Genomic DNA, 57671 nt, shown 5'->3' on the forward strand with positions numbered 1-57671 from the left:
ACCGTAGTATACGAAGCGGTGAAAGAAATGCTTGCCCGTAATAAACGTAATGTAGAATGGCTACGTTGTATGAATGTAGGAAGTTATTTAGATATAAAAGCTTTTTATCCAGTTATGAGATTAAAGGTAAAAGGGCGAAAGAAATATGTATTAACAGAGATATTAGAAGATGATGTGAAAGAAATATGTACAAGCTTAACATGTGAACCAGCGTTAAAAAGTGAAGCTGGTAATACGAGAATTATGCTGAATAGCTTAGAGGATGTTATGAAATTAGAAAGTTATATTTTAGAACAGTATGATTTTGTATTACAAGCGCTTCATGATTATAAAGAAAATGAAATGAATGCAAATGAAAAGTTGAAAGAGTATTTAAATATTATGGTATGAAAAACTCCGTGTGCAATATATTGTACACGGAGTTTTTTTAGGAGTACTAAAACATAAAATTTTCTTGCAAATCTGATTAAAGAGTTTTTCGTTTGCTCATACTATGTAATAAGAAAGCGAAGGAGAGAGGGTGAACAACATGAGAAGAAGTCGCCGTAAATCGTTTGAAGAACTTGTAAATGAAAATAAACAACAATTATTAAGCGATCGTGATGCAATTGATCGCATTGAAGAGCGCATTGAAAAACGTTATGAAATGAAACTTTTTAAGCAAGCTGAATAATTCTTAACACTAGTACGATACTAGTGTTAAGGAGGCGATAGTAATGGGTAATCCGAAAAAAAATTCAAAAGACTTTGCACCGAATCATATTGGAACACAATCGAAAAAAGCTGGTGGAAATAAAGGAAAGCAAATGCAAGATCAAACGGGTAAACAACCGATTGTTGATAACGGTTAAAAAGAAGAATGTTATCATTCTTCTTTTTTGTGAGGGAATGAAAGATGAGTTTTTAGCAGTAATATGAAAAAAAGGGCTGACAAAAGTCAGCCCTTTTTCGTAATCGTAAAATTTTCAACGAGTAAACGCCAATTTTGTGGGAATGGTAAACCAATCTTCCAATAGCTAATGCCGCCTATCCCTTGCTCTTTCATTAAATTAAATTTACTTTGAACAGACCGTGAATCTTCAAACCAAACTTCGTGTTGCACGCCGTTTTCATCAAAATAATTAAAATGAGGAGCTTGGGCTGTGAAATCATAGCGAATAGGAACATTGTATTTACGAGCTAGTGCAACAGCTGCGACAGAGCTAATTGCTTTTGCGGGGGGATTTCCTTGTTTGAACGGTAGTTTCCAATCAAAACCGTATAAATTTTGCCCCATCATAATTTTTTGTGGAGGCATTTGAGATTTTGCGTATTGAAGTACTTCTTTTACAGGACCGATAGGAGAAATCGCCATCGGTGGCCCGCCTTGCCAACCCCAGTCGTATGTCATAATGACGACGAAATCAACGATTTGTCCTTGTGCTTTATAGTCGTGAGCTTCAAAAAACTTTCCTTTTTGATTTGAACTTGTTTTCGGTACGAGAGTTGTGCTTAATGTGTATCCGCTAGGTAAGCGTGTTTTTACATTTCGTAAAAAGCGATTATACGCTTCGCGGTCTTCAGGTGCTACACTCTCGAAATCGAAATGAATGTCTCGCATGCCATATTTTTCAGCTGTTTGCAAAATGTTCGTAATAAATTTGTTTTGAATCGTTGCGTCGCGTAAAATAACCGATGTTAGATCGGCACTGAAATTACCATTTTCAATATTTGTAATAACGAGCATAGGAATCGTTTTACCTTGCGTTGCAATATTGGCGATTTTAGCTGTTTCAGTGGGTTCTTTTAATGTGCCATCTCTTTTTGCCTCAAAACTAAAATAAGCTAAGTATGTTAAAAATGGATTGATGGCACGTGTAGCATTAACTAAACTCTCTTTAATTGGTATAGTTGAAGGTTGTAGATAAGCGATGGATTCTACAGCTCGTTTTGTTCCTTTTGGTACATATAATTGTTGTCCGACATGGAGAATGGATTTTAAAGATAAATTATTAACCTTAGCTAAACTAGCGAGAGGGACATTGTATGTTTGAGAAATTCGATACAGGCTATCACCAGGCTGTACATAATAATTATTCCCTTTCGTATTAACGATAAGTGCCTGACCAACAACGAGTGTTTCAGCTGGATTTAGTCCATTGTCTTTTACTATTTCGTCAGGTGTTGATCCATATTTTGATGCCAAGCTATATACGCTATCCCCACTACGAACAGTTACAATTTGAATCATATGCTGGCTCCTTTCAGTAAAAGATTCACTATTTTTATTTTATTTTTGATGTCACTGTATTATGATTAAATGTGTGCAAGGTAGCAGAAGTGAAAGAAGGCGAATACATATGTTTGTAGCAGAACATGAAGTTGAAATCCGTTATGCGGAAACAGATCAAATGGGTGTTGTTTACCATTCAAACTACTTAGTGTGGCTTGAGTTAGGTCGCACGAAACTTATACAAGATTTAGGTTTTTCATATGTTGAAATGGAGAAAGAAGGAATTATTTCTCCTGTGTTAGATTTACAAATTTCATATCGTAAAGCGATGCGTTATGGAGAAAAGGCAATCGTAAAAACATGGGTAGATACTGTGAGCCCACTTCGCGTTGTATATGGATATGAAATATATAATGGTGATGGTGATCTTTGTATTACTGCAAGTACGACAAATATTTGTGCGAAAAAAGAAGGGTTCCGCCCTGTATCATTTAAAAAGTTATATCCTGAGTGGTATGCGAAATATGAGGAAATTAAGAAAAAATAAAAAAGCGTGGCAGAAGCCGCGCTTTTTTATTTTTCATAATTAAATTGTGGGAAGTCGTCACCTTCGTTAAGTGTAACAGATAAATTATGTCCATCGAAGAACCATTCATCATCGCCTTCAATAAAGAAGTTAATACCTTCTTCTTGAGTTTGCACAGCAGGGTGTGCAGGATCATCTTTACGAATACCTAAAGAAAGCCCTTTTTGCACAGTACTGCAACCACCGTATTGTACGAAAAAGCGTAGTGTTTCATTTGATTGTAAGTTTAATTCACTTTTATACCATTGTGCTGCTTCTTTTGTTACGGAAAGATTCATGTATAGTTCCTCCAAGTTATGTTGCTTTTTCTTTAGTATAAAAAATAACGCAAAAAGACGCTATTAATATGCTTCACGTTTTCTTTTTGCGTTATGTGGGTTACGATCTTATTTTTGCTTTTTTGAAAAGTTTGCTTTTGGCTCAGTTTTATTTATAATTCGTCCGATATTTGCACGGTGTTTATAAATAACCATACCTGCTAATAAACACATCGCAATAATGAAGATTTTATCCCCGCTAACAATGGATGCAATAACAGCAACAACTGCTGTTACCATAGAAGAAAGTGATACGTATCTTGTTGTAAATAAAAGGGTGAAAAATACAACAGCTAATATTGCAAAAACAACTGGTGAATAGCATAATAGCACCCCAGCAGAAGTTGCAACTGCTTTACCACCGCGGAATTTCGCGAAGATCGGGTAGACATGTCCAAGAACAGCCGCTAACCCGAACCATAGTGGGTGAATATCTAATCCGAAAATCATTGGTAGACTTGTTGCTAATGTCCCTTTTAAAATGTCAGCAATTGTAACGGTAAAACCTGCTTTTTTCCCTAATGTGCGGAATGTATTTGTTCCGCCTAGATTACCGCTCCCATGCTCACGAATATCGATTCCGTAGCCGATTTTTCCAACAACTAGTGCAAATGGAATCGAGCCAAGTAAGTAGGCAACGATAAATAAAAGATATGTAGTAACCATAAGTTCAGTCTCCTTTATTCAAATGTGTTGATAAAGGGTAAAAAGAGTTTTTCCCGTATATTGTACCATACATTTGTAAAGAGCACATTTCTTTTTTGTAAATGAAAAATTCATTATTTTGTGCAAAAAATTTCACAGGAATGTTACATTTCTCACAGAAACAGCAAGACTATATGTTGTAACATTTTAATCAAAAGACAACAACATATTGATGGAGGGTTACAAATGTTACAAAATAATACACGTGGAGAAGAAGAATTAATGAAAGTGTTCGAGACAATTGTCCACGGCAATGAACAAGACTTAATGCAAGAAAATGCAAATGTAGATGGCCGCTCTCCAATGGGCGTAATGGGAACATTTGCATCTGAGAGTGCAAAATATTATGCAGTTGAAAATTTATTATCAGATCAAGTGAAAAAAGCGATAAATGAAAATATATTATATCCACACGATTTAGATTTTTATGCGACAGGAACGACGACTTGTTCGCAAATTCCGTTAGCGCAAATGCTTGCTAACGGTTTTCATACTGGACATGGACATATGAGACAACCACAAGACATTAAAAGTGCATTGGCTCTTTCGTCTATTATTTTTCAAGCGAATCAAAATATGCAGCACGGTGGTCAATCGTTTGCACTCTTTGATATTGATTTAGCACCTTATGTACGAAAAACAATTGAGAGACATAAAAAACGATTACAATCATATCCGCTTACGAAAGAACAAATAGAAGAGTTCGCATGGAAAGAAACAGAAAATGATACGTATCAAGCGTGTGAGGCTTTCATTCATAATTCGAATAGTATGCATAGTAGGGGTGGTGGACAAGTACCGTTTATTTCTATTAATTACGGAACAGACACATCGAAAGAGGGACGACTTTTAATTAAGCAACTTTTAAGAGCAACGCAAGCGGGCCTTGGTAAAGGGGAAACACCGATTTTTCCGATTCAAATTTTCAAGATGAAAAAAGGTGTGAATTTTGAAGGAAGTGATCCGAACTACGATTTATTTGAATTAGCATTAGAGACAACCGCAGAGCGATTATTCCCTAACTTTTCATTTTTAGATGCTCCGTTTAATGCAGTGCATTATGATGGAAGACCAGAAAGTGAAGTATGTTACATGGGATGTCGTACTCGTGTTATGTCTAATATACATGGAGAAGAAACAGCGATTGGCAGAGGAAATTTATCATTTACGTCTATTAATTTAGTGAAATTAGCGTTAATTAGTGGTTCAAAAGAAGCATTTTTTGAAGCGCTAAACGATTATTTAGATTTAGGAATTAAGCAGCTACTAGAAAGATTCGCGTATCAATGTACGAAACGAGCAAGAGATTTTCAATTTTTATATTCACAAGGTGTATGGCGTGGTGGAGAAACGTTGCAGCCTGAAGACGCCGTAGCTCCGATTTTAAAACAAGGGACGTTAAGTATTGGTTTTATCGGTCTTGCGGAATGTTTAGTAGCTTTAACAGGAAAGCATCATGGGGAAGATGAAGAATCATGGAAACTTGGGTATGAAATTATTTCCTTTATGAGAGATAGAATGGATAAAGCGACAGAAGAATATCATCTGAATTTCTCAGTAATTGCAACTCCAGCAGAAGGATTATCAGGGAAGTTTGTGAAAAAAGATAGAGAAGAATTTGGTGAAATTAGTGGTATAACGAACCATAATTACTATACGAATTCATTCCATATCCCAGTTTACTATAGCATTCAAGCGATAAAAAAAATTCGTTTAGAAGGTCCGTTCCACGCTCTATGTAACGGAGGACATATTACGTATATTGAACTAGACGGAGCGGCAATGCATAATCAAAAGGCATTAAAACAAATTGTGAAAGCGATGGCAGAACATGGCGTTGGATACGGTTCAATTAATCATCCTGTTGATCGTTGTAAGTGCTGTAGTTATCACGGGGTTATTGGAAATGAATGTCCAAGTTGTGGGAATGAAGATGAGGCCAATATAGAAAGAATTCGCCGTATAACAGGCTATCTTGTAGGAGATATGTCGAAATGGAATAGTGCGAAACGTAGTGAAGAGATAGATCGGGTGAAGCATAAATGAAAGTGATGAATATTATTCATGATAGTGTAGTAGATGGAGAAGGATTGCGGACAGTCGTGTTTTTTGCGGGCTGTCCGCATCGTTGTTTCGGCTGTCACAATCCTAAATCGTGGAATATTTGCAATGGAATTGATATGACGGTAGAAGAAATTTTGAAAGAGATTGAAAGTAATCCATTAACTGATGTAACATTTTCAGGTGGAGATCCATTCTTTCAAGCATCTGAAGTGAAAAAGATAGCAAAAGCTGTGAAAGATTTAAAAAAAAACCTATGGATGTATACAGGTTATACGTTAGAAGAGATACAGAGTTCTCAAAATAATGATATGATAGAGTTGTTACATTATGGGGATGTTTTAGTCGATGGAAGATTTGAAATCGAGAAAAGAGATTTAACACTTCCATTTCGCGGAAGCTCCAATCAACGTATTATTCGATTGAAAGAGTAAAAAGGCGGGATAGATTATATGAATAAAACAGTATTGCTTGTTGAAGATGAAAGAAGATTACGTGAAATTGTTAGTGATTATTTTCGTAATGAAGGCTTTGAAGTAATTGAAGCAGAAGATGGGAAAAAAGCGTTAGAGTTATTTGCAGAGCATGAAATTGATTTAATTATGTTAGATATTATGTTACCAGAAATAGATGGATGGTCTGTTTGTAGACGAATTAGAAAAGAATCAGCAGTACCAATTATTATGTTGACAGCACGTTCGGATGAGGATGATACATTATTAGGTTTCGAATTAGGTGCAGACGAGTATGTAACGAAACCATTTAGCCCGAAAGTGTTAGTAGCTCGTGCAAAGACGTTATTGAAACGTGCGGATGGTGCGGTAGGAGTAGCCGAAGAAAATGCTATGTCTTTAGCTGGAATAGAAGTGAATCGTCTATCAAGGACCGTTTTAGTAGATGGAGAAGAAATTATATTGACGCATAAAGAATTTGAACTTCTCGTTTATTTAATGGAGAACAAAGGAATTGTGTTGTCGCGTCAACATTTATTAGATCAGTTATGGGGATATGACTACTATGGTGATGACAGAACGGTTGATACGCATATTAAAAAACTACGAAATAAGCTAGGAGATAAAGCGAAGCATATCGGTACGGTTATTCGAGTTGGTTATAAATTTGAAGAATAATCTGGACCGAATTGTGTAATTTAGCCTAGAAAAATGGTGATTTTATCTTCTCTTTTAAAGGTAGAATGTACAAAAAATACTTTTCTTGTCTACAATGCTAGATAGGAGTATTTTTTTAATTGGATTTCACGATGAGTTCACAAGAAGGACACAAAACGTGACTATACTGAAAATACGAATTCACCAGAGAGGGGAAATAAAACATGGGATATTACGACGGACCAAATTTAAATGAAGAGCATAGTGAAACGAGAGAAGTGAGAAAATCAGGAAGTAAAAAAGGTTATTTCTTCACAGGTTTAGTCGGAGCTGTAGTCGGAGCGGTTTCGATTAGTTTTGCAGCACCATATATGCCATGGGCTCAAAATAATGGAGCGCCAGTATCATCGTTTAGTTCGGATTCAAAAGTAGAAGGTACTGTAGTTCCTGTTGTAAATAAAGCGAAAAATGAAACTGATTTACCTGGTATGATCGAAGGGGCGAAAGATGTTGTTGTAGGTGTTATTAATATGCAACAAAGTGTAGATCCATTTGCAATGCAACAGGCAGGTCAAGAACAAGAAGCTGGATCAGGATCAGGTGTTATTTATAAAAAAGCAGGTAATAAAGCATATATTGTAACGAACAACCATGTAGTCGACGGAGCGAATAAACTTACTGTAAAATTAAGTGATGGTAAAAAAGTTGATGCGAAATTAGTTGGGAAAGACCCTTGGTTAGATTTGGCTGTTGTGGAAATTGACGGGTCAAATGTTAATAAAGTTGCGAGTTTAGGTGACTCAAGTAAGCTTCGTGCTGGTGAGAAAGCAATTGCAATTGGTAACCCATTAGGATTTGACGGAAGTGTAACGGAAGGTATCATTAGTAGTAAAGATCGTGAAATTCCAGTTGATATTGATGGGGACAAACGCCCAGACTGGCAAGCACAAGTTATTCAAACAGATGCAGCGATTAACCCTGGTAATAGTGGTGGCGCATTATTTAACCAAAACGGTGAAGTAATCGGTATTAACTCAAGTAAAATAGCTCAGCAATCAGTAGAGGGAATTGGTTTTGCAATACCAATTAATATCGCGAAACCAGTCATTGAATCACTTGAAAAAGATGGAGTAGTGAAACGTCCGGCACTTGGTGTAGGTGTTGTTTCATTAGAAGATGTGCAAGCTTATGCAGTAAATCAATTGAAAGTGCCGAAAGAAGTAACAAATGGTGTTGTATTAGGTAAAATTTACCCAATATCGCCAGCAGAAAAAGCTGGTTTAGAGCAATATGATATTGTAGTAGCATTGGATGGCCAAAAAGTAGAAAATTCACTTCAATTCCGTAAATATTTATATGAAAAGAAAAAAGTAGGCGAGAAAGTAGAAGTTACATTCTATCGCAATGGTCAAAAAATGACGAAAACAGCTACATTAGCAGATAATTCAACTACTAAGAATCAATAATCGGAATAAAAGAAAGTCTCTTTCATATTGAAAGAGACTTTCTTTATCGGCTATACTAAAGGAATAGGAGGGATTAATCATGACAATTGAAAACCCAACTCGTACGGAAATTGGTGAAGTATTGAAGAAAAGCAAAACAATTGCGGTTGTTGGATTATCAGATAAACCAGAACGTACATCGTATATGGTTTCAAAAGCAATGCAAGATGCTGGATACCGTATTATTCCAGTGAACCCAACAGTAGATGAGGTACTTGGAGAAAAGGCAGTTGCTTCACTAAAGGATATTAAGGAACACGTTGATATTGTAAATGTATTTCGTCGCTCAGAGTTTTTAATGGATGTTGCAAAAGAATTTGTAGAGATTGATGCAGATGTTTTTTGGGCACAATTAGGAGTACAAGATGAAGGTACATATAACCTTTTAAAAGAAAAGGATTATACTGTAATAATGGATCGCTGTATTAAAGTAGAACATGCGATGACAAAATAGTATAGATTTAAAGGTAGAAAGATTGCTTCAGCCCTCGTTATAGATAAGTAGGGCCGATGGACGAGGTGTTCATCATGAGATTTTTTAAAGGCTGTTTTTGGGGATTGTTATTTGTAATCCCATTTTGGATCTTGATCATTTGGATCATAATAAAGGTTTGGAATGTGTAATCTTGGAATACATATCCATTTCTCGTTGACAAACGATTATTTTTCTGAAATAGTAGCCTAGAGGAATCCTTGTGAGAAAACAAGGATTTTTCTATTGAAAATGGTATATAAAAGAGATAAGATAACTTGCCAAAACTATAGTCGAGGCGTTATTCTATAATAGAAACATATGTTCTGATTTTGGATTAGGAAAGGGGCAAGGAGTTTGGCGAAGCATCAGTTCCAATATAATGAAGATGCGATTCAAGTGTTAGAAGGACTTGAAGCCGTTCGAAAACGCCCGGGTATGTATATCGGGAGTACGGATAGCCGTGGATTGCATCATTTAGTATATGAAATAGTAGATAACTCCGTTGACGAAGCGTTAGCGGGATTTGGCGACGAAATTTCTGTCGTAATACATAAAGATAATAGTATTAGCGTTATAGATAAAGGGCGAGGAATGCCTACGGGAATGCATAAACTTGGGAAACCTACACCTGAAGTTATTTTAACTGTACTTCATGCTGGTGGTAAGTTTGGTCAAGGTGGTTACAAAACGAGTGGTGGTTTACACGGTGTTGGGGCATCGGTTGTAAATGCCTTATCAGAATGGTTAGTCGTAACGATTAAGCGTGATGGAAATGTTTACGAACAACGCTTTGAAAATGGCGGTACTCCCGTAACGACGCTTGAGAAAATCGGGAAGACGAAAGAGTCTGGTACTACGATGCATTTCAAACCAGATACAACGATTTTCAGCACAACAAATTATAATTATGAAACATTATGTGAGAGATTACGCGAATCTGCATTCTTATTAAAAGGAATGAAGATCTCGATAAAAGATGAACGAAATGATTTAGAGGATGTATTTCATTATGAGACAGGAATTGAAGCTTTCGTTTCATATTTAAACGAAGAAAAAGATTCCATTCATCCAGTTGTTTACTTCACTGGTGAACAAAATGGAATTGAAGCAGAGTTAGCGTTTCAATTTAATGATGGTTACTCAGAAAACATTTTGTCGTTTGTAAACAACGTACGTACAAAAGATGGTGGAACACACGAAGCGGGATTTAAAACAGCGATGACGCGTGTGTTTAATGAGTATGCTCGTAAAGTTTCATTATTAAAAGAAAAAGATAAAAACTTAGAAGGTACAGATATTCGTGAAGGTGTAGCGGCTATCGTTTCTGTACGTGTACCAGAAGAAGTACTTCAGTTTGAAGGACAAACGAAAGGGAAACTTGGTACAAGTGAAGCTCGTTCTTCTATTGATGCAATTGTATCAGAGCATTTAGCTTACTTTTTAGAAGAAAACCCGGATGTAGCAACACTTCTTGTGAGAAAGGCAGTTAAAGCAGCGCAAGCACGTGAGGCTGCTCGTAAAGCGAGAGAAGAAGCACGTAGTGGTAAGAAGAAGAAAAAATCAGAAGGTACGTTAAGCGGGAAGTTAACACCAGCACAATCACGTAATCCTCAAAAAAACGAATTGTATTTAGTAGAGGGTGACTCTGCCGGTGGTTCAGCGAAACAAGGACGAGACCGTCGTTTCCAGGCCGTATTACCGTTGCGTGGTAAAGTAATTAATACAGAGAAAGCAAAGCTTGCTGATATCTTTAAAAATGAAGAGATTAATACAATCATTTATGCGATTGGCGGCGGTGTAGGAAATGAATTTGATGTTGAAGATATTAACTACGATAAAGTTGTAATTATGACCGATGCCGATACGGATGGAGCTCATATTCAAGTATTATTATTAACGTTCTTCTACAGATATATGAAGCCACTTATCGAAGCCGGTAAAGTGTTTATCGCACTTCCTCCTTTATACAAAGTAAGTAAAGGAAAAGGCAAGAGTGAGGTAATTGAATACGCTTGGTCAGATGAGGAATTAGACGGTGTAACGAAAAAAGTTGGAAAAGGCTATATGTTACAACGCTATAAAGGACTTGGTGAAATGAATGCGGATCAATTATGGGAAACAACAATGAATCCTGAAACGCGTACATTAATTCGCGTGAAAATTGATGATGCAGCAAGAGCAGAGCGTCGCGTTACAACGTTAATGGGTGATAAAGTAGAACCACGCCGTAAATGGATTGAACGTAATGTACAGTTTGGTATGCAAGAAGAAGGAAACATTTTAGAAAATGAAATGATTATGGAGACGGAGGTGGAATAACATGCAAGCAGAGAAGTTTCATGACCTCCCGCTTGAAGACGTGTTAGGTGACCGCTTTGCACGTTATAGTAAATATATTATTCAAGATCGTGCCCTTCCAGATGCACGTGATGGCTTAAAGCCAGTACAAAGACGTATTTTATATTCTATGTATGTAGAAGGTAATGTACATGATAAAGCGTTTCGAAAATCAGCTAAAACAGTGGGTAATGTTATTGGTAATTATCATCCGCATGGAGATTCCTCTGTATATGAGGCGATGGTACGCTTAAGCCAAACTTGGAAAGTACGTAATGTTTTAGTTGAAATGCATGGTAATAATGGTAGTGTTGATGGGGATCCAGCAGCAGCAATGCGTTATACGGAAGCTCGTTTATCACCAATCGCATCTGAATTATTACGTGATCTTGATAAAGAAACAGTTGAATTCGTGTCAAACTTTGATGATACGAGTGAAGAACCAGTTGTATTACCAGCAGCGTTCCCGAATTTATTAGTGAACGGATCTACAGGGATTTCCGCTGGTTATGCAACAGAAATTCCTCCGCATCATCTTGGAGAAGTTATTGACGCTACAATGATGCGTATTGACAAGCCAAATAGTACTGTTGATGATTTATTAACAGTTATGAAAGGACCAGATTTCCCAACAGGCGGTATTATTCAAGGGATTGATGGTATTAAAAAGGCGTATGAAACAGGTAAAGGTAAAATTATTATTCGCGGAAAAGCAGAAGTTGAAACGGTTCGTGGTGGGAAACAGCAAATCGTAATTACTGAAATTCCATACGAAGTGAATAAAGCAAACCTTGTAAAGAAAATGGATGAATTACGTCTAGATAAAAAGTTAGATGGTATTGCTGAAGTGCGTGATGAGACAGATCGTACTGGTTTACGAATTGTTGTTGAATTAAAGAAAGAAGCAAACGCCGAAGGTATTTTAAATTATTTATATAAAAATACAGATTTACAAATTCCATATAACTTTAATATGGTAGCGATCAATAATCGTCGTCCAACACTTATGACATTACCGAAAATTTTGGATGCTTATATTGGACATCAAAAAGAGGTAATTACGAGACGTTCACAATATGAATTAAGAAAAGCAGAAAATCGTCAACATATTGTAGAAGGCTTAAAGAAAGCACTATCGATTTTAGACCAAGTAATCGAGACGATTCGAGCTTCAAAAGATAAACGTAATGCGAAAGATAATTTAAGTGCAAAGTTTGGCTTTACAGAAGCACAAGCGGAAGCAATTGTATCCTTGCAATTATATCGCTTAACGAATACAGATATTACGGCATTACAAGAAGAAGCAGATGAGCTTAATAAAAAAATTCTAGAGCTGCAGTCGATTTTACAAAGTGAAAAAAGATTACTTCAAGTCATTAAAACTGATTTGAAGAGAGTTAAGAAAACATATAGCGATGATCGCCGTGCTATTATTGAAGAACAAATTGAAGAAATTAAAATAGACGTAGAAGTGATGATTCCACAAGAAGATGTCATCGTTACTGTAACGAAAGAAGGCTATGTGAAACGTACTGGATGGCGCTCACATAATGCCTCAAACGGCAAAGACTTCGGTATGAAAGAGGGTGACATCTTACTTGAACGATTCGATACGAATACGACTGAAACAGTTCTTTTATTCACAAGTAAAGGAAACTATATATATCTTCCAGTATACGAAATGCCAGATATTCGTTGGAAAGATTTAGGTCAACACGTTGCAAATATCGTTTCACTCGACCGAGATGAAACAATTATTTGGGCAACGGTTGTACCGAACTTTGAGGAAGAAAAACGATTTATCGTATTTGTAACGCGAAATGGTATGATAAAGAAAACAGAATTAAATCAATATAAAGTTCAGCGTTATTCAAGGGCATTCGTTGCTGTTAACTTGAAAAAAGATGATGAAGTTGTAGATATATTTGCTACAGATGGAACGAGTGATATCGTTCTTGCAACACATGGTGCATATGCACTTGTTTTCCATGAAGATGAAGTAAGCCCAGTAGGTGTTAGGGCAGCTGGTGTAAAAGCGATTAACTTAAAAGATGATGATTATGTTGCTTCTGGTAAACCATTAAATGGTGATAAAGATCAACTTATACTCGTAACGCAGCGTGGTGCTGTAAAGCGTATAAGAGCGTCCGAAATTGAAAAATCAACGAGGGCGAAACGAGGTCTTGTTATTTTCAAAGAGTTAAAACGTAATCCATACCGCATTGTCGGTATTGAAATTGTTCGGGACGATGAATTAGTTTACATGAAGACAGAGAAAAACATTGTAGAAGAGATTGATCCGAAAGCGTATCGAAATAAAGACCGGTATAGTAATGGTAGCCTAGTGCTAGATGTTAATGATACTGGTGAAGTAGTAGAAACGTGGACGAAGAAAAGACCATAATAAAGTAAAACTTTAATCAGTAGGGCCATCTTCTATTGATTATTAGCCCTAACCAACCGGGCTATCCGCAAATAGCGGGATAAAGAGAGCATCTTGCTATGAATAGTAGCAAGATGCTTTTTTCTAAGCAAACTATTATGTATATAAAAATAATCTTGTTATAATATTGAAATGAAATCGTTCTCATAAGGTGAAGGCTTTTACGAGCAGTTGATTCCTCACCTAATTTCTTAGCGTTCGCTGAATTTTGATTTAGGAATCTTATTGCCCGTTAAAGCGGGATAAATGGAGGGACAACATGAAAAAAATAGGTGTAGGGATTGTAGGATTTGGTTTTTCTAGTACGACATTTCATATCCCGCTACTACAAACGATAGAAGAATATGATATTCGTGCTGTATTATCCTCAAAAGAAGAGGTAGTAAAAGAAACATTACCAAACGCTAATGTTGTTAGTACAATTGATGAAATGGTGAAGCGAGCTGATGTTGAATTAGTTGTTATTACATCACCTAATACAACTCATTTTCCATATGTAAAAGAAGCAATTTTACATGGTAAGCATGTTGTTGTGGAAAAACCATTTGTTGTTTCAATTGAAGAAGGGGAAGAGCTTATTTCATTAGCAGAGCAGCATAATGTGATGTTAAGCGTATATCATAATCGTCGTTTTGATAATGATTTCTTAACAATTAAGAAATTGCTAGGAGAAAACAGAGTAGGGAATGTATACGCATATGAAGCGAATTTTGATCGTTTCCGTCCACATGTACGTGATCGATGGAGAGAAAAGAATCTACCAGGTTCCGGTATATTATACGATTTAGGATCACATTTAATTGACCAAGCGTTATCATTATTCGGAAAACCAACTGCGATAAGTGCAGATGTAATAAAACAACGACCAGGTGCAGAGGTTGATGATTATTTCCACATAGTACTTCATTACGGATTTAAACGTGTCATTTTACGTAGTAGCAGTTATGTGAAAAAAGCTGGACCGCATTTTATAGTGCATGGAGAGAAAGGTTCTATCGTGAAGTACGGTATGGATTCGCAGGAAGAGCAATTAAAAAATGGAATGAAGCCAGGCGATAACGGTTATGGAGTAGACGCTGAAGACAATTTTGCTACTTTAGAAACAGAAGAAAGCTTAGAGCGCATTCCAACAGAAGTCGGTTGCTATGACATGTATTATAAAGGTGTACGAGTTAGTATATTAAATGGTGAGAAACTACCTGTAACAGCACAAGAAGGTTTAGAAGTTATTCGACTTATTCAATTAGCGATTGAAAGTAGTGAAACAGGAAGAGTCATTTCTATAAAATAAAAAAGACACGAAATTCGTGTCTTTTTTATTTTTGTGGAACAGAAAGACCATAGAAGAACATAGTGACAATATCTTGTATATGTTTTTCACGATTACCTTCAAGAAGCTGTGCTCCGAATTCATCACCTAATTTAGTAAACATTTGAATGTAAAGTAACATCATTTCTTTAGTAAGATGAGGATTAATTTCATTATTACGCTGCGCTCGTTCTAATATTTCTAAATACCATGGCAGGATTTTTTCGTTTTGATAACTATAAATAAACTTTCGGAGTTCTTCGTCCCTTTGCATCATTTGTAGTAACGTATCAGGTTGAAATAACCCGCCAGTATTCATTTTTCTTACAATCATTTTTTGCATCATATCATGAAAAGGTAATTTTTCTTTTGCAAGATCTTTATAATATTGAAATTCAGATATGATAAATTCTTGTATGAGCTCCCTAAATAATGCATCTTTACTTCCGAAATGATTATAAATTGTAACTTGAGAAACGTTTGCTTCTTTTGCGATATGTTCTATTTTCACTTCATTAAATCCACGTTCTGAAAATAATACGAAGGCTGCTTCTTTAATGGCACGTTTTTTCTTTTCTTTTACTTTTTCAAAGCCGTTCAATACAATCACCTCAACTAAAATATACAAGAAAATACAGGTGAAAACAATAATTTTGAAATATGGACTTATAAATATTTCAAAAAGTTGTTACGAATATAAATAATGAGGAGTACAATGATTTTGAAATATCAAGTATTAAATATTTCAAAAAATGAGGTGGAATTATGATTTCAGTTCAAAATGTCACAAAACAGTTTTCAAATGGAAAAGGCTTGTTTCATATAACCTTTGATGTAAAAGAAGGGGAAGTGTTCGGTTACTTAGGACCGAATGGTGCCGGGAAATCAACGACGATTCGTAATTTAATGGGATTTATAAAACCTACAGCTGGTAAAGCGACAATTTTTGGATTAGATTGTTGGAATGAAGCAGCGAAAATTCAAAGGGAAGTTGGTTATCTACCGGGTGAAATCTCTTTTATAGAGGGAATGAATGGATTAGAATTTCTAAAATTAATGCAAGGGATGCGTGGATTAAAGGGAACGAAAAGACGAGATGAATTAATAGAACGTCTACAATTTGATGTGAAAACACCTATTCGAAAAATGTCTAAAGGAATGAAACAAAAAGTAGGGATTGTCGCTGCATTTATGCACGATCCAAAAGTGTTAATCTTAGATGAGCCAACATCAGGGCTTGATCCACTTATGCAGCAAGTATTTATAGATTTAATATTAGAGGAAAAGCAAAGAGGAAAAACGATTCTTATGTCATCACATATTTTCACTGAGATTGAGCGTACATGTGATCGAGTAGCGATTATTAAAGATGGTCGCCTCGTAACGGTTGAAAATATTCATGATTTACAAAGTATGAGACGACAGGTAATAGATGTAACAGTATCGTCGCAAGAAGAGATTGAATCTCTTACACAATGTGATTTGCAATTTGAAGCGGTGAAAGGTAGAGAGGCATCTATTATTGTACAAGGAAACTATCAAACGGTTTTACAAATACTTTCAAACTATAATGTAACGGCACTTCAAACGAGAGCAATGGATTTAGAACATTTATTTATGCATTATTACGATAAGAAAGAAGGGATAAAGCATGAATAAGCAACTATTTTTAGCTAGTTTGAAAGAAACGCAAAAAAGTATTTTGAGTTATGCTACGGGTGCAGCTCTTTATTTATGGTTATTAATTTGGATATTCCCTTCAATGGTATCAGCGAAAGGACTAAATGAATTAATAAGTGCTATGCCTGATAGTGTGAAAAAAATTGTTGGTATGGAAAGTCCGATTCAAAACGTAATGGATTTTTTAGCTGGTGAATACTATAGTCTATTGTTTATTATCATTTTAACAATTTTTTGCGTAACAGTTGCAACGCATTTAATTGCTCGTCATGTAGATAAAGGCGCAATGGCATACTTGCTAGCAACACCTGTATCTAGAGTACAAATTGCTATTACACAAGCTGCTGTTCTCATATTGGGACTACTGATCATTGTATCTGTTACGTATGTAGCTGGCTTAGTAGGTGCAGAATGGTTTTTACAAGATAATAACTTAAATGCAGAATTATTTTTGAAGATAAATGTAGTCGGAGGGCTTATGTTTTTAGTCGTTAGTGCTTATTCATTCTTCTTTTCTTGTATATGTAGTGACGAAAGAAAGGCGCTAAGTTATTCAGCAAGTTTAACTATTTTATTCTTCGTACTGGATATGGTAGGTAAATTAAGTGATAAGTTAGAGTGGATGAGAAATATATCATTATTTACGCTATTTCGTCCGAAAGAAATTGCTGAAGGAACGTATAATATATGGCCTGTAAGTATAGGTTTAACTGTTGGAGCACTTTGTATTTTCATAGTAGCAATTGTAGTGTTTAAGAAGAGGGATTTACCGTTGTAAAGTAGAAAGTCCACTGAAAAAGTGGGCTTTTTTGATTTGTAAATTTAAACTAGTATGTTTAGCGCATAACACTTATAAAGGATATTTATCTTTTGATTTACAAAAATATTCAAAAAAGTGAACCTTTTCCTAGTCTCCTACGTCTAATACATGTAAAGTTAAATTTGAAGTGATGAAGTGAGGATGAAACAGGAGGAGCAATTGTGAAAGTAATCCCTTTATATAAAATGATTGTAAAAGAAGAAACAGATGTTTCCTTAGCGAAAAAAGGTGATCATGAAGCGTTTATGGCGCTTATACATACAGAAAAAGTGAAGATGTATCGGATTGCAAAGGCTATGTTACGTGATGAGACAAATATAGAGGATGCGATACAGACAACAATTTTGAAAGCCTATGAAAATATAAAAAAACTAAAAAAAGAAGAATTTTTTCAAACTTGGTTAATTCGAATTTTAATGAATGAGTGTAACAATATTATTAGAGCGTATAAAAAGGTAATTGCAATAGAAGAGAATGATTACAATATGAGTGCGTGTGATCAGTATGAAGATATAGATTTATGTAATGCAATTCAATCGTTACATGAAGAATTAAGAGCCGTAACGGTGCTATATTACTACGAAGATATGAATCAAGATAGTATTGCGAAACTATTAGAAATACCGAAAGGAACAGTGAAGTCGAGATTATCACGCGCGAGGGAACAACTACAAAAACGATTAGAGATGGAATAGGAGGTGTATAGGATGGAAAGTGAAAAATCATTTGATGAGAAGTTGAAAAAGAAAATAAAGGAAGAAAATCTTATAGTGCCACCAAATGTAAATGACAAAATAAATCATACACTGCATAACCTTCCAGTAAAAAAGAAAAATTACAGAGTTCATATGATGGTTATTAGTGCTGCTATTCTAACATTTTCGATTGTGTCTATGTCCGAATTTTCTATACAAAGCTTTGCACAAAACGGTGGAGTATTTGAATATGTAAAGAAAAAGGCATTTTCTGATTATGAAAATGAAGAAGAAATAAAATCGAACGTGAATTATCCGGATAAGGAAAAGATTCATTACAAGATGTTGGATTCAATTGATCATTTTAAAAATGTTTCAGGACAATTTGAGGAATACTCTAGTTCCTCAAGAATTGCTACAACATACAAATATGCGATTGATATAGAGAAACAAAGAGGTATCTCTTCTAAAGAAGATAAACGAACGAAAAAACGAACAATTATATATAACGAAGGCAAGAAAAGAGAGTTTGATGATGAGAAATATACATATAAAGAAACAAAATGGAACCCGAGAGAAAGAAACAATGAGCTATTAAAATTAAATCCTACGGAAAGGTTATTGAGAAAATCAGGTGAGAAAAAAAGATATGACGATGAATATGTGGGATTCGCGAAGTATAGTATTCAATCGGAATTTGCTGATTTATTAATTCGATATCAAGATTGGAATTATAAAGAAACGAAGTATTTTGGACTTGATTGCTACAAAATAGAAGGGACAATAAACATAGAAATGCCTGTAAGTACGTCTGAAGATTTAAGGGGGAAATTTGAAATGGTTGTAGAGAAAAATACAGGGGTTATGCTAAAGTTCCTTAGTTTCCACGAAGGTATGATTCAATATTCAATCACGACCGAATGGATACAAATAAACAAAGGGTTGAAAGAGAATGTATTTCAAAAGGATAGCACGAATTATGAGAAATTGAAAAACATATTAGATGAATAGAAAACGGAGGGAACGATATGGAGAATACCTCTTCTTCAAGAGAAAAGAAAAATAAAAGAAAATATAAAAGGACAATGATAATAAGTGTCTTGTTAGTAGCATTACTATTTGGCGGAGTTGGATATGGTGCTTATGTATATATGAAAACTTCTAATCTCGTACAAAAATCTAGTTTACATTTAGCACGTGGTGAAAAATCAAATTTACGTGAGGAAACTGTAAAGCCAATTGCAAATAATGTTTCACTTTTAATTATGGGAATTGATGAAAATCAAGAACGACAAAAGGAGTATGGGGGTGCGTTTCATACAGATGCACTACTGTTAGCTACTTTTAATAAAGATAATAAGACAGTGAAATTAACGAGCATACCACGTGATACATACACATATGTTCCAGTTGAAAAGAAAAAAGATAAAATAACGCATGCATATGGAAGTGGTTCCGTTAAAAATGGTAAAGATGGAGGACCACAAGCTTCAGTAGAGGCGGTAGAAAAATTGTTACAAGTTCCCGTCGATTATTTTGTGAAGTTTAATTTTAATTCATTTACTAAAATTGTTGATGGGTTAGATGGTATTGAAGTAGATGTCCCAGTTGAATTTACGGAACAAAATAGTAAAGATGAACCTGACGCGATCCATTTGAAAAAAGGACTACAAAAATTAACAGGGGAAGAAGCACTTGCATTGGCAAGAACGCGTCATATAGATAGTGATGCAATGAGAGGTCAACGTCAACAACTTGTTATTGAATCGATTTTAAGTAAATTAAAAAGTATAGGTTCAATTACAAAGCTAGAGAAAATGGTTGAGGCAGTTGACGGTGATTTTAAAACAAATTTAGCAATGGATGATATTTTATCTTTTTATAAATACGGTTTAAATTCTTCCGTTGAAAAAATTCAATTAGCAGGTGATGATCTATATTTACCTAACGGTCCAAATGGACAACGTGTATATTATTATAATCCTAATGAAAAAGACCTACAAAGTTTGAGTAACACTCTTAGAACACACCTAGGATTAAGTGAGAAACAGATTGAAAAGAATTAAAGCAGGCGAAATGTCTGCTTTTTTCTTTTTGTTTAATAGTATGTCATTTAACTTTAAATGTTATATACTATTTCCGAGTTATAGATAATAGTGTAACATAATATTGGGGTTCAAGTTAGATAGCAAGAGGACTATCACATAGAATAAATGGTATTAATTATAATGGTTTAGGAGAAATGAAAAAACAGGGGAGTATCAAAAATGAGAATCGTAAAGAATTTAACATTCCAAGTTATTGTGGCAATTATTTGTGGTATTGCAGTAGGTGCAATTTGGCCGAGTGTCGGACAACAAATGAAGCCAATTGGTGAAACGTTTATCAATATGATTAAAATGGTTATTGCACCGATTATCTTTTTAACGATTGTGCTTGGTATTGCAAGTATGGGAAGTATGAAGAAGGTAGGGCGTGTTGGTGGTAAGGCACTATTATATTTTGAAATTGTTACAACAGCGGCTTTAATTATTGGTATCATCATAGCGAATGTTGTACGTCCAGGAGATGGATTAGATCCCTCAAAACTAAAAGGCGGAGATGTTTCACAATATGTACAAAGCGGGCAAGAAATGAAATGGATGGATTTCTTTTTACATATCGTACCGTCTAACATGTTTGAAGCATTTGCAAAAGGTGATATTTTACAAGTTCTATTCTTCTCCATTTTATTCGGAGCAGGGTTAACGATGTTAGGGAAAAATGGACAACCGGTTATTGACTTTTTTGAAAGATTATCGAAAGTATTTTTTAACATTTTATCAATTGTAATGAAATTAGCACCGGTTGGAGCATTCGGAGGAATGGCGTTTACAATTGGTAAATATGGTTTAAGTACACTTATACCACTTGGTAAATTAATGATTTGTGTATATGCAACAATGGCATTATTTGTTTTTATTGTTTTAAATTTTATTTGTAAATTGTATAAATTTAGTTTGTGGAAATATTTAGCGCACATTAAAGAAGAATTACTTATTGTTCTTGGTACATCATCATCTGAATCTGTACTACCGCGTATGATGACAAAGATGGAAGACTTCGGATGTTCGAAGCCGGTAGTGGGTTTAGTCATTCCGACGGGATATTCTTTTAACTTAGATGGAACAACGATTTATTTATCAATGGCTACTATATTTTTAGCTCAAGTCTTTCACGTCGATCTTTCACTAGGTCAACAATTAACTATAATAGCTATTTTGTTAGTTACATCTAAAGGAGCAGCAGCAGTAACGGGCGGGGGATTTATTGTACTAGCATCTACTTTATCTGCAATGAATGTTATTCCGTTAGAAGGGTTAGCGCTATTACTTGGTGTAGATCGTTTCATGTCAGAAGTACGTGCTATCGTTAATTTAATTGGTAACGGTATTGCGACTGTAGTTGTTGCAAAAAGTGAGAATGAATTTGATGATGAGAAGTATACGAGAGTAATAGAGGAAATGAAAAGAGAGAAAATGGCCGGATAAAAAAGTCAGCTTTGCTGACTTTTTTATTTTTGTAGAAAAGATGTTTGTTATGATATACATTATTTATTAACAGTAATTTACAAGTGTTTTATAGTGAGGTGATATAAAGACTATTAAATCAATACATAGAATTCAATGAGGGATAGTATTTCGAAACATTATGGAATTTTTATGAATATTACTGTAAGAAAATAATTTTTTAAAAATTTTCAATAATAACACTTTACAAAACTCGAAAAATTAGTAGAATAATAGTTAATAAGAATCNNGTTGTAGCACCAGTTTTAGCAATGAGTATGGCATTAACAGCATGTTCTACATCAGGTGGAGATAAGAAGACAAGCACAAATTCTAGCTCTGGTGGAGATAGCAAATCAGAGGGGAAATTAGCAGCGAAACAAATATTAAATCGTACTGAAACAAATGAGATTCCAACAATGGATACTTCGAAAAATACAGATACATTAGGTTCTCAAATTTTAGGGAACACAATGGAAGGTTTATATCGATTAGATAAAGATAACAAACCAATCCCAGCTGCGGCAGAATCAAGCACGAAGAGTGAGGATGGTAAAAAATATACATTTAAATTACGTAAAGATGCAAAATGGTCAAATGGTGATCCTGTAACAGCGAAAGATTTCGTATATGGATGGCAACGTCTATTAGATCCAAAAACAGCTGCTGAGTATGCATTTATCGCATTCCCAATTAAAAATGCAGAAGCGGTTAATAAAGGTGAAAAACCTGTAACGGAACTAGGAGTAAAGGCAGTAGATGATACTACTCTTGAAGTTGAATTAGAACAAGCAGTACCATACTTCTTAAACTTAGTGGCATTCCCATCGTACTATCCATTAAATGAGAAGTTCGTGAAGGAAAAAGGAGATAAATATGGTTTAGAGTCTGATACAACAGTTTATAATGGACCGTTCGTTCTTACTGATTGGAAGCACGAGCAGGGTTGGAAACTTAAGAAAAATGATCAATATTGGGATAAAAAGACTGTAAAACTAGATGAAATTAACTATAGTGTAGTAAAAGAAGTAGCTACAAGAGTAAATTTATATGACACAAATGCAATTGATTTCGCACTTCTATCAGGTGAATTCGTTGATAAGTATAGAAATAATAAGGAAGAGTTTGGGACTTATTCACAAGTAAGTACTTACTTTATTCGTATGAACCAAAAACGTGGTGGACAAGATACACCATTAAAGAGTCAAAAATTACGTGAAGCAATTGCCTACTCTATTGATAAGAAAAATTTAGCAAATGTTATTTTAAATGATGGATCTAAGCCAGCAGACTTCTTAGTGCCGAAAGGATTAGCAACTGGACCAGACGGTAAAGACTTCCAAGAAACATTTAAAAACGGTATTAAACCAGATGCGAAAAAAGCAGCTGCTGCATGGGAAGCAGCGAAAAAAGAACTTGGAAAAGATCAAGTTACAATTGAGCTATTAAACTATGATACTGGTAATGCGAAAAAAGTTGGAGAATATGTAAAAGATCAAATCGAGAAGAATTTAAAAGGTGTAACAGTTAATATTAAACTTCAGCCGTTCAAGCAAAAACTGAAGTTAGAAACAGAGCAAGATTATGATATTTCATATGGCGGTTGGAATCCAGATTATGCTGACCCAATGACATTCTTAGATATGTTTGAGTCTAAGCATTCTCATAACCAAATGAGCTTCTCTGATCAGAAGTATGATGAAATGATTAAAAAAGCTGGTGGAGAATTAATGGGCGATGCGAAGAAACGTTGGGAAGAGCTAGGACAAGCTGAGAAATTACTTCTTGAGAAAGATGTAGCAATTGTACCTTTATACCAACGTGGTGATGCATATGTTCAAAAACCAAATGCAAAAGGCATCGTTCACCATAACATCAGCCCAGAGTATAGCTTCAAGTGGGCATATATGACTGAAAAAGAGGGGAAATAATTTTTAAGTAGTGATGCTATATTTAAGTGGATGTATACAATTTTCTTAGCTTATTTTGTAGTGAGAATCTCAATGTCCATAATAGAAAGATAAAATGATAGAGCATTCCAAAAGTAGACTATTTACTTTTGGAATGCTCTTTTTATTATGAGATTACATGTAAATAAATTGATAGATATATTGAAGAATTTGTATAGTGATAATTGTAAAAAAATACTTGTTACTATCACGAAAATTTTTAGAATATTTTAAAAATAACTTTACAAAACTAGAAAAAATAGTAGAATATTAATTAATAAGAATTTTCTGATAACTAGTTATCAGAAAATTACTCAAATTTAGTTTCGTACATATAATTGGGGAGGATACAAAAATGAAGAAAAAGATGAAAAAGTTTACGGCGGTTGTGGCGCCAGTATTAGCGATGAGTATGGCGTTAACAGCATGTTCTGGATCAGGTGGGGAGAAGAAAACGACTACGACGTCTAGTGGTGGGGAAGATAAAAAGTCTGATATTAAATATGCAGCGAAGCAAGTATTAAATCGTACAGAGAATCAAGAAATTCCGACAATGGATACTTCTAAGTCTACTGATACGTTAGGGGCACAAATTTTAGGAAACACGATGGAAGGATTATATCGTCTTGATAAAGATAATAAGCCAATCCCGGCTGCGGCAGAATCTAGTACGAAAAGCGAGGATGGCAAAAAATATACATTTAAACTGCGTAAAGACGCAAAATGGTCGAATGGTGATCCAGTAACAGCGAAAGATTTCGTATTTGCATGGCAGCGCTTACTTGATAAAAATACAGCGGCAGAATATGCGTTTATTGCCTACTATATTAAAAATGCAGAGGCGATTAATAAAGGTGAAAAACCTGTAACAGAATTAGGAGCAAAAGCGGTAGACGATTATACACTAGAAGTAGAACTAGAGAAACCAGTACCGTACTTCTTAAACTTATTAGCATTCCCGTCATACTATCCGCTAAATGAAAAATTCGTAAAAGAAAAAGGAGATAAATACGGTTTAGAAGCTGACACGACAGTGTATAACGGTCCATTTGTTATGGCTTCATGGAAACATGAACAAGGATGGCAGCTAAAGAAAAATGATAAATATTGGGATAACAAGACTGTGAAATTAGAAGAAATTAATTATAGTGTAGTAAAAGAAGTTGCGACGAAAGTAAACTTATATGATACAGGATCAATTGACTTTACATTACTATCAGGAGAATTTGTAGATAAATATAAATCGAACAAAGATGAGTACGGTGAGTATTCAGAAGCAAGTACATTCTTCTTACGTTTAAATCAAAAGCGTAACGGACAAGATACACCGTTAAAGAGCAAAAAGCTTCGTGAAGCAATTGCGTTATCAGTTGATAAAAAAGGATTGGCAAATGTAATTTTAAATAATGGATCAAAAGCAACGGATCAATTGGTTCCAAAAGGACTTGCGACAGGACCAGACGGTAAAGATTACCAAGATACATTTAAAAATGGTTTGAAATATGATCCGAAAAAAGGTGCAGCAGCTTGGGAAGCAGCGAAAAAAGAACTTGGAAAAGATCAAGTGACAATTGAATTACTAAGTTATGATGATGGAACTGCGAAAAAGATTGCTGATTATGTTAAAGATCAAATTGAGAAAAACTTAAAAGGTGTAACGATTAATACAAAGATTCAGCCGTTTAAACAAAAATTAAAATTAGAGACTGCACAAGATTATGAAATCTCTTATGCAGGTTGGAGTCCAGACTACGCGGATCCAATGACGTTTATCGATATGTTCGAGTCGAAGAGCCCGTATAACCAAATGAGTTACTCAAATGCAAAATATGATGATATGGTAGAAAAAGCAGGTAATGAATTAATGGGTGATGCGAAGAAGCGTTGGGAAACGTTAGGAAAAGCTGAAAAACTATTCCTTGAAGAAGATGCTGGGCTAGTTCCTTTATATCAAACAGGAAGAGCGTATGTAATGAAACCGAATGTTAAAGGAATTGTGAAACACAATATTAGTCCAGAATATAGCTTTAAGTGGGCTTATGTAACGGAAGGAAAATAATAAAAAAAGCGTTTTAAAAGTAGATTATTTATTTTTAAAACGCTCTTTTACTATTTAATTAAATTTAAATAAGTAGAGACGAATAAGAAAAGTGGTACTTACATATAGTAGATGTGGGAGAATTCGTATAGTAGTAATAGATAGGTATTATAAAAATAATAAATTAATTATTTAGAATATTCATAAAAAACTTTACAAATCAAGAAAAATTAGTAGAATAATAATTAGTAAGAATTTTCTAATAATATATTTTAAAAGAAAGTCTCTCAAAGTTAATTTCGTACATATAATTGGGGAGGGTACAAGAATGAAGAAAAAGATGAAAAAGTTCACGGCGGTTGTAGCACCAGTTTTAGCAATGAGCATGGCGTTAACGGCATGTTCTGGATCTTCTGGTGGGGAGAAAAAAACGACTACGACGTCTAATAATGGTGGGGAAGAGAAGAAATCAGATATTAAATATGCGGCAAAGCAAGTAATGAATCGTACAGAAACGAATGAGATTCCGACGATGGATACTTCGAAAAATACAGATACGTTAGGTTCTCAAATTTTAGGAAACACGATGGAAGGGTTATATCGTTTAGATAAAGATAATAAGCCAATTCCAGCTGCGGCAGAATCTAGTACGAAAAGCGAGGATGGCAAAAAATATACATTCAAATTAAGGAAAGATGCTAAATGGTCAAACGGTGATCCTGTAACAGCGAAAGATTTCGTATTTGCATGGCAACGTTTAGTAGATCCAAAAACAGCTGCGGAGTATGCGTTTATTGCATACTATCTTAAAAATGCAGAGGCAATAAATCAAGGGAAAGCGGAAGTTTCTACATTAGGTGTAAAAGCGGTAGATGATTATACACTTGAAGTTGAACTAGAAAGACCAGTACCGTATTTCTTGAATTTAATGGCATTCGCGTCTTACTATCCATTAAATGAAAAATTCGTAAAAGAAAAAGGAGCTAAATACGGTTTAGAGTCTGATACGACAGTTTATAATGGACCGTTTGTGCTTACTGATTGGAAACATGAGCAAGGTTGGAAATTAAAGAAAAATGATCAGTATTGGGATAAAAAGACAGTGAAACTGGATGAAATCAATTATAGTGTAGTAAAAGAAGGGGCTACTAGAGTAAATTTATATGATACAGGTGCAATTGATTTCGCGCTTTTATCAGGAGAATTTGTTGATAAATATAGAAACAATAAAGAGGAGTTTGGAGCATATTCAGAAACAAGTACGTTTTACTTACGTTTAAATCAAAAACGAGGTGGGCAAGATACACCGTTAAAGAGCAAAAAATTACGTGAAGCAATTGCGTTATCAATTGATAAGAAAGGTTTAACGAGTGTAATTCTAAATGACGGTTCAAAACCAGTGGATTACTTAGTACCAAAAGGTTTAGCAAGTGGTCCAGACGGTAAAGATTTCGCAGAATCATTCAAGAATGGTTTAAAACAAGACTCTAAAAAGGCAGCAGCAGCTTGGGAAGCAGCGAAAAAAGAACTTGGAAAAGATCAAGTGACAATTGAGTTATTAAATTATGATACAGGTAATGCGAAAAAGGTTGGAGAGTACGTAAAAGATCAAATTGAAAAGAATTTAAAAGGTGTAACAGTAAATATTAAACTTCAGCCATTTAAGCAAAAACTAAAATTAGAATCAGACCAAGATTATGATTTCTCATATGGCGGCTGGAATCCAGATTATGCGGATCCAATGACATATCTTGATATGTTTGAAACGAAAAATTCGCAGAACCAGATGAGCTATTCAAATTCAAAATATGATGACATTATTAATAAAAGTAAGACGGAATGGATGGCTGATGCAAAAAAACGTTGGACAGAGTTAGGGAAAGCAGAAAAATTGTTACTTGAAGAAGATGTAGCACTTGTACCTTTATATCAAAGTGGTAGATCATATGTTATGAAACCAAATGTAAAGGGAATTGTGAAACATAATATTAGTCCGGAATATAGTTTCAAATGGGCGTATGTAGAAGAGAAATAATAAAGTGAAACTTTTAATCAGGGGGGATTTTTCCTCATTCCTCCTGTAAAAGAAAAGAGCATTTTCAAGTTGCGGTATGATAGCACTTGAAAATGCTTTTTTCTGTGCACTATTTTTTTCTGGAGGAATATATGTATTATAGAAAACTTGAAGGAGAATCCCATGAAACGAAACACATACATCGATTTCCTAGCTTATTACGGAATAGGAAGTGCTCATCCGGGTGGTTTTACGTTAACAAAACAATTGCTAGCACAACTGCCTCTTAGACAGGGAGCGAATGTCCTTGAGATAGGGTGCGGCACAGGGAAAACAGCGGCGTATATGACAAGGGAATTTGGTTATAAAGTAACAACGGTTGAAAAGAATGAAATTATGGTTCAAAAGGCAAAAGATAGATGGTTGTTTGAAGGATTAAATATACAATTGATTCAAGGTGACGTAGAGCAATTACCTTGTTTGAATGCCTCATTTGAGTTTGTACTTGGAGAATCGATACTCGCTTTTACAAATAAAGAAAGGGTAATCTCAGAGTGTTATCGTGTACTACAGCAGGATGGCATGCTAGTTGTTATTGAAATGATTATTGATAGGCACATTGATAAGAATGAGGAAGAAAAAATTGCCCAATTATATGGTATGAAAGAACTATTAACTGAGAATGAATGGGTACAATTATTTAAGAAAGCGAATTTTAAAAGGGTTACAATTGCTGGCGGTGGTACAATTGCAGAAACGGTCTCTAGCTATATAGAAGAACCAGAATGGAATGTATCATCATATATTCCAAATGATTTATATGAGGCATGGGTACAGCATGAAAATGTACGGCTTATGTATCAACACGTTTTAGGGCATCGTATATTTATATGTGAAAAGTAAATAAAAAGAGTTGGCTAAAGGCAGCCAACTCTTTACTATGTTAAATGAAGAATAGTGCAGCTAAAGTGATACCGAATATAAAACCGAATCCGAGTTCAACGCCCCAGCCACAACCGCCACCCCAGCCGCCGCCACAATTACCACAACCACGACCACCACAACCGCAGCCACTGAATCCACCGCCGCAACCAAAGCCACAGCTGTCACATCTACTAAGGCCGCCGCAAAGATCGCAACCACCGTTTGTGTATGCGTCATAGTATCCGAATCCTGTATCAAATGATGATTGTTGTTGCACTGGTTCGATCCATACAGAATCTTTTGTCACATCGATTATTTTTCCTAAATGAATGTGACCATCAATGTCTTCAATTCGAACAACCTTACCGAAATAACGATGACATGTATCATAACATTTTTGTCTATGCATGTTCTTTCCTCCTTCCGCATTACAGTAATACGATATGTATGGGGGACAAGTGCGGCTTGTACGAATGACCTATCTATCATAATTGTTATAGGAAAGGGGAAATATAGGAAAAGGATTATAGTAAGGAGGAAGGAAAATGAAATCAACAGATCAATTTCAGACATACGAAGTTCCATGGGAAGAATTTATAGAAGCACTGCGAGGTGAAATGAAGAAACAAGCAGGAGCGGATATTATCGATACAGTAGTTTGTAATTTGGAAGATGGTTTTGAAGTGTATACATATATACAAGGAGATTTAGAGTTTGAATATAAAGAGGCGCTTGAAAGAAAATATGGAAGTGATGCGAAGACACCTAATGTGCTAACAATAATGCTATTAGCTAGTATTTATAATACAAGCGAAGAGAATATACGCTTGCATGCGGATAATAAGGATAACCCGATTGTTGAAGTGTATGTGAAACAATAAATCAAACTTTTTGTTAAGTGTTTTTAATATGAAAAGTAGGAAAAGTCTGTTTTAAGTATGAAGCTTAGACAGGCTTTTTTGCCTATATAATTGGATAGAAAAAGCTAGAAGGAATGTTACCAAGTGAATACGTCTGTTTACATAATAAAGTTATGGTGGGTTAGTTGTCCTAAAATACAAGTCATATATCTTGTTTCCTCTCATAAATTTAAACATAGGAATTTGTCTACAAAGGTGGCGAAGCCTCATCATGAAAATTCGAATTTGTGCCACGTTCATGTTGTTTCTATTTATATGTTTACCTTTATCAGCTTTTGCAAAAGGAGAGGAGGCAAAGGAAAGGGTCGTTTCACTTGTATATGACGATTCAGGCAGCATGAGAAATAACGATCGCTGGAAATATGCCAATTATGCTTTGCAAAGTTTAGTTGCGCTATTAGATGAAAAAGATAAATTTTCTTACGTTCCAATGAGTAAGCCGAATGATCCATTAAACATTTCGTTAACGAAGGATAAAAGGCAAACGGAAATTGAGGGGATTGGAGCGTGGAAAACGTATTTAAATACTCCGTTTAGCGCGGTAGAAACGGCTATGCAATCTATAAAAAAGGAAGCAGATATAGATGGAAAACGTGAATTTTGGCTTATTGTATTAACTGACGGGGCATTTAATGATTTAGAGAAAGATAAGGTTGGCGGAAAAGAACAAATCTCGCAGAAATTAGCGCAGTTTAAGAAAGAAATGGATGCAAAAAAGATATCGTTACATCCAGTCTTAATTACGATGGAAGAAGATTTAGGACGACAAGAAAAAGAACAACTAAATACGTTCAAAGAAATATGGAAGAAAGAGATAAATGGTGTTACGATGCCGTCAAGCGGAGAAGATGGCATTGTAAAAAGTGTAAATCAAGTGGCAGCATTAGTTGCAAATCGTGATCCATTCTCCGCTGTTGAATCGATTGTAAAAACGAAAGTAGTAGGGAAAAAAGTAGAGATTACAACACCATTTCCGTTAAAGCGTATGACGCTTGTACGACAATCACCTTCTTTGTCTAACTACCAGGTCATACAAATTTCTAAACCGTTACAATTACAATCTTCTTTTTCCATACATGCACCAGGGGAAGCGAAATTGTTCGGAAATATAGTTCATATAAGTACGGAAAATCAGGAAGTTATTAAGCCAGGAACATATACGATAGAAGTGGACCAGGATATTGAGAAAGAAGGACTACAAGTACTTGTTGAACCGGCGCTTAACTATACCGTTTCTACTTATGATAAAGATGATGATAGTCAAAAGAATGTTGAAAAAATGTACGAAGGTGCTATTGCTGTTATTGAAGCAAAGCCTACTGAGTTGCCTGTTCAGTCTTCTTACTTTCAGGCAGAAGTAGAAATTGACGGAAAACAATATCCGATGAAGTGGGACGATAAGAGGCATGTGTTTTATTACGAAACTAAGCTTGATAAAGGGTTAGTACGCGGGAAAGTTCATATGAATATAAAGGGGTTTTATAGACAGACGAAAGAATTTAAAATTGAAGCAACTGAAAAACCGAAATTATCACTTCAAACTGTTACAAAAGATTATGAAGAAAAAGTAACAAATTTAGAGAGTAGTAAACCATTTATTTTACAACCGCAATTAGATGGTAAGCCGATGACAGAAGAAGCTGTAAAAAAACTAGTAAAATCTACTGATGTCACATCTAAACAATCAATCAACTATGAAATAAAGCAACATGGAAATCAAATATATGTTTACCCTCGTCCCTATTACTCCGACACATTCAATTTTACAGATACTGGCACCGTAGACGCTACCATCGCAATGCAGGATTCAAAGTTACAAGTAGTAAAGAAAAACATAACATTCCATATTCAAGATGCTCCGTTTTATGAAAAATATGCGTTGATTTTTAAGTTTGTTATTCCTATCACTTTATTATTGTTAGTAGTAGGAATCATTGTTTTAGGATGGATTGTTAGGCCGAGATTTCACCGGAAAGCACTACTGTATTACGAATGGGATCAAGAGGTAGCAAAAGATTGGCTATATCAATCTGAACCAGAATTACTTCGAAATAAATGGTGGAAACATTATTTTGGTATCCCATTTAGAGCAGAAAGAAAAACTGTGCAATCCGTTACATTGATAGCGAAGAAAGGTTCGAAATCTGTTTTTGTAGCGAAAGAGTCACAAGTAGTTGGAATGATTATTGATGGGATGTTTATAACAGAGGAAGAAGTAGGAATGGAGCATAAGACACTATATCCAAATGAACTTTTATTAATTGATAGAGGATATGGTAAGGAGATTTACAAATATGAATGTGAATAGTAGATAGGGATAAGAGGGAAGTCTTAGCTTTCTTTCCCTTTCTTTTTAAACAAGCAAGAATAGGAAGGTGGTTCACATGACATTACAAGTTCCAACGATATTAATTGGATTAGGTGGAATCGGTAGTACTGTGACGCATCAAATATATGAAAAATTGCCTGAAGAGCGCCGAAAAAAGGTAGCAATGCATGTATTTGATACAGATGTGAATACATTGAGTAAATTTGATCATATTCGAAAGTTTAAGACACAAACGAGTTCGAGTAAAACGCCTAGAGAGTATATTGCAGGAGATCCAACGATCCCAGAGTGGTTTCCGATGGATCCGACCATACTTGATAAACCGTTAACAGAAGGAGCAGGACAGTTACGCGTCATTTCGCGTTTAGCGTTACGTGCTGCGATGAAAGAAGATAAATTGACGTCCTTTTGGCAAGAAATTGAGAAGATTTTTCCGGTTACAAGTGATCAAACGGAATATGGTGTGCGAGTTATTATTGTAACATCATTAGCAGGCGGAACAGGTTCGGGGATGTTTCTGCAAATTGCATTATATTTACGTGAAATGCTTCGAAAAAAACTACAGCATCATAACATTTTAATACGCGGTGCGTTTTTAATGCCTGATGTTTTAGTGAAGACGAGAACGGTTAGTGCGAAAGAATTTGAAACGGTGCAAGCAAACGGCTATGCATCGTTAAAAGAATTACATGCTATTACACTCGGTTCTACTGGAGAATTATCAAAACGCGGCGGTGTAACAATTGAATTAGAGTATCGCCCTGATCAAGTAGATGAAGACGGAAGAACGAATCATACAATTAAACAACATCATTTACCGTACAATTATTGTTTCTTATACGATTACGAAAACCTACACGGACACCATTTGCACAATTTATCAGATTATATGGAACAGATGGCAAATACGATTTATTTACAGTTATTTAGCCCGATGTCCACAAGTCATTTTGCGCAGGAAGACAATCAAATTCAGCAATTGGCAGAATCGAGCGGAAAAGGACGATATTGCGGAGCAGGAACGGCAAAGCTCATTTATCCATATGAACACGTGTTAAAATATTGTGCTTTAAAATGGGCTGTGCAAGGTTTAGATGAATCGTGGCTACATTTAGATCAACTATTTCAAGAGAAGAAGCAAAGATATGACCAAGATGTAAAACGTGGTATGCAGCGTGAAAAACCTGAACGTGGCAAAAGTTATTTAGAGGATTTGGAACATCTTGCTACCCGTCCAGAGCAAGCGCATATTTTCTATAGGCAAATGTACAATGAAACGCGTGAAGGAGCAGAGGGTGGTAAGCTTGGAGTTGCGAAATCTAAACTGTTTTTAGAGGCGGTAGAAAGTTATGTACAACGTACGGTGCAAAAAGATGAGGAATTAAATCGTTTGCAGCATGAGTGTAAAATTTCAGCTGCGAAACTGAAAATGATGGAACAAATGAAAGGTGAAGTAGCAAGAGTGGATCACGCGGTTCGTTTATATGCGTATGCGATTCCGAGCCGTGTACATGAACATGTAACGACACTTTTATATGACATGATTGAATCAGACCGCTTTTCACCAAGTGGTTCTGAAGGACAGTCTTATCAATTAAATACATGGTTTTTAAAGAAAACAGATCCAGTTCATCCAGTAGCAGCACGTTTTATGTTATATGAAATTCGAAAGCAGTTAGTAGAAAAAATGAACCGACTACATGAAAATAATGAACAAAAGCGTAATGTAATTCAAAACTATGATAAAAAATTTAATGTGGGTAATATTGATGGGACGGTAACGGCGGTACGCCGGGTAGAAATTGCTCAACAACAAGGCTGGTTTGGAAAAATGATTAATAATCAGCAACGTGTATTCAAAAGAGAATTTGAAGACATCGTAACGCAATATGTACACAAATTAAATGAATATCGAAAAGAAATGCTATTAGAACTTGTGTATCAATCGCTATATCAAGCAGTTAATAAAATGATTCAATATTGGGAAAGATTTTTTGATAATTTACATGAAACACGTGAGAACTTATTGTTTGAAATTCAAAAACGCAGTAAGGAATTTGAAGGGAAAACAAACCCGACGAATGTATATGTATTAGCTGAAGAGAAGCTGCAAGAAAAGATATGGCAAGATATGCAACAACATTTAAATTTAGGTGTACTACCGAAAGATATATCAGCGGAAATTTATATGAGTTTGTACGGAGAATATTGCCGTGATGCGAAAACAGAAGAGATTCAGTCGAAAAAGGTAGAGGATTTCTACCGCGAACATATATTGAGCTACTGCTATGACGAATTGCAAGTACGCTATCGTGATAAATTAGAACTGAATATTGTTGAAGCATTGCGAAAAGAAGCAGATTATAAGAAACGTGATCGCGATGAATACGTTCGTGAAAAAATTGAAGACCTGTTCCATTTAGCAAGTCCGTTCATTCCGAAAGTTTCTCATCATAGGGAATTACAATATTGGGGTATACATCCTTCTTTAAAGAAAGAGCTGCAAGAGGAATTAATTCAAGAAATGTTTAAAGAAAAAGATACAGTACATGAAGCCTTTTCGCCATTTGAAGTAATCTGTTACCGAGCACATTATGGCTTATCGCTGCAAGACTTTCCTAAATTATCATCAGGACATATTTCGAACGGATTTATGAATGATAAAGGTGACTATTTCCAATCGTATTATCGCCGCGTAAACAAATTAAATAGTAAAAAATCTAGTTTAACGCCGCATTTAGATAAGTATTGGCACTTACCAGCCTTTATGCCAGACTTGAATGCGACTCAAACAAAATTAGATTATGATAAATGTAATCGTGCATTACTATACGCGTATATGTATCGCTGGATTAGTTTAGTTGCTGTTGACGGACAATTTGTGTATCAATATAACGGTGTGGGACGTAGCTTTTTAATTCAGTCGATGGGGAAAAATATTTCAAGTGAAAGTTATAAATTACACAGAGCATTGCTTCATAACCCGTTTATTTATGAAAACATCTTGTCGCGATTTGAAGAAGAACAAGAAAAGGCGATGATACAAGGTGGACATTTATATACACATCCGTTCGTATTAGGAGCCCAAGATGTAAGATGGCTTAGAAAAGAACATGTCCACAACCTTTTAGATATGATTTTAATGTATGACCGTGAAGCGAAGTATGATCCGACGTTAGAAGAAACGTCAGATGAATTATTAAGACTATTCCTTGATGAAATCGAGTTGTATTTCCAAAATTATTACGGTACAGGTGCTGATATGGTTGCCAAGAAAGAGAAAGAAATGTTTATTAAACAATTGTGGGATCGCTCGCATGCGAAAGGATATGTGGATCCAAATAGCGCTCCTTATAAAAAATGGCTAAATTTACTAAGTATTCAAGATGAAGAAGAAACACCAAAAACGAATGTATAATGAATGAAAAGGGAATCCTTAAAAGTGGCAATACAACTTTAGAAAAGAGGGATTCTGATGCCGTTTTTAGGAAGTGTATATCAAATATTTGGGTTATATCCAGAAATTTATTATGGGATGATTTCAGCGGAAATCGCAGAGCAGCAAAGGTTAGAACAGGCGGAAAACGAAGAAACAGAAACAGAAACAGAAGTCTGAGTGTATAGCAAGTATCAAAAAATGAATGATAACACCCTATTTGCTCTTTAAACGCATAAGAGCAAATAGGGTGTTTTTACTATTTAATAATGCCGTTTTCTAAAATTTTAATAGTAGGTGTTACTTTCAGACTAGCTTTTGAAAAAGCACTTGGCCAATCATCTTCAACCTTTTTCCATTCTTTATATTGAAAAGCTCTCGCGTAATCACCAAATCCAAATGGATCAAGTTGTTGTTTTTGAATTTTGTGGATTAAGTCGTTTAAATCGTTGTGTAATTGTTTTGTAATAAGTGAAGTTAATTTCTTTTTATCTTTAACTTTATCTATATCCATGTTGAATGTCATCTCAGATATGGCTATATTAAAATTCATTTTTGTATTAAATCGGAAGTGGTTATCGTTGTAGCCTGTATCAATATTACGTTTCACAGTAAGAACATTTATTGTGACGAAATCGTCTCCTTCTGTCTCTTTTAAATTACCATTACTTTCAACTGAAGTAGAAGGGATTTTCATTGTAAGGGAAACAGGTGTATTAGCTTTTTTTTGCAACATAAGAAGAAGGGCACTTTCATAACGATTTAAGGACATTTTATAAACTCCACGGGAAGTTAATAGGGCGGAACCGGTAACAACAATATCTTTTTTTCCCTTCTTAATTTCTGAAATTACAGGTGTTATTCCTTTATTAAAAGTTTGTCTGTGAAATTCATGGAATGTCGTGAAAACGGTCCGATTATATAATTTGTTCGTATTAATTAAATCTGTTAAATACTCAGGAAGAGTAGGTTTATCTTTAAAGTTATTATAGATAATAGAAGAAATTGGGCCATTCACTGCAACGATACGCATATTTCCCGTATTTTTAGGATCGCGATACCAAACATCAAGGTAAGGCATAGCCCCTTCTTGTTTTAAAAAATTGGTGCTAAATAAAATGATTTGTAACTTTTCTGTAGAAACTAAACCGCCACTTGAACTGTTAAATGTTGCTTTTGCTTCTCGAGGTGTATGTACTTTCGCTTCATGAGTTTCGTATCTTCTCTCTACATCTTCATTAAAAATAGGATTTACGTGGTAAACAATTAATTTCCCTTTTGCTTTTGCGTCAAAACCGTAAATTAATGAAATGGATTGTTTCTCTAAATCGAGACGATCTCCACAGCCAGTCAAAAAGATTATGAAAAAGCAAAGTATAATAAAATGAATAAAGCGTCTCATTTAAATTTTTCTCCTTTTCCAATACTGATAAAGTGTCATGTATAAGAGAAATACGACTGGGAATAGAAAAACGATAAAATAACTGGCAGTTCCCCAAAACTCCCGCAAGGCACTGATTTGATAGGAGGAAGGGATATAAAAGAATAAAACGAAAATACATCCGAATAATAAAAACCAAATAGGTAATGAACTGCCTTTTTTGTTAAGCAATTGATTGATGCCATCTGACGCAGTAAAAATATAGGGAATGCAAGAATCAAAAATAATGAAGAGATAAAATGATAAAAAGATAATTTCAAACCGTTCAAGAAATGAAAAGTGAAAAGGTGTAACAAGAGAAAGAGTAGGCCATAAAAATTTTGTTATACCATCTGGACTAAAATAAACAAAAGAGACAAACGTGACTTGAAGATAAGCCAATAATGTAATCAAATTTGCGACAACAATGCCTTTTTTTGCAGATGATTTATTATTGAGATAAGGATAAAGGACGAATGCAAACTCGAACCCAAGAAACGCAATAATAGTTGATTTTACTGTGGTCAAAATTGGTATCCATCCTTCCTTAAGAAGAGGAAGAAGATAAATCCAATGGCTATCTTTAAGTGGGATAAGTAATAGCAATGGCATCCATAGTGTAAAGAGAACAGTAAAAACAGCATAGCGACTAATAATAAGAACACCTTTACATGCTAGCATAAGCATAGGAAGAGATAGCAAAATCATAATTAAAAACATTGGAGATCTAGGTAGAATCCAAATGTGAATGACATATAAGAGAGAAAAGATTAAGGAGACGGCAGCAAGTGTAGCATATAAAACCCAAAGAAGCATAGCGACCTTTCCTAGCCATTTTCCAAGGTAACGTGTCAGCACATCAAGTAAAGAAGAACCGGGATGCTTTTCCATAATTTTTACGATACATAGACTGACTAAAGTAGTGATGACGCATCCAATAATAATAGACATCCAGCCATCAGTATTCGCCCCTTGTGCAACTTCGCGGGGGAGTGTCAGCACACCGAATCCAACTTGAACACCACTAATAGTTAAAATGTATTGAAATAAAGTGATCTCCCTCTTTGCGCGTTTTGTCACCTATTCTCCTCCTTTTCTTCAATATCTCTTTGCCGGTTATCTTGTTTTAAGTTTAGGGATAGTGGCCGTTTCTTCATAATTTTCCATGGGAAACGTACAAGGATATCTTTTAAATCCGAAGCAAATGACGGAGAAAAAGGACTACCATATGGCACACCAAGTGATTCCATAGAAAGAATATGGATAATGATGATTGCCATTCCAACCATAATTCCAATTACGCCAAATAAAGAGGCGATTATCATCATTGGGAATCGAAGAAGACGAATTCCTGCTGACATTTCCATGTTAGGGATGATAAAAGAAGCGACTGCGGTAATAGAAACGACGATAACCATAACATTACTTACAATCCCTGCTTGAACTGCAGCTTGTCCAATTACAATCCCTCCTACGACGCCAATCGTTTGTCCAACGGGACCAGGAAGCCGAACGGCAGCTTCGCGGAGCATTTCAAGTACTAATTCCATCAAGAGTGCTTCTAGTATAGGAGGAAAAGGAATTTTAGCTCGAGATTCTCCAATCGTTAACAATAATTTAAGTGGAATCACTTCATAATGGAAGGAAATCATAGCAATATAAAGAGCAGGAGCAAATATTGCAATAAATAGTCCAGTGAAACGAAGGAGTCGTATAAAAGATGGAATCATAGGTCTGAAGCTGTAATCATCTATCGTCTGAAAAAAGGATGAAAAGGTCATAGGTCCTATTAATACGCCTGGTGAGCGATCTACAACAACGGCGATTCGCCCATCCAAAATATGATGTGCCGTTGTGTCAGGACGTTCAGTTATAGATAATTGTGGGAAGAGAGTATAGGAATTATCTTCAACAAATCCCTCTAATTCACCGGTAGTAAGAATAGCATCTACTTTGATTGATTCGATGCGGTATGCCATATCTTGTACAACATCTTCGTTTGCAACATCTGCAAGATAAAGTAAAAAAACTTTAGAGGTTGCTCGTTCGCCAACAGTGAATTCTTTCACCTTTAGTTCGCGATTTGGAATATACCGGCGAATAAGTGCGATACTATCACTTGCCACTTCATTAAACCCTTCGTGTGAGCTTTTTATGGAAGTCTCTGTTGTAGGTTCTTCAATACTCCTTTTTGGCACCGCTTGCGTATCTAGTTCTAAAGCGGATAGTTGCCCGTTTATAAATAAAATGCTTTTGCCATGTAAGAGGGATTGTTCAATGTCTACCCACTTCTGAACCTTTTTAATATTTCCTATAGAAACAGAAGATTCCCAAAAATCTTCTTCCTTCCATTCTTTAAATAAGAGCGGACGAAGAATATCTACATTAATAACAGTTTTATCTACAAGTCCTTCCATATATATAAGAGCAGCTTCTTTTCCGTTTTTTAACGGAAAAGCGCGTGTGATTAATTCTGGAATACCACTAAATAATTTGGATAAGTGTTTAAGATTAAGCGGCATAGAGGAAGAAATTTCTTTATTTAATACAGTTTCAGCTTGCTCATGTGTAGAGAAAGATTTTTCGCCCCTTATCCATTTTTGAAAAGATCCCATGTATTCACCTTATTCCTCGTTGAACTTTATATGGGTTATTATGGATAGTTACATACAGACATATGCGCAGTTTAAAATTTATATTGTATATTTGCACGTTTAACGCTATAATTATAGTGTTAAAGATGGAATCGTGATATGACCTGTTATGAATCTATCGTTTTATTTATGAATAAATGGATTGGTATTTTAGCAAGATGTGCTAATAAACTACTCCACCATGATGATAGCGTGCCCAAAATGTGGTGCGTATATTTTCGTGGTGGAGTTTTTTTATTCTCAAAAAGGGGGAAAGACCATGAATGACAACATGGTTCATATTACAATTGACGGAAAAAAGTATACAGCGGAGCCTGGTTCAACGATATTGGGTGTTATTAATAAGAACGGGATTGAACATCCGCAAATTTGTTACGTGCCAGAAGTAGATCCTATTCAAACATGTGACACTTGTATTGTAGAAGTTGACGGAAAGTTAATGCGTTCTTGTTCGACAGTGGCAACGGAAGGTATGAACATTGAACGTGCTTCTGTTCGTGCAAAAGAAGCGCAAACAGAGGCGATGGATCGGTTACTAGAGAATCATTTATTATACTGTACAGTATGTGACAACAATAATGGGAACTGTAAATTGCATAATACAGCAGAGTTAATGGAGATCGAACATCAAAAATATCCTTATGAACCGAAAGTGGATGTAAGTGAAGTTGATATGACACATCCGTTTTATCGCTACGACCCTAATCAATGTATCGCATGTGGTCAATGTGTAGAGGTGTGTCAAAACTTACAAGTAAATGAGACGTTATCTATCGATTGGGAAGCCGAGCGTCCTCGTGTTATTTGGGACGATGGCGTAGATATTAATGACTCCTCATGTGTGAGTTGTGGACAATGTGTAACGATTTGTCCTTGTAACGCTTTAATGGAGAAATCGATGCTCGGTGAAGCTGGATTTATGACAGGATTAAAGCCAGACATTCTTGAACCGATGGTTGATCTTATTAAAGAAGTAGAACCAGGATATAGTGGGATTTTTGCAATTTCAGAAGTGGAAGCATCTATGCGTGAGACTCGTACGAAAAAAACGAAAACAGTATGTACATTTTGCGGTGTAGGCTGTTCATTTGAAGTGTGGACGAAGGGGCGTAAAATCCTTAAAGTACAACCATCTTCAGATGCGCCAGTTAACGCAATTTCCACTTGTGTAAAAGGGAAATTTGGCTGGGATTTCGTAAATTCTAAAGAGCGAATTACAAAGCCTTTAATTCGTAAAAATGGAACGTTTGTTGAATCTACATGGGAAGAAGCATTGAATGTAGTTGCAAATAAATTAGGTGCGATTAAAGAAGAGTACGGTAAAGGTTCTATCGGATTTATTTCTTCCTCTAAAATTACGAATGAAGACAATTATGTCATCCAAAAATTAGCTCGACAAGTATTTGGAACGAATAATATTGATAACTGCTCACGTTATTGCCAATCACCAGCAACGGATGGTTTATTCCGTACAATTGGTATGGGCGGTGATGCGGGAACGATTAAAGATATTGCACAATCTGGTCTTGTTATTATTGTAGGATGTAATCCGACAGAAGGTCACCCAGTTTTAGCTACACGTATTAAACGGGCACATAAATTACACGGACAAAAGTTAATTGTAGCTGATCTTCGTAAAACAGAAATGGCAGAGCGATCAGATGTCTTTATTAGTCCAAAACAAGGAACAGACCAAGTATGGTTAATGGCTGTTACGAAATATATGATTGATCAAGGCTGGCATGATCAGGAGTTTATTAATGAAAATGTAAACTTCTTTGAAGATTTTAAAGAGAGCCTAAAAGAATATACACTTGAATATGCAGAAGAAGTAACAGGTATTTCAAAAGAAACACTTATTCAAATGGCTGAAATGATTCGTGATGCAGATGGTACATGTATCCTTTGGGGTATGGGGGTAACGCAAAATACTGGTGGTTCTGATACTTCCGCTGCAATTTCAAACTTACTTCTTGCAACAGGGAACTATCGTCGTCCAGGAGCAGGTGCATACCCACTTCGAGGCCATAATAACGTACAAGGTGCTTGCGATATGGGAACTTTACCAGGGTGGCTTCCAGGATATCAGCACGTTACTAATGATATGGAACGTGTGAAGTTTGAAAATGCTTACGGAGTGGAAATTGATAGCGAACCAGGTCTTAACAATATTGAAATGCTTCACGCTATTGATGAAGGGAAAATGAAAGCAATGTATCTTGTCGGAGAGGATATGGCTCTTGTAGATTCTAATGCAAACCATGTACATGAAGTGTTGTCGAGCCTTGATTTCTTCGTTGTGCAAGACGTTTTCCTTTCTAAAACTGCTCAATATGCAGATGTTGTATTACCAGCGGCACCATCTCTTGAGAAAGAAGGTACTTTCACAAATACAGAGCGCCGTGTCCAAAGATTATATCAAGTTCTTCCTACGCTCGGAGATGCGAAACCAGACTGGTGGATTGTGCAGGAGGTTGCGAATAAACTAGGGGCAAACTGGAATTATAGCCACCCAAGTGAAATCTTTGCTGAAATGGCAAGTTTATCACCATTATTCTCGCAAGCGAACTATGAAGTGCTTGAAGGGTGGAATAGTTTCCATTGGGGAAGTTTTGATGGAACGAATACACCACTTCTCTTCCAAGACGGATTTAACTTCCCGGATAAAAAAGCTCGTTTTGCGATTGCTGACTGGGTACGTCCAGCTGAATTTCCAGCTGAGTTCGACCTTCACATTAACAATGGTCGTATGCTTGAGCATTTCCATGAAGGGAATATGACAAATAAATCAACAGGTATTCAAACGAAAGTACCTGGTGTTTTCGTTGAAATTTCTCCAGAACTTGCAAAAGAACGTGGCGTAAAAACAGGTTCATTAGTTCGTCTTGTTTCTCCTTTTGGAGCATTAAAATTACGTGCACTCGTTACAGATCGTGTAAAAGCGAATGAGTTATATTTACCGATGAACTCTACAGATAATGAAACGGCAATTAATTTCTTAACAGGTCCTGCTGTGGACGTACGTACGAACACACCTGCGTATAAACAAACGAAAGTACGTATGGAATTGTTAGAAGTTGATGGCGAAAATCCGATGCCAAAAGCGAACCCACGCAATAAAAAACGTCATCCTCAAGCAGGTATTGAGGTTGATCGTAAGTGGGCGCGTCCAGGGTATGTGCATTTAACGGATAAGTAGGGAGGAGAAAAGAATATGGCTGCACCTATTAAAACGATTCAAAAAGAGGAACGAACTGAGGAAGAAATAAAACAGCAAAAGTTAGATGATTTAAAGGAGCTTCTAGCTAATAATGAAGAAGCCCTAAATCAAATGTTTAATATAGTAGGGGAATTAAATGACATTGGAATGCTAGAAGCTGCAAATTCTATGTTAAAAGCGAAAGAGCCAATCGCAAAGATTGTTCTAGGTCAAGTAACTCGTGAGCCTGTTACAAATTTAATTAATAATATGATGGGTGCTGCAGGTGCGTTAACTGAACTTGACCCAGAACTTACGAAAAAGCTTATAGGTAGTTTATTAGTTGGGCTAGAAGAAGGTAATGAACATCTAGAAAGTAATAAAAAAGTAGGGGTATTCGATCTTATGAAAGTATTGAAAGATCCAGATATTAACCGTGCTATTGGATTTGGTCTTCACTTCTTAAAAGGTATGGGTAAAGGGTTAAAAGATGAATAAGTTTTAAAAGTGGGCCTTTTCGTCCAAATGTTCGTACAAAATAGTTTGGATGAAAGGGTCAATTTGGTAAAATATATAGTAAAGTAAATTGAGTGTTTTTGGGGGATGATTGTATGTCAAAAAAAGTACATGAATTTAATGATATGATACGAAAACTTCGAAAGGAACTTTTCGGAAAAGGACCAGAACGAATTCATACTGTGTTTGCTGAAAATATGGCGATTGCAACACTTTATGGGAATTTAACACCTACTGAAAAATTCATTTCAAGTACGATGGATGGTGCGGAAATGGTTCATATGGCTAGAACAAAAATGATTCAAGAAGTGTATGCTGCAAATTCGCGCGAACATCTGGAGGAGCTTGTTGGAGCGAAATTAGTAAATCTATTTTCAGATATGAAAGTAGAAGAAGATATTGCAGTTTCGGTATTTGTTTTTGACAAAAATATCACGTGAGAGAAGGATACTGATCGTGAAACCGATACAGGTAGAAAGAGAAATCTTTCGTTACGAACAAGGAACATTTAAACACATAGAGGACAGCATTGTAACAGAGTTTCCTGTCACCATTAAAATGAACGGACAGGAGTTTGTTACAATGGTTAGTACTCCAGAATATATAGAAGATATGGTAATAGGCTTCTTAGCGTCTGAAGGAATCATTCGGAAGTATGAAGATATTGATAGCATATGGGTGCAGGAGAAAGAAGGATTTGTACATGTAACAACGACAAAAGTAAATCCGTATTATGAACAAATGCAAAACAAACGATATATTACGTCTTGTTGTGGTATGAGTAGACAAGGATTTGTTTTTGCTAATGATGCACTAAGTGCAAAAAAAATGAAAGGTGTCCATGTACAGGTTGCTGCCGAGGATTGTTTTCGGTTAATGAAAGAAATGCAGCAATCTGCGGATACGTTTCATCATACTGGCGGGGTTCATAATGCGGCTTTATGTGATGTGAATGGTATTATTTTAAGCCGAATGGATATTGGTAGGCATAATGCACTAGACAAAATTTACGGTTATTGCTTAAGAAACAATATTTCTATAAAGGATAAAATCATTGTGTTTAGTGGTCGTATTTCTTCGGAAATATTATTGAAAGTTGCAAAAATTGGTTGTGAAATTATACTATCAAAATCAGCTCCAACTGAGTTAGCTTTGCAGCTAGCGGAAGAGTTAGGTATTACGACAATAGGGTTTATTCGTAATCAATCCTTAAATGTATATACGCATCCAGAACGTGTTTTAAATATAAAATAAAAGTGAGGCAATGAAAATGAAATCAGTTACATTAGACAAATTGCAACGTCCGTTAAAGGATTTACGTATTTCAGTTACTGATCGCTGTAATTTTCGTTGTCGCTATTGTATGCCAGAAGAAATATTTGGTCCTGATTACTCGTTTTTGTCTAATGACAAAATTTTATCTTTTGATGAAATTGAAAGGGTAACTCGTATTTTCGTATCTTTAGGTGTGAGAAAATTACGGATTACTGGCGGGGAACCGTTACTTCGAAGAGGTCTTCCACAGCTTATTGAGCGGCTTCATAAAATAGATGGTGTGGAAGATATCGGTCTAACAACAAATGGTTCACTACTGAAAAAGTTTGCTCCTGATTTATATAAGGCGGGTTTATCACGTGTAACAGTTAGCTTAGATTCCTTAGAAGAAGAGCGTTTTTTCTATTTAAATGGGAATAGGAGCAAAGTGCAAAGGGTTCTGGAAGGGATACAGGCTGCGGCTGAAGTTGGTATGAAAATTAAAATAAACATGGTCGTTCAAAAAGGGAAAAATGAACAAGATATTTTGCAGATGGCGCAATACTTTAAAGAAAATAAGCATATTCTTCGGTTTATTGAGTATATGGATGTTGGAAATTATAACGGTTGGGAGTTAGGTGAAGTTATTTCCAAACAAGAAATAGTAAATACAATTCATAAAGTGATGCCATTAGAGCGGATAGAAGCCAATTATTCTGGTGAAGTTGCTACTCGCTATCGTTATATAGGAAGCGATGAGGAAATAGGTATTATTTCATCAGTAACAGATTCTTTTTGCTCATCATGTACGAGAGCTCGTATTTCTGCAGAAGGAAAATTATATACTTGCTTATTTGCTTCTAAAGGAAATGATTTAAGAGAGTTGCTTCGTTCTGAACATACAGATGAGGAAATTATAGATGTAGTACGCGATATATGGAATAATCGGGAAGATCGTTATTCAGATGAACGCTTAAGTCATACAAATAAGAAAACAATACCTAAAATTGAAATGTCACATATCGGTGGTTAATATATATAGCTAGTGTGATAGTGAAAAATGGAGAATTTACAAGAGTTGTGGATTTTCTATTTTATAGTAAAAGTGATGATTGATGTCTCTGTAAAAGATGTGCAGAGAAATTAAGCAGCATTCAAAAACCTTTATTTTGAGGAGGTTTTTTGAAGCTGCTTTTTTATTTGGAGAAAATGGAGGAATGGGTAATGGCATTTCATAAACCGGAACAAATTGCTGAGCTTGTCATTGAGGCCGGTGTTCAAAAGGTAAGACAGACATTGCCAGCGATGCTTATTCTCGGTTTTTTAGGAGGAGCGTTTATTGCAATAGGTTTTTTACTTAACATTAGAGTTTTAGGGAATTTACCTGAGCGCTGGGGGAGTCTAGTGAATGTTTTAGGGGGAGCAGTCTTTCCTGTTGGACTCATGCTCGTAGTATTAGCAGGAGGAGAATTAATTACCGGAAATATGATGTCACTGTCTATGGCGCTTTATGCAAAGAAAATTACATTGATAAGTGTACTGAATAACTGGGTTTGGATTACTCTCATGAATTTTATTGGTGCAATTTTCGTTGCGTATTGCTTTGGACATCTTGGCGGATTAACAGAGGGCGAGTATTTAAATAAAACGGTAGCGATAGCGGAAGGAAAGTTACATGAATCATTTGGGAGAACTTTAATTTTAGCAATTGGTTGTAATTGGCTCGTTTGCCTTGCGCTTTGGCTCGCTTACGGGACGAGTGATTTTGTCGGAAAAATCATAGGAATTTGGATTCCAATTATGGCATTTGTAGTGATTGGATTTCAACAAGTAGTAGCAAATATGTTTGTCATTTCCGCTGTTATCTTTGCTGGTCACCTAACGTGGATGGATCTGGCTAAAAACTTTGTTCCGGTTTTTATAGGAAATGTAATTGGAGGAGCTGGGTTTGTTGGTTTTGCTTACTTTGCTTGTTATCAGAAACAACATTCTAATATGAAATAGATTTCTATGGTTGAGTGGAAGGAAGGGTATGTAATGGTAGGGCGGTATTCACGGCAACAGCTATTTAAACCAATTGGTAGTGAAGGGCAAGAAAAAATTCAGAATAAACATGTGTTAATTATAGGAGCTGGTGCATTAGGAAGTGCAAGTGCTGAGAGTTTCGTACGTGCAGGTATTGGCAAGTTGACGATTATTGATCGTGATTACGTTGAATGGAGTAATTTACAAAGACAACAATTGTACTCTGAACAAGATGTGAGAGAGAAAATGCCGAAAGCAATTGCTGCTAAAAATCGGTTAGAACAAATTAATTCGGAAGTGAAAATACATGCCTTCGTAATGGATGCATGTGCAGAAAATCTGGAAGATCTATTAGAAAATATCGATATAATAATTGATGCGACAGATAATTTTGATATCCGATTTACAATAAATGATTTATCACAAAAACATAATATTCCGTGGGTGTATGGCTCTTGCGTTGGATCGTACGGTATGAGTTATACGATTATCCCGCAAATGACACCATGTTTACATTGTGTATTGAAAAATGTTCCTGTTACAGGTGTGACGTGTGACACGGCTGGGATTATTAGTCCATCTGTTCAAATCGTTGCAGCATATCAAGTGGCAGAAGCACTCAAAATTTTAGTTGGAGATTTCTCAGCAATTAGAAAAACATTTTTCATGTTTGATATATGGAGTAATCAAAATCATTTTATAAAACTAGGGAAAATAAAAACAGACGCTTGTCCTTCATGCGGTTTAAACCGAACTTATCCTTATTTATCATACGAAAATCAAACGAAAGTAGCTGTTCTATGCGGAAGAAATACAGTTCAAATTAGACCAGTAGAAAATAGGAAATACGATTTTGATGATATAGAAAAAGGATTAAAAAAAATGAGGAAAGTAGATCGGAATCCGTATTTACTATCTTGCCAACTAGATGATTACCGCGTCGTTGTTTTTCGGGATGGTCGTGTTTTCGTTCATGGCACAAATGATATTTCGAAAGCGAAACAACTATATTATCGCGTATTCGGTTAATAGAAAGGGTTGTCAACAATGGAAAGAAGAGTACCAATTACGGTTGAAGAAGCTGTTCGTAAAGTGATGGGATTTGCTAATAACGGGTTAAAGGAATTATTACCTATTGAATTAGCTTACGGACGTATATTAGCAGAGGATTTAGTAGCTGACCATGATGTACCGTCATTTAATCGTTCACCGTATGACGGATTTGCTATTCGAGCAGAAGATACGACTTTAGCAAGTTATGAAACACCAAGTGTATTTGAAGTAGTTGGTGAGATTGGCGCAGGATCGATATTTTACGGGGAATTAAGTCCGTTTCAAGCAGTTCGAATTATGACGGGAGCGCAAATTCCAAATGGGTGTGACGCTGTTGTCATGTTAGAACTGACTCACCAATATGAAGAAGCCGGAAATAATTTCATGGAGGTAAAACGACCGTTCAAAACGGGTGATAATATTTCTTTTCAAGGGGAAGATGCCTGTAAAGGAACGGTTCTTGCAAAGAAAGGATCGTACATTAATCCAGGTATTTCAGCTCTTCTTGCTACATTCGGTTATAGTGAAGTGCCAGTTGCGAGAAAACCTGTAATTGGACTGTTAGCGACTGGGAGTGAATTACTTGATGTTAATGATTCATTACAGCCAGGGAAAATCCGAAACAGTAATACGTACATGATATTGTCTCAAATTCGAAGAGCCGGCGGAAGAGTAAAATATTTTGGGAAGTTTAGTGATGATTTTAATACGTGTTTTACAGCTGTGAAAGAAGCGCTTGGCCAAGTAGATATGTTAATTACAACGGGCGGTGTATCAGTAGGAGATTACGATTATTTACCAGCTATTTACGAAAAGTTAGGTGCATCTGTTCTTTTTAATAAAGTTGCAATGCGGCCAGGAAGTGTTACGACTGTAGCACAATTAAATGGCAAGTTATTATTTGGTTTATCAGGAAATCCATCTGCTTGTTACGTAGGGTTTGAATTGTTCGTAAGACCGTGTATCCGGGCGTATATGTTTGGTGAAAAAGTACATTTAAAAAAAGAAAAAGCGTTATTAGGAGAAGATTTTCTAAAACCAAATCCTTTTACAAGGTTTGTACGAGCAAAACTGAAATATAATGAAGGACAATTAATCGCTTATCCGTCAGGGTTTGATAAATCTAGCTCGGTTTCTTCATTGGCAGAATCAAACGCGTTTATCGTATTGTCGGGCGGGACAAGAGGATATAAAAAAGAGATGTTTGTCGATGTTCTTTTATTAGAAGATAACGAAGGTAGTGAATGGCCTTGGACATTTCATAAAGTGAGAGGTGATTCTAATGGGACAAGTGCTATTTGATATTGTAGATAATCCGATTTTAGTTGAAGAAGTAACGAATAAAGTGGCAAGAAGAGAAGCAGGTGCGATTACAACTTTTATTGGTACGGTGAGAGAATTAACGAAAGGAAAACGAACGTTACATTTAGAGTATGAAGCATATAAACCAATGGCAGTAAAACAACTTACGAGAATTGGTGAAGAAATTAGTGAAAGATGGCCGGATGCAAAAGTAGCAATTACGCACCGTGTAGGACGGCTAGAAATAATGGATATTGCGGTAGTCATTGCAGTTTCATCACCGCATCGTAAAGTTGCTTATGAAGCGAATGAGTACGCGATTGAACGTATAAAACGAATCGTTCCAATTTGGAAAAAAGAATTTTGGGAAGATGGAACGATGTGGATTGGAGATCAGCTTGAAAATACACCATATCCAGAAGGAAAACCGAAGAAGGAAGAATGAGAAAATGATTACAATTTTATTGTTTGCAAATTTGCGTGAGGAAGTCGGAGTAAATCAAGTAGTAATTCCAGAAAAGAAAGAAATGACTGTTGGGAAATTAAAAGAATGGTTGAAAGAAAGTTATCATTTTCAATCTTTGGATACAGTAATGGTTGCAATTAACGAAGAGTTTGTCACGAATGAAGAGATGCTAAGAGCTGGAGATATAGTCGCATTAATCCCGCCCGTTAGTGGGGGATGATAGTAATTTCTCACGACGGTGTATGTAGTTCAAAAAGGAGCGGGAAACTTACATCAGTTGAAATGATAAGAAGATGTTGTATATAAATTAGAATAAAAGAAGGGATGAGTTCTATGCTTACTCAAGAACAAATTATGAATGCATTAAAACATGTGGAGGATCCGGAGTTACACAAAAGTATTGTAGAATTAAATATGGTTAGAAATATACAGATGAACGGAACAGAGGTTAAACTTGAGGTAGTGCTAACGATTCAAGGTTGTCCGTTAAAAGCAAAACTTCAACAAGATATTGAAGAATCACTTCACGCAATTGGTGCCTCTAAAGTGGATGTAACATTTGGTTCTATGACAAAAGAAGAACGTGCAACTTTAACAGAGAAGTTAAAGAAAAATACTAGAACAGAAACTGGAATGCCGAGCATGCTTCGCCTGGATTCAGGAGTACGGTTTATTACTGTAACGAGCGGTAAAGGTGGAGTTGGAAAATCGACAGTGACAATTAATCTTGCAACTGCTTTAGCTCGTATGGGCAAAAAGGTTGGGATATTAGATGCAGATATATATGGCTTTAGCATTCCAGCTATGATGGAAACGAATCAAAAACCGACGATGATTGATCAAACAGCAATTCCAGTCGTTAGTCACGGTGTTAAAATTATGTCGATGGGATTTTTTACGGAAGGAAATAACCCGGTTATGTGGCGCGGACCGATGTTAAATAAATGGATTCAAAATTTCCTTGCGAATACGCACTGGGGAGAATTAGATTATTTACTTCTTGATTTACCACCTGGTACAGGAGATGTTGCTATTGATGTTGCAGCGATGATCCCACAGGCGCAAGAAATTATCGTTACAACACCACACAATGTAGCTTCGTTCGTAGCATCTAGGGTAGGTGTTATGGCAAAACATACGAAACACGAAATTTTAGGGATTGTAGAAAATATGGCTTATTATGAAGAACAAGATGGATCAAAAAACTATCTCTTCGGAAAAGGTGGCGGCGAAATGCTTGCAGAACAATTGCAAACAGAAGTGATCGCGCAAATACCCTTTGCAAAACGAGAAGAAAATAACGGTTCATCTGTATATGATGAAGACTCTCTTGTAGGAGAAGTGTTTACATCGTTAGCGGAGGATATTATTTATAAAGGATAGAGGGGGAAGTTTAGTATGGCTTGTAATATTGATCATTCTATGGAAGATGTAATGAATAAGCTTGAAAGTCAAAAGGATTTTTTACCGGAAGTGATTTTTAAAGAGGTAAAGGGATTTTTGCAAGGGAATCATTCACAGGAAATATTAAATGATGTCTTTCATCTTCTAAAGAAGTATGACTTAGTTAGTGAAGAAGAACGAGAGAAGAGAAATACTCAATTATTGCTGATTATAAAATAAATACGCTTTGGCTTTTGTTTTTTTTGCAGAAGGGGTGAATGTAATGAATATGAAAAAGATGATTGAAATGGTAGAAGCAACTAAAGTGACCGACGAAGAAGTATCGATTTCTACTTTACATCAAAAGCTTGTGAAGCTGTATAGTCAAAAAGATAGTGCAGAGTATACGGAGTTATTAAAATATATTTTATCATTATCCGTGCAGCTGAAGCTGAATCTCGTATTGAAATACTTTGGTGTGCGTCCGGTTGCTGCTGCAGAAGAGCGTATGCAATTTCAAAAGATATTTAAATGTTTAGCTAACAAAGATGAAAATGGCGAATGGTTTCTAAATTTCGTTTCTTTATATGTAGGACTAATTGTAGTTCTTCATTTTGATGAAAAAGAGATTGAGAGAAGTTTTTTCGATGATATGGTAGTGGGTGAAGGGAATGAAGTATAAGGTTCTGCAAATAATAACTAATTAGGTTGGTAAAAAGCGTTTTTCAGTTGTTTCCGTCGTTTTTTCATGTTACCATTAAGCGAATTTTTCATAGGGAGAGAAAGCGATGAAATGGATTTATTTTATTATTATTAATGTTATAGCTTTTAGCCTTATGGGGCTTGATAAACGAAAAGCGAAGAAGAAACAGTGGAGAACACCAGAAAGTACGTTGTTTTTATCAGCGGCAGCTGGAGGCGCAGTTGGTGCTTGGATCGGTATGTATATGTTTCACCATAAAACACATAAAAAGAAATTTGTTTTTGGTATACCATTACTTGTCGTTATAACAGTATGTTTACTTTTTACTGTATGAGAAATGTCGAAAGAATTGCAGATTGATTATTGGTAAAGTGAGCATGTGGGACCGTATAATGGAGAAAAACGAGAAGAGGAGAAAAGGGAAGATGGGGAGTCAATCAGCACAGCAAAAAAAAGGGATTATATATGCGGCTGGTGCTTATACGATGTGGGGAATCCTACCAATCTATTGGAAATGGGTTGAGGAAGTTCCAGCAGATGAAATATTAGCACACCGCATCGTTTGGGCGTTCGTTTTTATGTTACTTGTATTAGGTGTTACGAAGAGATTTCGTCAGTTTATTGGGGAGTTCGTGAATCTTTTTAAACGACCTAAATTATTAATGTCATTAACAATAGCTTCGGTCTTGATTAGCGGAAACTGGTTTGTCTACATATGGGCCGTTAATCATAATCATGTCATTGAAGCCAGTCTCGGATATTATATTAATCCACTTATTAGTATTTTACTTGGTACAGTTGTATTAAAGGAAAAGTTAAACTTTTGGCAATATGTTGCAGTTGGTTTAGCTGGCGTAGGTGTTATCATTTTAACGGTACGTTTTGGATCTATTCCGTGGGTTTCTTTATCACTTGCCTTTTCATTTGGATTATATGGATTAACGAAAAAATTGTTAGACTATGATGCGACAATTGGTCTTACGATGGAAACGATGTTAGTGACGCCGTTTGCGATCATTTATCTCGTTATGACAGGAGTACATGGTTTTGGCTCATTTGGCTCTATTTCCATGTTATCGACGTTACTATTAATAGGAGCAGGAATTGTTACAGCTTTACCACTTTTTTATTTTGCAAAAGGAGCACAACTTATTCCGCTTTATATGGTAGGTTTTTTACAATATATTGCGCCAACAATTAGTTTAATTTTAGGTGTATTCGTATTTGGTGAGCATTTCACATCTACTCATATGATGGCATTTTTCTGTATATGGGTAGCATTATTTGTATTCTCGGTAGCGAAAACAAAGTTCTTAGTGCAGAAACAACCGAAATTTATAAAAAATAAATCAGCAAAAGTATCATAATGCGTAGTATTTTCTACGCATTTTTCTTTATACTGATACTATAGAATTTCCATTATAGTCAGTAGGGAGCTGAGAATGTGGAAACAATTTTACATAATGATCCGCTTATGGCCGCTGTAATTTCATGGTTTTTAGCACAATTAACGAAAGTAGTCTTTAAATTATTCAAAACGGGTGAGTTTGATTTTGCAAAGTTTTTCGCTTCAGGTGGGATGCCAAGTTCTCATGCTTCAACTGTTACAGCACTTGCGACAGGTGTTGGTGTTGTGGAAGGTGTGGAAAGTTCCATGTTTGCGATCGCTGCTATTTTTGCCATTATTGTTATGTATGATGCTTCAGGAGTAAGGCTCGCGGTAAGTAAACAAGCGAAAATATTGAATGAGTTTTTTCACGGTAAACAAACAGAATATAAGAAGTTAAATGAACTTGTCGGGCATACACCGTACGAAGTAGTAGTCGGTGCTTTAGTAGGGATAATTGTCGGAGTAGGATATTGTTTATGAGCAGAACATTTCATATGTTCTGCTTTTCTTTGTTTTCATACATATTCAGCTACCTTTTTGAATATCGTTATACGGATTTCGAAAAGGTGGGTGAGTAACTTGTTATTATATGAAAAAGTGCATGAAGAGATAGCAAGAAGAACAACTGCACTTCAAACGATGCAACGGCGAGATGGAACGTGGCGCTTTTGTTTTGAAGGAGCACCATTAACAGATTGCCATATGATCTTTTTATTAAAATTATTAGGTAGAGATAAAGAGATAGAACCGTTTGTAAAAAGATTAGCATCACTTCAAACAAATGAAGGAACATGGAAATTGTATGAAGATGAAGTAGGTGGTAATTTATCTGCTACAATTCAATCTTATGCTGCCTTACTTGCTTCAAAAAAATATACAAAAGAAGATGCGAATATGAAGCGAGCCGAAATGTTTATAAATGAGCGTGGCGGGGTAGCGCATGCTCATTTTATGACGAAGTTTTTATTAGCGGTTCATGGAGAATATGAATATCCTTCGCTCTTTCATTTGCCAACACCAATTATGTTTCTCCAAAGTGATTCACCTCTCAGTATATTTGAGTTAAGTAGCTCAGCGCGTATCCATTTAATTCCGATGATGGTTTGTTTAAATAAAAGATTTCGAGTAGGGAAAAAGTTACTGCCAAATTTAAATCATATTTCGGGAGGGGGCGGGGAATGGTTTCGAGAGGATCGGTCTCCGTTGTTTCAAACGTTAGTAAGTGATGTAAAACAAATTATATCGTATCCACTATCTTTACATCATAAAGGGAATGAGGAAGTCGAACATTTTATGAAAGAACGGATTGATGAAAATGGAACGTTATATAGTTACGCAACTGCCTCGTTTTATATGATTTACGCTTTACTCGCGTTAGGACATTCTCTTCAATCATCAATCATTCAAAAGGCTATAACCGGGATAACATCTTATATATGGAAGATGGAAAGCGGGAATCATTTGCAAAACTCTCCTTCAACTGTATGGGATACGGCTTTACTCAGCTATGCGTTACAAGAGGCCCACGTACCGAAAGATAATAAGATGATTCAACATGCAGTAACATATTTATTAAAAAAACAGCATTCAAAAAAAGCTGATTGGAGCGTACATGCACCAGCGCTTGCGCCAGGTGGTTGGGGTTTTTCGGATGTGAATACGACAATCCCTGATGTTGATGATACAACAGCGGTATTAAGAGTATTGGCAAAAAGTAGAGGGAACGAAAATGTAGATTATGCTTGGAAGAAAGGACTTACTTGGGTTAAAGGATTACAAAATAATGATGGTGGCTGGGGAGCATTTGAAAAAGGTGTGACGAGCAATTTATTAGCAAATTTACCAATCGAAAATGCAAGCGACATGATTACAGATCCTTCTACACCAGATATTACAGGAAGAGTGTTAGAGCTTTTCGGGACATATGCGCAAAATGAATTGCCAGAGAAACAAAAACAAAGTGCAATAAATTGGTTAATGAATGTACAAGAGAAAAATGGATCGTGGTATGGAAAATGGGGGATTTGTTATATATATGGTACGTGGGCGGTGATGACCGGTTTACGGTCACTCGGAATTCCATCTAGCAATCCATCATTGAAACGAGCTGCTTTATGGCTTGAACATATACAACATGAAGATGGTGGTTGGGGAGAATCATGCCACAGTAGTGTGGAAAAAAGGTTCGTTACTTTACCATTCAGTACCCCATCTCAAACAGCATGGGCGTTAGATGCTCTCATTTCTTACTATGATAAGGAAACACCAGCAATTCGAAAAGGTATCTCATATTTGCTTGCGAATCGTTATGTAAATGAAAAATATCCTACTGGAACAGGTTTACCAGGTGGTTTTTATATTCGTTATCATAGCTATGCCCATATATATCCGCTACTTACTTTGGCACATTATATAAAAAAATATCGAAAATAAACCGAGAGGATATCTCTCGGTTTATTTTGTTGGGTAGTAGGTCCCTGTTGAAAAGAATAAGGTTGTGCTTTCCTTATTTTTCTGTTGATTGGCGTTTTTGACGTGCATCAGCGGCATTTGCACGTGCGTTTGCTTCTAAGTCATTGTGGTCAGCGAGTTCACGAGAGAACTCAACATCAATGCCATCAGTGGCTTTGCTTTGTTTGAAATTCTTTTTGTTCATTCGACACAATCTCCTTGCACTTTATCCCGCATAACGGGTAGTAAAACTCCCACCTCAAAATTCAGATGGAACAAAGAAGCTAGGTGGGAAATTAAATGCCCGATTGGTTCAACTAATAATCAGTGGGGGATGAACAAACTTCCCACTGATTAAAGTTTCACTTTATGCGACGTTGCAAAGTTAGTTTGACACAAATAGACTTTTTTATACAAAGAGGAATTGGAAAGCAAAGAGCCGAAATATACAGTATAAGTAATAGAAATGAGGGATAGGGAATGGAGTTTTTAAATGGGAAAACAGCCGTTATTACAGGTGGTGCGCAAGGAATAGGGAAAGAAATTGCTAAGGTTTTTGGGAAGCTAGGGGCAAAAGTATTAATAAGTGATGTGAATGAGGAGAAGTTACAAGAAACGACAAATGAATTAATAGCAGAAGGATATGAAGTGAAGCAGTATCCTTGCGATGTAAGTAATCAAAATGATGCGAAGTCATTAATTGAGTATGCTGTACAAACATTCGGTGCACTACACATTTTAGTAAATAATGCAGGAATTACGCGAGATGCTATGTTACATAAAATGGAGAAGCCAGCATGGGAACAAGTTCTGCAAGTAAATTTAACAGGTGTGTTTTATTGTATGCAACCAGCACTTCTATATATGAGACAACAAGGGTATGGAAGAATCATTAATATTTCTTCTATCAGTAGAGAGGGAAATATTGGACAGGCAAATTATGCAGCAACGAAAGCTGGAGTTGTCGGTTTAACGAAAACAGCAGCAAAAGAAGTGGGAAGTTTTGGTATTACTTGTAATGCAATTTGCCCAGGATTTATGGATACAGATATGACAAAAACAATACCGGATAAAGTAAAAGAAAAAATGGTTGGAGCGATTCCGGTTGGTAGAATTGGAACGCCAGAAGATATTGCGAATACAGCAGCCTTTTTAGCATCAGAATACGCATCTTATATTACAGGTGAAGTATTAAATGTGAGCGGAGGACTGCAAGTTTAAAGGAATACATAATGAAAAGAACCTGACCAGGTAGGTCAGGTTCTTTCTCATTAATTTAAGTTAAGCCAAACGCTCTTTACTTCTGTATAGTTATTTAATGCGTAAGATCCCATTTCACGGCCAAGACCAGATTGTTTAAATCCTCCAAATGGAGATGCTGCATCAAAGACGTTATAACAGTTTACCCATACAGTACCTGCACGTACTTTACTTGCAACATAGTGTGCTGTTTTAACATTTTCTGTCCACACACCAGCCGCTAAGCCGAATTGTGATTTATTTGCACGTTCAATTACTTCATCAATATCGTTAAAAGGTATTGCAGAAATAACTGGACCGAAAATTTCTTCTTTTGCGATCGTCATTTCGTCATTTACGTCAGCGAATACTGTAGGAGAAACGAAGTAGCCTTGATCGAATGGATTACTTCCTCCGCAAAGTACTTCAGCGCCTTCTTCAATCCCTTTTTCAATGAAGCCCATTACACGTTTTTGTTGTTCTTCAGAAACGAGAGGACCGATTGTAGTTTCAGGGTTAAGACCGACACCTTGATTTAGTTTTTTAGAATAGAGGACGAGATCAGCCATGACATTATCATACATTTTCTTCGGAACAAATAAGCGTGATCCAGCAGAGCATACTTGTCCTTGGTTAAACATAACACCAGAAAGTGCACCAGGAATCGCGCGAGATAAATCAGCATCTGGCAAGATGATATTTGGTGATTTACCGCCTAACTCAAGTGTAACGCGTTTTAATGATTCGGATGCTTGTCGCATAATTTGTTTACCGACAGGAGTAGAACCGGTAAATGCAATTTTATCAACGAGTGGATGATTAACGAGAGCTTGTCCGGCTGATTCACCGAATCCAGGTACGATATTAATAACACCTTTCGGGAATCCAGCTTCTTCAATTAATTCAGCTAAGTATAGAGCAGATAGTGGAGTTTGTTCTGCAGGTTTTAAAACGATTGTACATCCTGTAGCAAGCGCTGCTCCCATTTTCCACATTGCCATAAGAAGCGGGAAGTTCCAAGGGATAATTTGACCAACGACACCAACAGCTTCATGGCGTGTATAGTTAAAATAATCACCGGAAACAGGAATTGTTTGACCAACGATTTTCGTAGCCCAGCCAGCGTAATAGCGCATATGCTCAATTGCAAGTGGTATGTCTGCTGCCATTGTTTCACGGATTGGCTTTCCGTTATCTAATGTTT

54 protein-coding genes (2 of these 54 only partly in view) are annotated in these 57671 nt (G+C 35.9%); 44 read left to right on the forward strand and 10 right to left on the reverse strand.

Translation table 11 applies throughout. The features are described from left to right. The 3 genes from COK05_RS00660 to sspN form a co-directional block, all read left to right on the forward strand. A protein-coding gene (locus tag COK05_RS00660) for a 3'-5' exonuclease (protein WP_098611054.1) crosses the window boundary here: on the forward strand, positions 1-390 show its final stretch. The gene continues 558 nt to the left of window position 1, outside the view; the window shows 390 of its 948 coding nt (coding positions 559-948); its start codon lies off the left edge, out of view; it ends in the stop codon at positions 388-390. Positions 391-529: 139 nt separating this feature from the next. Next, positions 530-673, forward strand: a complete 144-nt coding sequence (locus tag COK05_RS00665; protein WP_001254699.1) for an FbpB family small basic protein — start codon at positions 530-532, stop codon at positions 671-673. A gap of 43 nt (positions 674-716) precedes the next feature. Continuing rightward, positions 717-851 carry an acid-soluble spore protein SspN gene (sspN, locus tag COK05_RS00670; protein ID WP_000527987.1) on the forward strand — a complete coding sequence of 45 codons (135 nt, stop codon included), beginning with the start codon at positions 717-719 and terminating at the stop codon, positions 849-851. 86 nt (positions 852-937) lie between these two features. Here the strand turns inward: sspN and COK05_RS00675 are convergent, their stop codons facing one another. Next, complete coding sequence (locus COK05_RS00675) at positions 938-2230, reverse strand: glycosyl hydrolase family 18 protein (RefSeq protein ID WP_000614855.1); 1293 nt, start codon at positions 2228-2230, stop codon at positions 938-940. Positions 2231-2339: 109 nt separating this feature from the next. On the opposite strand from COK05_RS00675, the gene COK05_RS00680 reads away from it, so the two are divergent. After that, the gene (locus COK05_RS00680; RefSeq protein ID WP_000495808.1) at positions 2340-2759 is read left to right on the forward strand and encodes an acyl-CoA thioesterase; all 420 of its coding nucleotides are present in this window, start codon (positions 2340-2342) and stop codon (positions 2757-2759) included. Positions 2760-2785: 26 nt separating this feature from the next. On the opposite strand, the gene COK05_RS00685 is transcribed toward COK05_RS00680, so the two are convergent. Further along, positions 2786-3076, reverse strand: a complete 291-nt coding sequence (locus COK05_RS00685; protein WP_098611055.1) for a HesB/YadR/YfhF family protein — start codon at positions 3074-3076, stop codon at positions 2786-2788. A 108-nt stretch (positions 3077-3184) separates the two neighbouring features. After that, complete coding sequence (gene plsY, locus COK05_RS00690) at positions 3185-3781, reverse strand: glycerol-3-phosphate 1-O-acyltransferase PlsY (protein WP_000258974.1); 597 nt, start codon at positions 3779-3781, stop codon at positions 3185-3187. Positions 3782-4006: 225 nt separating this feature from the next. On the opposite strand from plsY, the gene COK05_RS00695 reads away from it, so the two are divergent. From COK05_RS00695 to COK05_RS00735, 8 genes are all read left to right on the forward strand, one after another. Then, the gene (locus COK05_RS00695; protein WP_098611056.1) at positions 4007-5866 is read left to right on the forward strand and encodes an anaerobic ribonucleoside triphosphate reductase; all 1860 of its coding nucleotides are present in this window, start codon (positions 4007-4009) and stop codon (positions 5864-5866) included. Further along, on the forward strand, positions 5863-6315 hold the full coding sequence (gene nrdG / locus COK05_RS00700) for an anaerobic ribonucleoside-triphosphate reductase activating protein (RefSeq protein WP_098611057.1): 453 nt from the start codon (positions 5863-5865) through the stop codon (positions 6313-6315). The genes COK05_RS00695 and nrdG overlap by 4 nt, the downstream gene beginning before the upstream one ends. Before the next feature lie 18 nt (positions 6316-6333). After that, positions 6334-7011, forward strand: a complete 678-nt coding sequence (locus COK05_RS00705; protein ID WP_001044679.1) for a response regulator transcription factor — start codon at positions 6334-6336, stop codon at positions 7009-7011. Positions 7012-7214: 203 nt separating this feature from the next. Continuing rightward, positions 7215-8456 (forward strand): S1C family serine protease, encoded by a 1242-nt coding sequence (locus tag COK05_RS00710; protein ID WP_098611058.1) that lies wholly within the window; start codon positions 7215-7217, stop codon positions 8454-8456. Positions 8457-8535: 79 nt separating this feature from the next. After that, positions 8536-8949 carry a CoA-binding protein gene (locus tag COK05_RS00715; protein WP_098611059.1) on the forward strand — a complete coding sequence of 138 codons (414 nt, stop codon included), beginning with the start codon at positions 8536-8538 and terminating at the stop codon, positions 8947-8949. Between the two features lie 375 nt (positions 8950-9324). Then, positions 9325-11289 carry a DNA topoisomerase IV subunit B gene (gene parE, locus COK05_RS00725; protein WP_098611061.1) on the forward strand — a complete coding sequence of 655 codons (1965 nt, stop codon included), beginning with the start codon at positions 9325-9327 and terminating at the stop codon, positions 11287-11289. A gap of 1 nt (position 11290) precedes the next feature. Continuing rightward, positions 11291-13711, forward strand: a complete 2421-nt coding sequence (gene parC / locus COK05_RS00730) for a DNA topoisomerase IV subunit A (protein ID WP_098611062.1) — start codon at positions 11291-11293, stop codon at positions 13709-13711. A gap of 298 nt (positions 13712-14009) precedes the next feature. Then, positions 14010-15041, forward strand: a complete 1032-nt coding sequence (locus tag COK05_RS00735) for an oxidoreductase (RefSeq protein WP_098611063.1) — start codon at positions 14010-14012, stop codon at positions 15039-15041. A 25-nt stretch (positions 15042-15066) separates the two neighbouring features. Here COK05_RS00735 and COK05_RS00740 read toward each other — a convergent pair whose 3' ends face one another. Beyond that, positions 15067-15669, reverse strand: a complete 603-nt coding sequence (locus tag COK05_RS00740; RefSeq protein WP_141538844.1) for a TetR/AcrR family transcriptional regulator — start codon at positions 15667-15669, stop codon at positions 15067-15069. Positions 15670-15824: 155 nt separating this feature from the next. Here COK05_RS00740 and COK05_RS00745 point away from each other — a divergent pair, with 155 nt between their 5' ends. The 10 genes from COK05_RS00745 (at position 15825) to COK05_RS00790 (ending at position 28706) form a co-directional block, all read left to right on the forward strand. Further along, positions 15825-16718: an ABC transporter ATP-binding protein gene (locus COK05_RS00745; RefSeq protein ID WP_098611065.1), complete on the forward strand. Its 894-nt coding sequence runs from the start codon at positions 15825-15827 to the stop codon at positions 16716-16718. Beyond that, a complete protein-coding gene (locus COK05_RS00750; RefSeq protein ID WP_098611066.1) occupies positions 16711-17517 on the forward strand; it encodes an ABC transporter permease subunit in 807 nt (268 codons plus the stop codon). Before COK05_RS00745 ends, COK05_RS00750 begins: the two co-directional genes overlap by 8 nt. Positions 17518-17720: 203 nt before the next feature. Continuing rightward, positions 17721-18254 carry a sigma-70 family RNA polymerase sigma factor gene (locus tag COK05_RS00755; protein WP_098611067.1) on the forward strand — a complete coding sequence of 178 codons (534 nt, stop codon included), beginning with the start codon at positions 17721-17723 and terminating at the stop codon, positions 18252-18254. A gap of 12 nt (positions 18255-18266) precedes the next feature. Further along, a complete protein-coding gene (locus COK05_RS00760) occupies positions 18267-19265 on the forward strand; it encodes an anti-sigma factor (RefSeq protein WP_098611068.1) in 999 nt (332 codons plus the stop codon). 17 nt (positions 19266-19282) lie between these two features. Beyond that, entirely contained in the window at positions 19283-20320 is a 1038-nt protein-coding gene (locus tag COK05_RS00765) for an LCP family protein (RefSeq protein WP_098611069.1), read from the forward strand. Between the two features lie 201 nt (positions 20321-20521). Next, the gene (locus tag COK05_RS00770) at positions 20522-21784 is read left to right on the forward strand and encodes a dicarboxylate/amino acid:cation symporter (protein WP_098611070.1); all 1263 of its coding nucleotides are present in this window, start codon (positions 20522-20524) and stop codon (positions 21782-21784) included. 290 nt (positions 21785-22074) lie between these two features. Continuing rightward, complete coding sequence (locus tag COK05_RS00775; RefSeq protein WP_098611071.1) at positions 22075-23733, forward strand: peptide ABC transporter substrate-binding protein; 1659 nt, start codon at positions 22075-22077, stop codon at positions 23731-23733. A 373-nt stretch (positions 23734-24106) separates the two neighbouring features. Continuing rightward, entirely contained in the window at positions 24107-25810 is a 1704-nt protein-coding gene (locus tag COK05_RS00780) for a peptide ABC transporter substrate-binding protein (protein ID WP_016080688.1), read from the forward strand. Between the two features lie 307 nt (positions 25811-26117). Beyond that, positions 26118-27824 carry a peptide ABC transporter substrate-binding protein gene (locus tag COK05_RS00785; protein ID WP_098611072.1) on the forward strand — a complete coding sequence of 569 codons (1707 nt, stop codon included), beginning with the start codon at positions 26118-26120 and terminating at the stop codon, positions 27822-27824. Between the two features lie 162 nt (positions 27825-27986). After that, the gene (locus COK05_RS00790) at positions 27987-28706 is read left to right on the forward strand and encodes a class I SAM-dependent methyltransferase (protein ID WP_098611073.1); all 720 of its coding nucleotides are present in this window, start codon (positions 27987-27989) and stop codon (positions 28704-28706) included. 40 nt (positions 28707-28746) lie between these two features. Here COK05_RS00790 and COK05_RS00795 read toward each other — a convergent pair whose 3' ends face one another. After that, positions 28747-29136, reverse strand: a complete 390-nt coding sequence (locus COK05_RS00795; RefSeq protein WP_098611074.1) for a hypothetical protein — start codon at positions 29134-29136, stop codon at positions 28747-28749. Positions 29137-29272: 136 nt separating this feature from the next. Here COK05_RS00795 and COK05_RS00805 point away from each other — a divergent pair, with 136 nt between their 5' ends. From COK05_RS00805 to COK05_RS00820, 4 genes are all read left to right on the forward strand, one after another. Next, a complete protein-coding gene (locus COK05_RS00805) occupies positions 29273-29608 on the forward strand; it encodes a hypothetical protein (protein ID WP_098611076.1) in 336 nt (111 codons plus the stop codon). A 250-nt stretch (positions 29609-29858) separates the two neighbouring features. Beyond that, positions 29859-31955: a vWA domain-containing protein gene (locus tag COK05_RS00810; protein ID WP_098611077.1), complete on the forward strand. Its 2097-nt coding sequence runs from the start codon at positions 29859-29861 to the stop codon at positions 31953-31955. Positions 31956-32031: 76 nt separating this feature from the next. Further along, the gene (locus COK05_RS00815) at positions 32032-35394 is read left to right on the forward strand and encodes a tubulin-like doman-containing protein (protein ID WP_098611078.1); all 3363 of its coding nucleotides are present in this window, start codon (positions 32032-32034) and stop codon (positions 35392-35394) included. A gap of 57 nt (positions 35395-35451) precedes the next feature. Next, positions 35452-35592, forward strand: coding sequence for a phosphonate ABC transporter permease (locus COK05_RS00820; RefSeq protein ID WP_098611079.1), 141 nt, complete (start codon positions 35452-35454; stop codon positions 35590-35592). A gap of 79 nt (positions 35593-35671) precedes the next feature. On the opposite strand, the gene COK05_RS00825 is transcribed toward COK05_RS00820, so the two are convergent. The 3 genes from COK05_RS00825 to COK05_RS00835 are packed head-to-tail and all read right to left on the reverse strand — an operon-like array spanning position 35672 to position 39447. Continuing rightward, a complete protein-coding gene (locus tag COK05_RS00825) occupies positions 35672-36814 on the reverse strand; it encodes a Ger(x)C family spore germination protein (protein WP_098611080.1) in 1143 nt (380 codons plus the stop codon). After that, positions 36815-37912, reverse strand: coding sequence for an endospore germination permease (locus COK05_RS00830; RefSeq protein WP_098611081.1), 1098 nt, complete (start codon positions 37910-37912; stop codon positions 36815-36817). Next, complete coding sequence (locus tag COK05_RS00835) at positions 37909-39447, reverse strand: spore germination protein (RefSeq protein WP_098611082.1); 1539 nt, start codon at positions 39445-39447, stop codon at positions 37909-37911. Before COK05_RS00835 ends, COK05_RS00830 begins: the two co-directional genes overlap by 4 nt. A 298-nt stretch (positions 39448-39745) precedes the next feature. Between COK05_RS00835 and fdhF the strand changes: the two genes are divergently transcribed. The 17 genes from fdhF (at position 39746) to COK05_RS00930 (ending at position 55210) form a co-directional block, all read left to right on the forward strand. Further along, the gene (fdhF, locus tag COK05_RS00845) at positions 39746-42685 is read left to right on the forward strand and encodes a formate dehydrogenase subunit alpha (protein WP_098611083.1); all 2940 of its coding nucleotides are present in this window, start codon (positions 39746-39748) and stop codon (positions 42683-42685) included. Between the two features lie 15 nt (positions 42686-42700). Further along, complete coding sequence (locus COK05_RS00850; protein WP_098611084.1) at positions 42701-43183, forward strand: DUF1641 domain-containing protein; 483 nt, start codon at positions 42701-42703, stop codon at positions 43181-43183. A 113-nt stretch (positions 43184-43296) separates the two neighbouring features. Continuing rightward, a complete protein-coding gene (locus tag COK05_RS00855) occupies positions 43297-43641 on the forward strand; it encodes a DUF2294 domain-containing protein (RefSeq protein ID WP_000039582.1) in 345 nt (114 codons plus the stop codon). A gap of 16 nt (positions 43642-43657) precedes the next feature. After that, positions 43658-44455 (forward strand): formate dehydrogenase accessory sulfurtransferase FdhD, encoded by a 798-nt coding sequence (gene fdhD, locus COK05_RS00860; RefSeq protein WP_098611085.1) that lies wholly within the window; start codon positions 43658-43660, stop codon positions 44453-44455. A 16-nt stretch (positions 44456-44471) separates the two neighbouring features. After that, the gene (gene moaA, locus COK05_RS00865; RefSeq protein ID WP_098611086.1) at positions 44472-45488 is read left to right on the forward strand and encodes a GTP 3',8-cyclase MoaA; all 1017 of its coding nucleotides are present in this window, start codon (positions 44472-44474) and stop codon (positions 45486-45488) included. Between the two features lie 191 nt (positions 45489-45679). After that, the gene (locus COK05_RS00875; RefSeq protein WP_000863998.1) at positions 45680-46459 is read left to right on the forward strand and encodes a formate/nitrite transporter family protein; all 780 of its coding nucleotides are present in this window, start codon (positions 45680-45682) and stop codon (positions 46457-46459) included. Positions 46460-46492: 33 nt separating this feature from the next. Next, positions 46493-47509: a molybdopterin-synthase adenylyltransferase MoeB gene (locus COK05_RS00880; RefSeq protein WP_098611087.1), complete on the forward strand. Its 1017-nt coding sequence runs from the start codon at positions 46493-46495 to the stop codon at positions 47507-47509. A gap of 18 nt (positions 47510-47527) precedes the next feature. Next, entirely contained in the window at positions 47528-48835 is a 1308-nt protein-coding gene (locus tag COK05_RS00885) for a molybdopterin molybdotransferase MoeA (protein ID WP_098611088.1), read from the forward strand. After that, positions 48816-49280, forward strand: coding sequence for a molybdopterin synthase catalytic subunit MoaE (gene moaE, locus COK05_RS00890; RefSeq protein ID WP_098611089.1), 465 nt, complete (start codon positions 48816-48818; stop codon positions 49278-49280). Before COK05_RS00885 ends, moaE begins: the two co-directional genes overlap by 20 nt. A 4-nt stretch (positions 49281-49284) precedes the next feature. Further along, positions 49285-49521 carry a molybdopterin converting factor subunit 1 gene (gene moaD / locus COK05_RS00895; RefSeq protein ID WP_098611090.1) on the forward strand — a complete coding sequence of 79 codons (237 nt, stop codon included), beginning with the start codon at positions 49285-49287 and terminating at the stop codon, positions 49519-49521. Between the two features lie 113 nt (positions 49522-49634). Then, positions 49635-50684, forward strand: a complete 1050-nt coding sequence (locus COK05_RS00900; protein WP_098611091.1) for a P-loop NTPase — start codon at positions 49635-49637, stop codon at positions 50682-50684. 15 nt (positions 50685-50699) lie between these two features. Beyond that, positions 50700-50924, forward strand: a complete 225-nt coding sequence (locus COK05_RS00905; RefSeq protein ID WP_097819561.1) for a group-specific protein — start codon at positions 50700-50702, stop codon at positions 50922-50924. 43 nt (positions 50925-50967) lie between these two features. Continuing rightward, complete coding sequence (locus COK05_RS00910; RefSeq protein WP_097819560.1) at positions 50968-51366, forward strand: hypothetical protein; 399 nt, start codon at positions 50968-50970, stop codon at positions 51364-51366. Positions 51367-51472: 106 nt separating this feature from the next. Beyond that, on the forward strand, positions 51473-51721 hold the full coding sequence (locus COK05_RS00915; RefSeq protein ID WP_097819559.1) for a DUF1294 domain-containing protein: 249 nt from the start codon (positions 51473-51475) through the stop codon (positions 51719-51721). A 91-nt stretch (positions 51722-51812) separates the two neighbouring features. Then, a complete protein-coding gene (gene rarD, locus COK05_RS00920; RefSeq protein ID WP_098611092.1) occupies positions 51813-52754 on the forward strand; it encodes an EamA family transporter RarD in 942 nt (313 codons plus the stop codon). A gap of 77 nt (positions 52755-52831) precedes the next feature. Further along, positions 52832-53257 carry a divergent PAP2 family protein gene (locus COK05_RS00925; RefSeq protein WP_061678478.1) on the forward strand — a complete coding sequence of 142 codons (426 nt, stop codon included), beginning with the start codon at positions 52832-52834 and terminating at the stop codon, positions 53255-53257. Positions 53258-53356: 99 nt separating this feature from the next. Next, positions 53357-55210 carry a terpene cyclase/mutase family protein gene (locus COK05_RS00930; RefSeq protein ID WP_098611093.1) on the forward strand — a complete coding sequence of 618 codons (1854 nt, stop codon included), beginning with the start codon at positions 53357-53359 and terminating at the stop codon, positions 55208-55210. A 73-nt stretch (positions 55211-55283) separates the two neighbouring features. On the opposite strand, the gene COK05_RS00935 is transcribed toward COK05_RS00930, so the two are convergent. Then, positions 55284-55433, reverse strand: coding sequence for a YfhD family protein (locus COK05_RS00935; protein ID WP_001035815.1), 150 nt, complete (start codon positions 55431-55433; stop codon positions 55284-55286). 275 nt (positions 55434-55708) lie between these two features. Here COK05_RS00935 and fabG point away from each other — a divergent pair, with 275 nt between their 5' ends. Then, complete coding sequence (gene fabG / locus COK05_RS00940) at positions 55709-56449, forward strand: 3-oxoacyl-ACP reductase FabG (protein ID WP_098611094.1); 741 nt, start codon at positions 55709-55711, stop codon at positions 56447-56449. A gap of 50 nt (positions 56450-56499) precedes the next feature. Here the strand turns inward: fabG and dhaS are convergent, their stop codons facing one another. Beyond that, positions 56500-57671, reverse strand: partial view of an aldehyde dehydrogenase DhaS gene (dhaS, locus tag COK05_RS00945; RefSeq protein ID WP_098611095.1) — the 3' portion only. 313 nt of this gene lie beyond the right edge of the window; 1172 of the gene's 1485 nt are visible here — the last part of the coding sequence; its start codon lies off the right edge, out of view; its stop codon occupies positions 56500-56502.

Origin of the sequence: Bacillus cereus (genome assembly GCF_002567495.1) — a bacterium.
Classification (GTDB): domain Bacteria; phylum Bacillota; class Bacilli; order Bacillales; family Bacillaceae_G; genus Bacillus_A; species Bacillus_A cereus_AQ.

Excerpts from the sequence above, each read along its gene's own strand:
- COK05_RS00665 (WP_001254699.1), top strand. The coding sequence starts at position 530 with ATGAGAAGAAGTCGCCGTAAATCGTTTGAAGAACTTGTAAATGAAAAT.
- sspN (WP_000527987.1), top strand. The coding sequence starts at position 717 with ATGGGTAATCCGAAAAAAAATTCAAAAGACTTTGCACCGAATCATATT.
- COK05_RS00675 (WP_000614855.1), bottom strand. The coding sequence starts at position 2,230 with ATGATTCAAATTGTAACTGTTCGTAGTGGGGATAGCGTATATAGCTTG.
- COK05_RS00680 (WP_000495808.1), top strand. The coding sequence starts at position 2,340 with ATGTTTGTAGCAGAACATGAAGTTGAAATCCGTTATGCGGAAACAGAT.
- COK05_RS00685 (WP_098611055.1), bottom strand. The coding sequence starts at position 3,076 with ATGAATCTTTCCGTAACAAAAGAAGCAGCACAATGGTATAAAAGTGAA.
- plsY (WP_000258974.1), bottom strand. The coding sequence starts at position 3,781 with ATGGTTACTACATATCTTTTATTTATCGTTGCCTACTTACTTGGCTCG.
- COK05_RS00695 (WP_098611056.1), top strand. The coding sequence starts at position 4,007 with ATGTTACAAAATAATACACGTGGAGAAGAAGAATTAATGAAAGTGTTC.
- nrdG (WP_098611057.1), top strand. The coding sequence starts at position 5,863 with ATGAAAGTGATGAATATTATTCATGATAGTGTAGTAGATGGAGAAGGA.
- COK05_RS00705 (WP_001044679.1), top strand. The coding sequence starts at position 6,334 with ATGAATAAAACAGTATTGCTTGTTGAAGATGAAAGAAGATTACGTGAA.
- COK05_RS00710 (WP_098611058.1), top strand. The coding sequence starts at position 7,215 with ATGGGATATTACGACGGACCAAATTTAAATGAAGAGCATAGTGAAACG.
- COK05_RS00715 (WP_098611059.1), top strand. The coding sequence starts at position 8,536 with ATGACAATTGAAAACCCAACTCGTACGGAAATTGGTGAAGTATTGAAG.
- parC (WP_098611062.1), top strand. The coding sequence starts at position 11,291 with ATGCAAGCAGAGAAGTTTCATGACCTCCCGCTTGAAGACGTGTTAGGT.
- COK05_RS00735 (WP_098611063.1), top strand. The coding sequence starts at position 14,010 with ATGAAAAAAATAGGTGTAGGGATTGTAGGATTTGGTTTTTCTAGTACG.
- COK05_RS00745 (WP_098611065.1), top strand. The coding sequence starts at position 15,825 with ATGATTTCAGTTCAAAATGTCACAAAACAGTTTTCAAATGGAAAAGGC.
- COK05_RS00750 (WP_098611066.1), top strand. The coding sequence starts at position 16,711 with ATGAATAAGCAACTATTTTTAGCTAGTTTGAAAGAAACGCAAAAAAGT.
- COK05_RS00760 (WP_098611068.1), top strand. The coding sequence starts at position 18,267 with ATGGAAAGTGAAAAATCATTTGATGAGAAGTTGAAAAAGAAAATAAAG.
- COK05_RS00765 (WP_098611069.1), top strand. The coding sequence starts at position 19,283 with ATGGAGAATACCTCTTCTTCAAGAGAAAAGAAAAATAAAAGAAAATAT.
- COK05_RS00770 (WP_098611070.1), top strand. The coding sequence starts at position 20,522 with ATGAGAATCGTAAAGAATTTAACATTCCAAGTTATTGTGGCAATTATT.
- COK05_RS00775 (WP_098611071.1), top strand. The coding sequence starts at position 22,075 with ATGAGTATGGCATTAACAGCATGTTCTACATCAGGTGGAGATAAGAAG.
- COK05_RS00780 (WP_016080688.1), top strand. The coding sequence starts at position 24,107 with ATGAAGAAAAAGATGAAAAAGTTTACGGCGGTTGTGGCGCCAGTATTA.
- COK05_RS00785 (WP_098611072.1), top strand. The coding sequence starts at position 26,118 with ATGAAGAAAAAGATGAAAAAGTTCACGGCGGTTGTAGCACCAGTTTTA.
- COK05_RS00790 (WP_098611073.1), top strand. The coding sequence starts at position 27,987 with ATGAAACGAAACACATACATCGATTTCCTAGCTTATTACGGAATAGGA.
- COK05_RS00795 (WP_098611074.1), bottom strand. The coding sequence starts at position 29,136 with ATGCATAGACAAAAATGTTATGATACATGTCATCGTTATTTCGGTAAG.
- COK05_RS00805 (WP_098611076.1), top strand. The coding sequence starts at position 29,273 with ATGAAATCAACAGATCAATTTCAGACATACGAAGTTCCATGGGAAGAA.
- COK05_RS00810 (WP_098611077.1), top strand. The coding sequence starts at position 29,859 with ATGAAAATTCGAATTTGTGCCACGTTCATGTTGTTTCTATTTATATGT.
- COK05_RS00815 (WP_098611078.1), top strand. The coding sequence starts at position 32,032 with ATGACATTACAAGTTCCAACGATATTAATTGGATTAGGTGGAATCGGT.
- COK05_RS00820 (WP_098611079.1), top strand. The coding sequence starts at position 35,452 with ATGCCGTTTTTAGGAAGTGTATATCAAATATTTGGGTTATATCCAGAA.
- COK05_RS00825 (WP_098611080.1), bottom strand. The coding sequence starts at position 36,814 with ATGAGACGCTTTATTCATTTTATTATACTTTGCTTTTTCATAATCTTT.
- COK05_RS00835 (WP_098611082.1), bottom strand. The coding sequence starts at position 39,447 with ATGGGATCTTTTCAAAAATGGATAAGGGGCGAAAAATCTTTCTCTACA.
- fdhF (WP_098611083.1), top strand. The coding sequence starts at position 39,746 with ATGAATGACAACATGGTTCATATTACAATTGACGGAAAAAAGTATACA.
- COK05_RS00850 (WP_098611084.1), top strand. The coding sequence starts at position 42,701 with ATGGCTGCACCTATTAAAACGATTCAAAAAGAGGAACGAACTGAGGAA.
- COK05_RS00855 (WP_000039582.1), top strand. The coding sequence starts at position 43,297 with ATGTCAAAAAAAGTACATGAATTTAATGATATGATACGAAAACTTCGA.
- moaA (WP_098611086.1), top strand. The coding sequence starts at position 44,472 with ATGAAATCAGTTACATTAGACAAATTGCAACGTCCGTTAAAGGATTTA.
- COK05_RS00875 (WP_000863998.1), top strand. The coding sequence starts at position 45,680 with ATGGCATTTCATAAACCGGAACAAATTGCTGAGCTTGTCATTGAGGCC.
- COK05_RS00880 (WP_098611087.1), top strand. The coding sequence starts at position 46,493 with ATGGTAGGGCGGTATTCACGGCAACAGCTATTTAAACCAATTGGTAGT.
- COK05_RS00885 (WP_098611088.1), top strand. The coding sequence starts at position 47,528 with ATGGAAAGAAGAGTACCAATTACGGTTGAAGAAGCTGTTCGTAAAGTG.
- moaE (WP_098611089.1), top strand. The coding sequence starts at position 48,816 with ATGGGACAAGTGCTATTTGATATTGTAGATAATCCGATTTTAGTTGAA.
- moaD (WP_098611090.1), top strand. The coding sequence starts at position 49,285 with ATGATTACAATTTTATTGTTTGCAAATTTGCGTGAGGAAGTCGGAGTA.
- COK05_RS00900 (WP_098611091.1), top strand. The coding sequence starts at position 49,635 with ATGCTTACTCAAGAACAAATTATGAATGCATTAAAACATGTGGAGGAT.
- COK05_RS00905 (WP_097819561.1), top strand. The coding sequence starts at position 50,700 with ATGGCTTGTAATATTGATCATTCTATGGAAGATGTAATGAATAAGCTT.
- COK05_RS00910 (WP_097819560.1), top strand. The coding sequence starts at position 50,968 with ATGAATATGAAAAAGATGATTGAAATGGTAGAAGCAACTAAAGTGACC.
- COK05_RS00915 (WP_097819559.1), top strand. The coding sequence starts at position 51,473 with ATGAAATGGATTTATTTTATTATTATTAATGTTATAGCTTTTAGCCTT.
- rarD (WP_098611092.1), top strand. The coding sequence starts at position 51,813 with ATGGGGAGTCAATCAGCACAGCAAAAAAAAGGGATTATATATGCGGCT.
- COK05_RS00935 (WP_001035815.1), bottom strand. The coding sequence starts at position 55,433 with ATGAACAAAAAGAATTTCAAACAAAGCAAAGCCACTGATGGCATTGAT.
- fabG (WP_098611094.1), top strand. The coding sequence starts at position 55,709 with ATGGAGTTTTTAAATGGGAAAACAGCCGTTATTACAGGTGGTGCGCAA.